We start from the raw sequence: 56,890 nt of genomic DNA, 5'->3' as shown, positions 1-56,890 counted from the left end.
AGCACGCCCTTGAAAACCTCGTCACAGGTTGTGTTCGGAACAAGGTGATCAATATGGGTGGTGATGTCGCTGTGCTGATCGCCATCGGCCATATAGGCCCCGTTGATGTGACAGGAAGACTGTTCCGCTTCCAGTCGAACAGCAATATCGTTGCGGGCCAGACGCGCACCAGTGTTCAGAATGAAGCTGTCATAGCAGGCGCTCTTTCCAACGGATGCACGTGTGTGGCTGATCAGGAAAGCAGCGCTGTTGGCAGCCTGAACGCGGTAGTGATGCAGTCTGGCTTCATCCCCGACCACAACAGTTGTCGCTGTGTTGGCAAAATAGGCTGACTCACTGCTGTCAACGATGCGTTCCAGAATGGTGGCTCTGGATTTTTCGCCTGCACGAATGACGTTGCGGCTGTGCCAGGACAGTTCGGCAGATTGCGAACCGAGGTGAACAATCTCGATGGTTTCCTCAAGCTCGGTTCCCGCAGCAATTGTCAGAACAAAGCCGTCAGTCATCAGGGCCGTGTTCAGTGCAACAAGGGGCGTGTCACCCTTGTGATGTTCACGCGTCAGTTCCTCGTTCAGGCTTTCATCGCCCTTTTCCAGAGCAGCTGCAAAGCTTTCCAGGCTGACACCGGCAGGCCAGTTCTTGCTGGATTGCTCTGCAGAAAAGCGTCCCTCGACAAAGGCAATGCGCAGTGTTTTGTCTGCTTCCAGTGCGAAGGGAACCTCTGCAGTGTTTGCAGCGGAGGACAGCGCGAAGTTCTGTTTGTTCAACAGGTTCAGGTTGGTGAACTTCCAGTCTTCGACGCGGGGTGTCGGCAGGCCACTCTGGCCATAGAGCGCAATGTTTTTTGCGCGCAGGTCACTGACCCAGCCAAGGTCTGCACCGGGCAGGCTGTCCTTTGCCGCGCTGTAATGAGAGACGAAGGGATCGTCTGTCAGGGAAATCACGTTGGCTTCGCTCATTACGCTGCTTCTCCTTCAGCGCCGGTAAAGTCGGCGTAACCCTTTTCTTCCAGCTCCAGAGCCAGTTCCTTGCCGCCGGATTTGCGGATTTTTCCGAAAGCCAGAACGTGGACCTGATCCGGAACGATGTAGTCGAGCAGGCGCTGATAGTGTGTGATCACCACAAAGGCGTTGTCAGGCTTGCGCAGGCCGTTCACACCGTCGGCAACCGTGCGCAGCGCGTCAATGTCCAGACCGGAGTCTGTTTCATCCAGAACGGCCAGCTTTGGCTCCAGAACGGACATCTGGAGGATGTCGTTACGCTTTTTCTCGCCACCGGAGAAGCCAACGTTGACAGAACGTTTCAGCATCTCTTCGGAAATGCCGAGATCACGGGTTTTCTGGCGCAGGTGCTTGACGAATTTCAGGCCGTCCATTTCCTCTTCGCCGCGATATTTGCGCTGGGCGTTGAAGGCCTCTTTCAGGAAGGTTGTGTTGGTTACACCCGGAATTTCAACAGGGTACTGAAAGGCCAGGAAAACGCCTTCACCAGCGCGTTCTTCCGGCTCCAGTTCGGTGATGTCCTTGCCGTTGAACAGGATTTCACCCTCGGTGATTTCATAGTCGTCCTTGCCGGCTAGAACGTTTGCCAGTGTGGATTTACCGGAACCGTTCGGCCCCATGATGGCGTGTACTTCACCTTCTTTGATGGTCAGGTTGATGCCGTTGAGGATTTTTTTGCCGTCGATTTCAACGTGCAGGTTTTTGATTTCCAACATGATGAGTATCTCTCTCGAATCTTGTGTGTTTACAGGGCTGCCAGAGGGAAGGGGGGGTTAGCCCACCGAGCCTTCCAGTGAGATGGCAACCAGCTTTTGCGCCTCAACGGCAAATTCCATGGGAAGCTCTTGCAGAACCTCTCGGCAGAAACCATTGACCACCAGACCAACGGCTTCCTCTTCGGGGATGCCGCGCTGACGACAGTAGAAGAGCTGGTCGTCGCTGATTTTGGAGGTTGTTGCTTCGTGCTCGACCCGTGCAGAGCGGTTTTTGTTCTCGATATAGGGAACAGTGTGTGCACCACAGCGATCCCCCACCAGCAGCGAGTCACACTGGGTAAAGTTGCGTGCGCCTTCTGCCTTTGCACCGATGCGGACCAGACCGCGATAGGTGTTCTGGGATTTGCCCGCGGAAATACCCTTGGAGATGATGCGCGAACGGGTGTTTTTGCCCAGATGGATCATCTTTGTGCCAGTGTCAGCCTGCTGGGCACCGTTGGTGATTGCAACAGAGTAGAATTCTGCCGAGGAGTGATCCCCTTTCAGAATGGTGCTCGGGTATTTCCAGGTCAGGGCAGAACCTGTTTCAACCTGTGTCCAGCTGATCTTGGAGTGATCACCCCTGCAGATGCCGCGCTTGGTCACGAAGTTGTAGATACCGCCGTTTCCGTCTTGATCACCGGGATACCAGTTCTGAACTGTGGAGTACTTGATCTCTGCATTGTCCATGGCGACCAGTTCGACGACAGCGGCGTGGAGCTGGTGTTCGTCACGCTGTGGCGCTGTGCAACCTTCCAGATAGCTGACGTAACTGTCTTCATCCGCGATCAGGAGTGTGCGTTCGAACTGACCGGTGTTTTCCGCATTGATACGGAAGTAGGTGGACAGCTCAACCGGGCAGCGCACACCTTTGGGGATGTACACGAAAGAGCCGTCTGTGAAGACCGCGGAGTTCAGGCAGGCATGTTTGTTGTCACCGTAAGGCACAACGGAACCCATGTACTTTTTGACCAGTTCCGGGTGTTCCTGAATGGCTTCGGAAATCGAGCAGAAGATAATGCCCTGTTCCTTGAGCTCTTCCTTGAAGGTGGTTGCAACCGAAACGGAGTCAAAGACAACGTCAACAGCCACACCAGCGAGGACTTTCTGCTCTTCCAGGGGAATGCCGAGCTTTTCGTAAGTGCGCAGCAGTTCCGGATCAACCTCGTCAAGGCTTTGAGGGCGATCTTCCATTGATTTCGGCGCGGAGTAGTAATAGGCGTCCTGATAGTCAATCGGCTTGAAGTTCAGTTTGGACCATTCCGGTTCTTCCATGGTCTGCCAGTGACGAAAGGCTTTCAGGCGCCATTCCAGCATCCATTCCGGCTCATTCTTCTTGGCCGAGATAAAGCGAACGATATCCTCGTTCAAACCCTTCGGGGCAGATTCTGCTTCGATCTCTGTCACAAAACCGTACTTGTACTTGTCTTGTTCCAGCGACTGGACCTGTTCGACAGTTTCCTGCGTCGCAGCCATGTTATTATCTCCTCGGTACAAACGGTGATTGCTGCAAAATGGCAGCAATCCGATTTTCTCTCTCTTTAGTCACTCTTGCCCTGAGCCTCAAGTGGGCTGATTGCCGCTCTCCAGTGCCTCGTTCTGAGGATTGTTTTCCGGAAGCGGGAAGGCGTGTTCAAAGCTCATCATGTCAGCCAGCGAGACGGTGCGAAGGGCATCAGCAACTGCGGTGTTAACGCGGTTCCAGTTTCCGCGCATCAGGCAGGTCGCCTCTACATCACAGTGGTCATCAGCGCCGTCAACACAGGCAGCCAGTGCAATCGGGCCTTCGGTTGCCTGAATGATATCTGCAACGCTGATGTCATCTGCCTTTCGGTCCAGCAGATAACCCCCACCAGCTCCTCGCATGGAGACAATCAGGTCGTGACGGGACAGTGCATTCAGGATCTTGGATACAGTCGGCTGCGGAATGCCTGTGGTCTGGGCAAGGTAAGGCGCTGTCATGACCTCGCTGTTGCGGGACATGGCTCCCAAAACCACCACGGCATAGTCTGTCAGCCTGTTCAGGCGTAGCATGATCCTTAATCCTGACTAAATCAGTCCTGTTTTTTAAATAACTCAAAAGAAGCAGATTGCAATCCCTTTTTTGAAAGATTCTAAAATTGATTTTTCAAAAAGCTTTTATGGATATCCAAGGCAAGGCTCGACAGAGCGTTGTTACGCTGCTAGCTATAGGGCCAATTCACAACAGCCGGACCTGTTCGTGTCCTTGCGGTTCACGTAACAGTGTGGTGGATCGGGTCCGGATTTCTTTTCGTCCTTAGGGGAAAACTTCCATGACTGTTCATGTTGTTGATCATCCTCTTGTGCAGGTCAAATTGACGCAGATGCGCAAGAAGGAAACGCCAACAGTAGAATTCCGTCGCCTTGCCAAGGAACTGTCGATGTTGCTGGCTTACGAGGTGACGCGCAACCTGCCTCTTACCGAGCGCGAAATCGAAACGCCTGTTGCACGGGCCATGATGCCGGTTCTGAAGTATCTGGAGCCGTGTTTTGTTTCCATTCTCCGTGCGGGGAACGGCATTCTGGATGGCATGATGGATCTTTTGCCGACTGCGCGTGTCGGACACATCGGTCTGTATCGCGATCCGGAAACGCTGGAGGCTGTTGAGTACTACTACAAGATGCCAACCGATATGAACGAACGCGAGGTAATTGTTGTGGACCCGATGCTGGCAACCGGTCACACAGCCGTTGCTGCGATCGAGCGCCTCAAAAAGGATGGTGCCAAACACATCAAGTTCCTGTGCATTCTCGCTGCGCCGGAAGGTATCGCCGAGTTTGAAAAACATCATCCGGATGTGCAGATCTACACGGCTTCTGTTGATCAGTGCCTGAACGAACACGGTTACATTGTTCCCGGCCTTGGTGATGCAGGCGATCGCATTTACGGCACGAAGTAAGCTCTTTGTTTGATCACAAAAAAGGCCTGCTGCTTTTGAGCGCAGGCCTTTTTTTTGTCCGTTTTTATCAGTTTGCGGCCTGTCCTGTTTCCCGGGTCAGGGCCAGCAGGGAGCGCTGGGTGAGCATCAGAAGAATGCCCGTTGAGGCCAGAGCTCCGGAAACCCAGAAGGCCCATTGCGGATTGACCGGGAAGAGTGAGCCGGCAATCAGCATGCCGACGCCCATCATCAGACCGTTTGCAAGGCCGGAGTAGAGGCTTTGCGAGGAGGCTGCGAGCTTTTCGGGGGCGTTGTGGGAGAGGTAGCTGGCAATGCCGAGATGCGTGGTGGCAAAGCTCAGCATGTGAAGGCATTGCAGCAATCCGAAGAACCAGATGTTGTCCAGCTCGGTCATCAGGAACCACCGCAGGGCTGCACCGCATCCGCCCAGAAGGATCAGGTGGGCGGGCTTCAGGAGTTTGAGGATACGCTTGCCGTTGTAGAGCAGAAGGACTTCTGCAACGACGCCGACAGCCCAGACCAGGCCAATCGCGCTTTCATCGTAGCCCAGTGAACTCATGTACAGCGAGCCAAAGGCGTAGAAGGTTGCATGACTTGCGGTTATGGAACTGGCGGCAAAGATAACCAGAAGGAAACGTGGACGTCCCAGAAGGATTTTCAGGGCGGAGCGCTGCTCTGATTTTTCCTCTTCAGTTTTTGCGGGAACGGGGAGTCTGTCCCTGACGCGCGGCAGGACGGATGCTGCAAAGGCTGCGAGGATCAAGGCGCCAATCATAAGCCAGATTGTGGCCTGGTTGGAAAAGACTTCCAGCAGCTTCCCGATCACAACCGATGCCGCAATGAAGGAGATCGATCCCCACATGCGCAGGCGCCCGTAGGACAGATCATGTCTGTTGACAAGTTTCAGGGTCTGGCTGTCCCCGATCGGAATCATACTCAGATAGGTGCAGATTGCTGCGGCCTGCAGGATGAAAAAGAGTGTGAGTTTGGGAAGGCTGGTCAGACCTGACAGGGCTTCTGCATGATAGATCCCGTAAAAACTGAGTGCCGCAAAAAGGGCAATGGCAATGAGTGTCTTTCTGTGACGTCCTGTTTTGTCGGCAATCAGGGCCAGACCGGGAGATGTGAAAATCTGTAACCAGGGGGCAAGGGCCATCAACAGGCCAATCGTTTCGGCATCCAGTCCCTGTTCCTCCAGCCAGAGAGGCCAGAAGGGCAGATATATTCCCATGACGAGAAAAACAGCTGCGTAATAGGAGCTGATGCGCAGATTGAGCATGAAACCTGAACCAATGAATATAAAAGAAAACCGGCCTGAAAACGCAGTGCCCTTGCGACACAATGCCGATCAGGATGTAAACGCAAAAAAGGGGTCTTTCGACCCCTTTTGTCTGCGCCCTTGAGGGGCAAATGTAAAGTATGAAAACAGCAGAACGGCTTCCTGATCAGGCAACCTTGGCTTCGCGCAGCATGAAGGCCGGTGTGTGATCGCCAAAGGACTTGGTCGGATTGTGCGGTTCGTCGGATGGAACACGCTCACCGTTTGCCTCGGCCAGAACCTCGACATTGCTCTGGCGATCCTGATCGTTGCGGCGTCTGCGGCCACGACGGGGTTTCTCTTCGCTGGAGCCGGTCTCTGCAGTTCCACTGGCGGACTGTTCGGAGCTTTCTGCATCCTTGTCATCGGAGCGCTTGCGGCGTCTGCTTCGCGGAGACTTGCCGGAGCTGTCCTCATCCTTGTCAGCTGCTTTTTTGCGACCACGACGCTTTTTGCTTTTGACCAGGGCTTCCGCTTCGTCATCGTCCCAGCGTTCAAAGCCTTCGACAACCAGCTCCTCAATCGTTTTGTTGATTGTGCTGTGGACATTGGTGAGCAGTTTGAAATCTTCCGGCAGGGCAAAGCTGAAAGCCTTGCCTTCTCGTCCTGCGCGTCCTGTTCGGCCAATACGGTGAACATAGTCTTCTGCATTCAGCGGAATATCAAAGTTGAAGACGTGGGAAACAGCAGGGATATCGAGTCCGCGAGCGGCGACGTCGGAACAGACCAGCAGCCTGATTTTGCCTTCCTTGAAAGCGTTCAGCGTTTCCATCCGCTGGGACTGGGCCATGTCGCCGTGAAGGGCAGCGGAGGAAAAACCGTGGACCGTCAGGGACTTGTTCAGAATATCGACGTCCTTCTTGCGGTTGCAGAAGAGGACTGCAGACTGGATGTTTTCACCTTCGAGTTCCAGAACAGCGCGAAGGGCTTCACGCTTTTCCTTGTCGGTTCCCTGAAGGCGGATCAGCTTCTGCTCGACAGTTGTGGCTGTGGAGGAGGGGGCTGAAACCTGAACCTCTTTCGGATTGGACAGGAACTTTTCAGACAGCTTCCTGATTTCCGGCGCCATGGTGGCCGAGAAGAACAGGGTCTGACGGATTTGCGGAAGCAGGGAAACAATGCGTTCGACATCCGGGATAAAGCCCATATCCAGCATGCGGTCTGCTTCGTCGATCACCAGAAGCTTGGTGTCCATCAGCATGATCTTGCCGCGATCGAAAAGATCCAGCAGGCGGCCGGGCGTGGCAATCAGAACGTCAACGCCGCGATCCAGAAGCTTTTCCTGTTCGACGAAGGAAGATCCCCCGATCAGCAGGGCTTTGGAGAGCTTGCAATACTTGCCGTAGTTGTCGAAGTTTTCGGCGATCTGGTAGGCCAGCTCGCGCGTTGGCGTGATGATCAGGGAGCGCGGCATACGCGCTCTGGCCCGACCATTGGCCAGCATTTCGATCATGGGCAGGGTGAAGGACGCGGTTTTACCGGTTCCGGTCTGGGCGACGCCCATCACATCGCGCCCCATCAAGACGAAGGGAATTGCTTTTTCCTGAATGGGAGTTGCTTCTGTATAGCCAACGTCTTCGATGGCTTTCAGGACATCAGGACCAAGTCCAAGATCTGTAAAATTCATGAATACCTAGCACGCAGTTGAATGAAATAAATAATGCCTGACTGGCATTTCGGCGGTTTTCTGCGACGGGGGCATCATACGGAAAGGCAGTGAATTGTCAATTTTTGTATGAAAAACTCTCTATAGCAGAGGTTTTTAACGGTTTCCTGCTTGCATAAAGGGGGCGGGAGTGATGTCTTCTGCAATCAGGATTGTTCGTCTTTCATGACGTTTTGAAATGAAGAGTGACAAAAATGGATAAAGCCAGGGAGCGTATTGTTTTTCTGCCGGGGCTGTTGTGCAACGAAAGGCTCTGGAGCCATCAGATCGAAGCCTTGGGCGATATTGCAGTCTGTGAGGTTGCGGATTTTACGACACAGGAGAACCTGACCGATATGGCGCACTCTGTGCTGAATTCCGTTCGCGGTCGCTTTTCCCTGGCGGGGTTGTCCATGGGGGGCTATGTGGCATTGGAGGTCATGCGTCTGGCTCCGGAGCGTATCAATCGCCTTGCCCTGATCGACACCAAGGCCCGTGCAGACAGCGAGACACAGAAACGTCGGCGCAGGGGGCTTTTAACGCTCGCGAACTCCGGAAAGTTCAAGGGGGTTACACCACATTTGATGCCCTTGCTCATTCACGAGAGTCGCCTGAACGACGAGAGCATCACATCAGTGATTTACGAGATGGCCGAAGAGGTCGGGCGGGAGGCTTTTCTGCGTCAGCAGACGGCGATCCTGAACCGGGAATCCCATCTGGACATTCTCGGGAATTTTTCCTGTCCGGTCACAATTGTTACCGGGAGGCAGGATGAAATCACGCCTGTCGACTGTGCAGAGGAAATGCATGCAGGCATTGCCAATAGCTCCCTGCATCTGCTGGAGCATTGCGGGCATCTTGCGCCTCTGGAAAGGCCGGAAGAGGTCAACCGGCTTTTGCTGGAATGGCTTTCACATTAATTCGGGAAAAATCCGGAAGTACAGGGCGCACATTGCTCTGGATGGATTGCTCTTGTCCTTCAGAGGGTGACAGTTCTGTCTTCCATTATCTTGCCCCAGGTGAAAATTTCGTAGCTGCGGTATTTGGGCACGTAAAAGGGATCAGCTGTGATCAGGTTGACAACGTCCTGTCTGCCTGGAGCCTCTACAATCCATAGTGCGCCGCAGAAATCCTCGTCCTGTTCCGGTTTCAGGCCGCCACCAATGAGCAGCTCGGGATGAGCCTTTGCGTAGGCAACATGCGCATCCCTGCGATCCTGATCAGCCCTGATTTCCAGCATTTCAGGACTGTCCCTGAAGATAACGGCCCAACGTGTCATCCGCTTGCTCCCGTGCGGTTGAGGAGAATTCCCGTTCATCACTGTCCGAGACAGACAGTGGGCAGCATCGAAATCCTAGACGTCAATGTCCGTTACAAAGCGGGCGTGTTCCTGAATGAAATTGAAGCGCAGCTCGGGTTTCTTGCCCATGAGGCAGTTGACGCGCTCTTTCGTCTCGGCAAGGCTGCTGTGATAGTCGTCATCGTGAACAGGAGCAATCTGGACGCGAAGCAGTGTGCGCTTGTTCGGGTCCATGGTGGTTTCTTTCAACTGGCGGGGCGGCATTTCGCCAAGGCCCTTGAAACGGCTGACCTCAACCTTGCCACGGCCTGTGAAGGTATTCTTCATCAGGTCTTCACGGTGGACATCGTCCATGGCATAGATTGTCTTGCTTCCCTGTGTCAGGCGATAGAGAGGGGGCATGGCAAGATAGACACGTCCGGCCTCGATCAGTCCCGGCATTTCCTGATAGAAGAATGTCATCAGAAGCGAGGCAATGTGCGCGCCGTCGACATCCGCATCGGTCATGATGATAATGCGATCGTAGCGAAGCTTGTCGAGGTCGAAATCCTTGCGCAATCCGCAGCCGAGCGCCTGGGTGATGTCGGAGATTTCCTGATTGGCCTTGATCTTGTCTGTGGTGGCCGAGGCAACGTTCAGGATTTTGCCGCGCAGGGGAAGGATCGCCTGGGTTTTGCGATCGCGGGCCTGTTTCGCGGAACCGCCCGCCGAATCACCCTCGACAAGGAAGATCTCGGTGTCTTCCTGTTTGTTGCTGCTGCAATCCGCCAGCTTGCCGGGCAATCGAATACGACGCGTTGCTGTTTTCCGACTTGTTTCCTTGTCCTGGCGTTTGCGCAGGCGTTCCTCTGCCTTTTCGATAATGCGGTCCAGCAGAAGGCCGGAGCTGTCCGGATTGCTGGAAAGCCAGATGTCAAAGTGATCCTTCAGGCTCGCCTCGACAAGCTTTGTTGCCAGAGGGGTCGCCAGTTTTTCCTTGGTCTGACCCTGGAATTGCGGATTTTTGATGAAGGTGGACAGAACAGAGATCGAGCCGCCAAGAAGATCGTCGCCTGTAATCTGGGCTGCTTTCTTGTTGCCGATCAGTTCTCCATATCCTTTCAGGCCGCGCAGGAGGCCTGTGCGCAAGCCGCTTTCGTGGCTGCCGCCATCGGGGGTCGGGATTGTGTTGCAGTAGGAGGTGACGAAACCTTCTTCATCGCGTGGCCAGGCAATGGCCCATTCAACGCGGCCTTCGCCATCGGGGAAGCTTGCCTCGCCAGAGAAAACCTGGGCAGTCAGGGTCTGGCGTTCACCCAGTTCCGCAGCAACAAAATCGCCCAGACCACCGGGGAAATGAATGGCTTCAGAAGCGGGAACATCTGTGTTCTCACCCAGAAGATCCGGATGGCAGGACCAGCGAATTTCCACACCGCGATAGAGGTAGGCCTTGGCCTTTGCCATCTTGTAGAGGCGTTTCGGGCGGTATTTGGGATCACTGCCGAAAATTTCCTCATCCGGGATGAAGAAGACGGTTGTGCCCCGGCGATTGTTGGTGTTGCCAACAAGCTCCAGACCGGTTTGGGTCAGTCCGCGACTGTAGTCCTGCCGGTAAATCTTGCGATCACGGGCAACCTCGACCCACATGGTCGAGGAAAGGGCGTTGACCACTGAAATCCCCACTCCGTGCAGACCACCGGATGTCTGATAGGCATTCTGGGTAAACTTTGCACCGGAGTGCAGGGTTGTCAGAATGATTTCGAGAGCCGACTTGTCCTTGTATTTCGGGTGGGGGTCAATCGGAATGCCCCGGCCATTGTCGCGGATTGTAATGCTGTTGCCCAGACCCAGTTCCAGTTCAATCCTGTTGGCATGACCGGCAACGGCCTCGTCCATCGCATTGTCGAGAATCTCGGCAACAAGGTGGTGCATGGCACGTTCATCGTTACCGCCGATGTACATGCCGGGTCTGTGACGAACAGGCTCCAACCCCTCAAGAACTTCGATGTCCTTGGCGGAATATTCGCTCTGCTGGGATTCGGGAATCGTTTGGAAAAGGTCTGACATGGCGCACATTATGAGGAGGAGGCAGACCCTTGGCAAGAGGGTAGAACAGAACAGTAACAAAGCCTGATTCGTCTTTTAAAATGAGTATTTTGCTCTTTGAGGGACAAAGATATCCGTTCGTGCCATGTTTTTTTTGCAGATGAGCTGTGCGAAGAGGCTGTAACCGGTTGTGTTTTTCTGTAACTTTTTGGAAAAGGAATCCTTTTCTGGGCATAAACCTGATCGTGCTGGAGTTGGAAAACCCTGGTTTGTCTTTTGAAAAACAAGGGATTTATACTTTTTTTGCTGTCGCGAATTCAGGGATTCGCACGGGATGGGACTGTTTTGATTTTGAGATAAATTCCTTGACAAAGAGGAATTTTGTCTAGGTTGATTTTTTTCTTTTTTTGCAGTATTGCTACTGTCGTTTTTATATCAATGAAGTTTCACGGTTTGAAAAAATGCTCTTGGCACACCAGCTATGGAGCAAGCCCGGTGTTTACTCTCAGCGATTGATGGATTTGACTTTTGTTCGGCTGCGACAAGCCTTGAGCAATGGATTTCTCTGTCCTTGTCGAATCCGTCGTGCGCTCCTGGTTGTTGTTATGGGAAATGATCATGACAAGACCTTGTGGCCGTCTCTGGGATTTTTTTGCCGGTAGAGGAGGATCTATGAGCGACCAGTCGAATACAAAGCCGGTTTCTGACCGGGTCTACAACAAGAAGAAACGCAAGTGCCTGAAATGTCGTGAGACTTTTATGAGTGAGTGGCCGGGTGAGCGTATCTGCAAAACCTGCAAGGCTTCTACAGCGTGGCGCGAAGGCGTTGCGGCCTGAGCTGGATTTCAGAATAACAGACCTGAAAAGCCGGACCTTTGTGGTTCGGCTTTTTTCTTGTTCTTTTCCCCTGGCAGAAAGGCTTCACACAAGAATATCGACGATAGTTCCCCGGCTGGTTCCTCCGGGCGGGGGCAGGGCGCGTTGCAGGCTGGCCTGGGTGGGGCCTGCATCAGGTGCCCTGTTTCTTTCAGGGTCGGGTTCCGAAAAGCTGGCATTTTTCTTGTTGGATGCTTCGACGAACTGATCCTGGCGCAAGGCTGTGCGCTCCGCCTGTTGCGGAGAGGGTGCCGCCGGGTTGCGCGTCTGGGGATAGAGCGCATTGCCAAGAGGGCCATATGAAGAAATGGTGGGCACGTCGCTTTACCTCGGCCTTTTCAACAACAAATCAGCTTCCGTATTACATGTGGGGTCTCAAAACGGCTTTGCATACTCACGTGTGATCACGTTTTCTCAAGTGAAACAGTGTTTATAACGAGACCTGAAACCTTTGAAAGGCCGGAGGAGAGCCGGATGTTCCTGATCAGTGACGAGGCCTTTTGTGCCTGATCACGGGAAAATCTAGCTTACTTTGATGCAAAAGTGAAGAACCTGCGTGTCAGGCAAGGCTGAACAACGATCTTTAAAACGGTTTTTAATACGCTTTTCGACGCCGGAGTGCGAGTTCGGTGTTGCGCTAGCCAAGCCAATGTATTAAACCCCCTTCCAAAGTTGTTATCGCGGGTGTGGCGGAATTGGTAGACGCACCAGATTTAGGTTCTGGCGCCCTCAGGGCGTGGAGGTTCAAGTCCTCTCACCCGCACCATGACGTTCGACGAAGAGGAAGGCCTTCAGATTCGTCGCAAATGATCCGGATGCGGCATGTTTTCTCCGGGAAATATGCGCTTTATCGGTCTGTGCGAAAATCAATCGGTTGAAGGCTCATCTGTTACACGAAAGAAAGGCTTGGCCGGCACATGCAGGTTACAGAGAAAAAAGCAGAAGGTCTGGAGCGCGAGTTTGCTGTTGTCGTTTCAGCGCAGGAAATTGATGGCCGTGTTGATGCACGCCTGGAAGAGCTGAAAGGCCAGATCAAACTGCCTGGCTTCCGTCCTGGTAAAATTCCTGCAAATCTGCTGAAGCAACGTTACGGCAAATCTGTTCTGGGCGAGGTTCTGGAAGCAGCTGTCAATGAAACATCCCAAAACCTGCTGGAAGAGCGCAGCCTGCGCCCGGCTCTGCAGCCCAAGATCGAAGTGACTTCCTTCGACGAAGGCAAGGACCTCGAGTACAGCATGTCCTTCGAGATCATTCCTGACATCACGCCTATGGACTTTGCCAAGCTGAAGCTGGAAAAGCCGGTTGTTGAAGTTGAGGAAAGTGAAGTTGACGAAGCTCTGGGTCGCATCGCTGCCGGTCAGAAGACCACGCAGAAGCTGAAGCGCAAGCGCAAGGCACGTGAAGGTGACGTTGCAACGATCGATTTCGATGGTTCTGTCGACGGCGAGAAACTGCCGGGCATGGCAGGGGAAGACTTCAAGCTGGAACTGGGTTCCGGTATGTTCATTCCAGGCTTTGAAGAGCAACTGGTTGGCAAGAGCATCGATGAGGATGTGACTGTTAATGTGACCTTCCCTGAAGGTTACGGCAACGAGAAGCTGTCCGGTAAGGACGCTGTCTTTGAAGTGAAGGTGAAGGACATTGAGGAAGCTGTTCCGGCTGAAATCAATGACGAGCTTGCCGAGAAAATGGGCGAAGCCAATCTTGATGCTCTCAAGGAGCGTATCCGTGAGCAGCTGAAAGGTGAGCTGGACAAGGCTGCGCGCTCTGTGATGAAGCGTGAGCTGCTGGACAAGCTGGCTGATGAGCACGACTTCGATGTGCCTGCCGGTATGGTTGATCAGGAGTTCGAAACAATCTGGCGCCAGATTGAAGCGGACAAGGCTGCGGACCGTCTCGATGAGGAAGACAAGAAAAAGTCTGATGACGAACTGAAAGAAGAGTATCGCAAGATTGCTGTTCGCCGTGTTCGTCTCGGCCTGCTGATGTCTGAAGTTGGCACCAAGAATGAAATCGAGGTGACCCAGGAAGAAGTAAACCGTGCGCTGATCCAGGAAGTTCAGAACTACCCGGGCCAGGAACAGCAGGTTTTCGAATTCTATCAGAAGAACCCGCAGGCAATGGCTGCTTTGCGCGCTCCTGTCTTTGAGGAGAAGGTTGTGGACTTCATGGTTGATCTGGCGAAGGTGTCCGAGAAGAAAATGTCTCAGGACGAGCTGAAGGTTGCCATGGGTGCAGAAGATGCGCCTGCCGACGAAGAGAAAAAACCGGCCAAGAAAAAAGCCGCGCCAAAGAAAAAGGCTGCACCGAAGAAAAAGGCTGCAGACGCCGAGTAATTGGCTGAATTGACGGCTCCTGATCAGCGGGGTGTCCTGAAATGTCTGGAAAAGGGTTGTTCGCAAATGCGTGCAGCCCTTTTTTGATTCTTGAAAAAGGAAAGCGGACTTCCAAGATGAAGGAAAAGCTCTTTCATCACAGAGCTTTGCAATTCCTCCAATCCGGACTGGTGCGGCCTGACACGACATTTTGCGAGGCGAGAGCGACAGAATCGAAAGACTTTGGGAATCGTCCTCATCTGTGGTCTTGCCTTCTTGCGCCAATTCGTTCTAATGGGGGAAAGACACAATTGGCCCTAAATTTCGAGAGGAAGCCTTCATGAGTGATCCCCATGATATCTTTATGAATACACTCGTTCCTATGGTTGTTGAGCAAACAAGCCGTGGAGAGCGTTCTTATGATATCTATTCACGGTTGTTGAAGGAGCGCATTATTTTCCTGACTGGTCCTGTGCATGATCAGGTTGCCAGTCTGATTTGCGCCCAGTTGCTTTTCCTTGAATCCGAAAACCCGAAGAAGGACATTTCCTTCTACATCAACTCTCCGGGTGGAGCGGTCACGGCAGGTCTGGCGATGTATGACACCATGCAGTACATCAAACCGGATGTTTCCACTGTTTGTCTTGGTCAGGCTGCGTCTGCCGGTTCCCTGCTTCTGATGGCAGGTGCTGCGGGCAAGCGATTCGCGCTGCCGAACTCCAAGGTGATGATCCACCAGCCTTCCGGCGGTTTCCAGGGGCAGGCCACAGATATTGAAATCCATGCCAAGGAAATCATCAAGACGCGGACGCGCCTCAACGAGCTTTATGTTCATCACACAGGTCAGAGCATGGAAACAATCGAGGCGGGGATGGAACGCGACAACTTCATGACCCCCGAAGAAGCCAAGGCTTTCGGCCTGATTGACGAGGTTGTTTCCCAGCGCCCCGGCTCTGAAGAATCCTGATTGAACCCCCTTTGAGCTGTGAGGGAGACGGGATCTTCCTCACAGGTTTCAGTAACGTGCTGTTTTATAAAGTTTGGGATGGGTGAAAGACCGCGGACGGTGCCGGAAACTTCAGGCAGAGTATTAGGGTTTGTCTATTTTTTCGTTGTGTGGTCCCTGTTGGTCTGTCACCATTTAAACTGTCCATAATAATATCTTGAATTCGAGGCAAAAGCCCCATGACGAAATCGAGCGACGGTGACTCGAAAAATACCCTCTACTGTTCCTTCTGCGGCAAGAGCCAGCATGAAGTCAGAAAACTGATTGCCGGGCCGACTGTTTTCATCTGTGATGAATGTGTCGAACTCTGCATGGATATTATCCGCGAGGAACACAAGTCCTCTTTGGTCAAGTCCGGTGAAGGTGTTCCGTCTCCACGGGAAATCTGCGGTGTTCTGAATGATTATGTCATTGGGCAGCAGCAGGCCAAAAAAGTTCTCTCCGTTGCGGTGCACAATCATTACAAGCGTCTGTCTCACGGGACCAAGACCGGTGATGTCGAACTGGCCAAGTCCAACATCATGCTGGTCGGTCCGACCGGCTGTGGTAAGACGCTTCTTGCGCAGACACTGGCCCGTATCCTTGATGTTCCCTTCACCATGGCTGATGCGACGACATTGACGGAAGCCGGCTATGTCGGTGAGGACGTCGAGAATATTATCCTCAAGCTTTTGCAGGCTGCCGACTATAATGTCGAGCGTGCCCAGCGCGGTATCGTCTACATTGACGAGGTCGACAAGATCAGCCGCAAATCGGACAACCCTTCAATCACAAGGGATGTGTCCGGTGAGGGTGTTCAGCAGGCGCTTCTGAAGATCATGGAAGGCACTGTGGCCTCCGTTCCGCCGCAGGGCGGCCGAAAGCACCCGCAGCAGGAATTCCTGCAGGTGGACACAACAAATATCCTCTTTATCTGCGGTGGTGCCTTTGCAGGCCTTGATCGTATCATTGGCGAGCGTGGCAAGGGTGCTGCGATTGGCTTTGGTGCGGATGTAAAGGCCGAGGAAGAGCGGACCATTGGCGATCTGCTCAAGGTTCTCGAACCGGAGGATCTGTTGAAGTTCGGTCTGATTCCGGAATTCGTTGGCCGTTTGCCTGTGATCGCCACTCTGGAAGACCTCGACAACGATGCGCTTGTCGAAATTCTTTCCGAGCCCAAGAATGCCCTAGTGAAGCAGTATCAGCGTCTCTTTGAAATGGAAGATGTGAAGCTGGTCTTTACCGACGGTGCTCTGAAGGGGATTGCGGCAAAAGCCATCGAGCGCAAGACAGGTGCCCGTGGTTTGCGTTCCATTCTGGAAGGCATCCTGCTGGAAACCATGTTTGAATTGCCTGACATGGAAGGCGTTGATGAAGTGGTCGTAAACAGCGAGGTCGTCGAAGGACGATCCCAGCCGCTTTATATCTATGCTGAAAAGAATGAGGACACTGGCACAGAGGCCTGATGTCTGCATGAATGAAAAGGGCAGAGTTCAAAAAGAACGATCTGGCCCGGACCTGAAAAGAGAGCAAGGCAGGATAGTTTCCTTTCCTGCCTTGCCTTTGCTTTGATAGGGTTCCATATAATGAAACAAAGGGGCGTCACAGAGTGGTGTCCTTATTTCCCATTGCTTCGGTTTATAGCCCTTGTGAGGACTGATGCTCGAATTATCTCGCGGTGATCTTTATCCGGTTTTGCCTCTGCGTGACATTGTGGTTTTCCCACATATGATTGTTCCGCTGTTTGTCGGTCGGGAAAAATCCGTTCGCGCGCTTGAAGATGTCATGAAAAACGACAAGCAGATCCTGCTTGTGACCCAGCGAAACGCATCCCAGGATGATCCGGAACCCTCCGACATCTATGAAGTCGGGACTGTTGGCTCCGTGCTGCAGCTGCTCAAGCTTCCTGACGGAACAGTCAAGGTTCTGGTCGAGGGAGCTCATCGCGCCCGTGTCGTCAAATACGAAGAGGGTGGCGAGTTCTTCCAGGCCTGGGCTGAAACACTTGACGATGGTGAAGAGAGCGAGGGCGAGCTGGATGCTCTCTCCCGTTCCGTGGTGGCCCAGTTTGAACAGTACATCAAGCTGAACAAGAAAATCCCGCCGGAGGTCCTTGTTTCCATCAACCAGATTGATGAGCCAAGCAAGCTTGCTGATACTGTTGCCTCCCACCTGTCCCTGAAGATTTCAGAGAAGCAAGAATTGCTGGAATGCTCGACCATTGGTCAGCGCCTTGAGCGGATCTATGGTTTCATGGAAGGCGAGATCGGCGTTCTCCAGGTCGAAAAGCGGATCCGCAATCGCGTGAAGCGCCAGATGGAAAAGACACAGCGCGAGTACTATTTGAATGAGCAGATGAAAGCCATTCAGAAGGAACTTGGCGAGGGTGAGGACGGCAAGGATGAGCTGTCCGAAATGGAAGAGAAGATCAACAGCCTGAAAATGACGGCCGAAGCCAAGGAAAAGGCACAGGCGGAAATGAAGAAGCTGCGGTCCATGAGCCCGATGTCTGCCGAGGCGACTGTTGTGCGCAACTATCTGGACTGGCTGACGGCCATTCCGTGGAAAAAGCGCAGCAAGATCAAAAAGAATATCCCGAATGCCTCAAAAATTCTGGATCAGGAACACTACGGCCTTGAAAAGGTCAAGGAACGTATCCTCGAGTATCTCGCTGTTCAGCAGCGTATGCGCACAGTAAAGGGGCCGATCCTCTGTCTGGTTGGGCCTCCTGGCGTGGGCAAGACGTCACTGGGGCAGTCCATTGCCAAGGCAACGGGGCGTAACTTTGTGCGCATGAGCCTGGGTGGGGTCCGCGACGAGTCCGAGGTCCGGGGACACCGGAGAACCTATATCGGCTCCATGCCGGGCAAGGTTATCCAGGGGATGAAAAAGGCAAAGACTTCAAACCCGCTTTTCCTGCTGGATGAAATTGACAAGCTTGGCAACGACTATCGCGGAGATCCGTCTTCTGCTCTGCTGGAGGTTCTTGATCCGGCACAGAACGGGACTTTCAACGATCACTATCTCGAGGTCGATTACGATCTGTCCGATGTGATGTTTGTCACGACCGCAAATTCCCTGCGCATGCCACAGCCCTTGCTGGATCGTATGGAGATCATTCGTATTTCCGGTTACACGGAAGACGAAAAGATGCAGATTGCCCTGCGCCACCTGACACCGAAGCTTCTCAAGGATCACGGTGTTCGGAAAGGGGAGTGGGAGATCGAGGACGAAGCGCTTCGCAAGCTCATTCAGCTTTATACCCGCGAAGCCGGTGTCCGTTCCCTCGAGCGCGAGCTGGCGAAGCTTATTCGCAAGGCCGTCAAGGATATCGAAATGGGTGAGGCGACCTCTGTAACCGTCACACCTGAAAACCTCGACAAGTATGCCGGTGTTGCGCGTTATCGCTATGGCGAGGCTGAAGAGAAAGACCTTGTTGGTGTCTCTACCGGTCTGGCCTGGACCGAGGTCGGTGGTGAATTGCTTTCTATTGAAGCCGTGACTGTGCCGGGCAAGGGGCGTGTGAGCTCAACCGGCAAGCTTGGTGATGTGATGAAAGAATCGATCCAGGCTGCGGAATATTTTGTCAAAAGCCGCTCTTTGGAGTTCGGAATTAAGCCGAGTCTGTTTGATAAAAAGGACATTCACGTCCATGTTCCGGAGGGTGCGACACCAAAAGATGGCCCTTCTGCGGGTATTGCGATGGTCACAGCGATTGTTTCTGTTCTGACCGGAAATGCGATTCGAAGCGACGTTGCCATGACCGGTGAAGTCACGCTGCGTGGTCGCGTTCTGGCAATTGGCGGCCTGAAAGAGAAGTTGCTTGCGGCACTTCGCGGAAACATCAAAACTGTTATTATTCCTCAGGAAAATGAGAAGGATCTGGCGGATATTCCTGATAACGTGTTGAAAGGATTGAAGATTATTCCTTGCTCAACTGTTGATGAGGTTCTGTCTGTTGCTCTTTCCGAAGAGCTGATTCCGATCAAGGACTGGAGTGAGGATGCCGAGCTGGATTTAAAATCCGATCAGGCTTCCAGTGACGTGGTCACACACTAAAGAGGAGCGTCGAGACGGCGAAAATGGTTAACGAATTGTATAGCACTTTACACAAAATGCATGAAAACCCTTGTTTTTAGAGCGTTTCCTGCATTGACGAGACCTGTAGAGGCGATTTACAATCCACCTGCTTTTAAAAAAAGTCGTTTCGACATTTTTTCAATTTCTATCCCAATCCTGGAGGGGGGTAACGTGAACAAGAATGATTTGGTAGCAGCCGTTGCTGAAAAAGCTGATCTGTCCAAAGCAGATGCTGGTAAAGCTGTTGATAGTGTATTTGAAGCAATCGAAGGTGCTCTGAAATCCGGCGACGAAGTTCGTCTGGTTGGCTTTGGTACTTTCAGTGTTGCAGCTCGTGCTGCTTCTCAGGGCCGTAACCCACGCACTGGTGAAACAATCCAGATCCCTGCGTCCAAGCAGCCTAAGTTCAAGGCTGGTAAAGGCCTGAAGGATGCGGTGAACTAAGAGCTCTGCTTTAGTTTATTGTAAAAACGGCTGATCTTCGGATCAGCCGTTTTTTTATGAATTTTTTGCTTGCAAGCTTTCGGTAAAGCTTTTACAAGCACCTCCACAGACCGCAAGGCGGGTATCTGGTGGGCGGTTAGCTCAGTTGGTAGAGCATCTCGTTTACACCGAGAGGGTCGGCAGTTCGAGCCTGTCACCGCCCACCAGATACCTGAACAAAAACCGGCTTCGTGAAAACGGGGCCGGTTTTTTTGTGTGACCGGACGATTTTGTACTCCTTTTGCCAGTGATGTCCTGTCCGAATGGAGCAGGCTTTTTTGCGATTCGGAATCGTTCTTTTATTCCAATGGGTTCCTGATGGAATTTTCAGGAAATTTTTTTGTCAGGAATCTGTAAAAAAGTGAAAAAAGGCTCTTGCCAAGGGCAGGGCGGCTCATTAAAAGAGGCTCATCGGAACAGAGTTCTGGTGGGCGGTTAGCTCAGTTGGTAGAGCATCTCGTTTACACCGAGAGGGTCGGCAGTTCGAGCCTGTCACCGCCCACCAGAACTCTGAAACACAAAAAAGCCCGGCTTGCTTGAGCCGGGCTTTTTTGTGTTTGCTGTCTGGCCGGTTCGTGTCCGGCTTGCCAGGAGTGTTCGGGTGGTTGTCTGGGCGGACCAAAGAGTGATTCGTTATTTTGGGGCAGGAGGTGTATAAACAGGGAGAGGATTGGGAGCCTTGTGCCGGGTGTCAGGCCTGGTGGTGTTTTTCCGGCTTTTGAAACGCGGGGTTAATTCACTGAAATCCTTGGTTCTTATGATCTTTGTAAGAAAAACGAAAAAAAGTCCGATTCATCGCTTTTACCCTGCTTGACAGCATCGAGGTGGTGGATTAAACAAAGCCTCGTTCGCGGCGCTGTCCCAAAGACAGGAAGCGAACAGGAAAGAAAACGTGGGGGTGTAGCTCAGTTGGTTAGAGCGCTGGCCTGTCACGCCAGAGGTCGCGAGTTCAAGTCTCGTCATCCTCGCCACTTTTCTTTCATCGTCAGATGTGGGGGTGTAGCTCAGTTGGTTAGAGCGCTGGCCTGTCACGCCAGAGGTCGCGAGTTCAAGTCTCGTCATCCTCGCCACTTCTGACAAAGCTGTTGTCGAGCTGAAACGACACACCTTGCGGGGGTGTAGCTCAGTTGGTTAGAGCGCTGGCCTGTCACGCCAGAGGTCGCGAGTTCAAGTCTCGTCATCCTCGCCACTTATATCGAATGCATTGAAACAGTCGCCGGAATTTTCCGAGCGGCTTTTTTTGTGTCTTAATGTTTTTTTTAGTGAAGCTGTGCAGACTGTTTTTGGAAGTTTTTCGTACAACGCTTCATATGTACCTATTCTGAATTTTTTGTATGGTTTTTACCCCAGTTCAGAAGCGTTCGCAATTGGGCTGAAATGTGGCGTTTTTTTTGCAAAACGGCGATTCTGTGTTTGCTAACGCATGCATAGGGGGATATTACATAGGCACGTTGGAGAAAGAAAAAGACCGTAAAAGGGTCTGCCACCCTAATCATTAAGAAAGGCGATTGGTCATCGTTCAGTACACCGAATGGTGACGGATTGTGTGGAGAGATGAACCTGGATGGATTGTTGGCAGAATACCTGCCAATTCTGATCTTCCTTGGAATTGCAATTGGCCTGGCCTCTGCCATGGTAATTGCATCCTATTTCGCGGGGCGCCAACGCCCGGACTCAGAAAAAATCAGTGCGTACGAATGCGGTTTCGAGGCCTTTGATGATGCCCGCAGCCAGTTTGACGTCCGTTTTTATCTGGTCGCGATCCTCTTTATCATTTTCGACCTTGAAGTTGCGTTCCTGTTCCCCTGGGCTGTTTCTCTCAGCGATATCGGAATGTTTGGTTTCTGGTCCATGATTGTCTTTCTGGTGATCCTGACTATCGGTTTTGCCTACGAGTGGAAGAAAGGGGCTCTGGAATGGGAGTGATTTCCAACTCTGCCTACAAGGACGGAGCGCCGATCGCGCCAGGTGCTGATCAGGACATGATCCTTCAGCAGGTTAATCAGGAATTGACCGAGCGCGGTTTCGTTCTGGCGCAAATGGACAAGCTCACAGCCTGGGCCCAGTCCGGCTCTCTCTGGCCGATGACCTTTGGTCTGGCCTGTTGTGCTGTCGAGATGATGCACGCGGCCTGCAGCCGCTATGATATGGACCGTTTCGGTCTGCTGTTCCGCCCGTCTCCACGTCAGTCCGACGTGATGATTGTTGCGGGAACCCTGACAAACAAGATGGCTCCTGCCTTGCGCAAGGTCTATGACCAGATGCCGGAGCCACGCTGGGTTATTTCCATGGGGTCCTGTGCCAATGGCGGTGGTTACTACCACTATTCCTATTCTGTTGTTCGTGGCTGTGACCGAATTGTTCCAGTGGATATCTATGTTCCGGGCTGCCCGCCAACAGCGGAAGCCCTGATTTACGGAATTCTCCAGCTTCAGAAAAAGATCAAGCGGACTTCCCAGTTCCGCCGCTGATCTTTTTTGCGTTCTGAACGGCTGCTTTTCCGGCCGATAATCGAATAGTGGTGACATTATGAGCCAAAGCCTTATTGATCTGGGTGAATACCTGCAGGGCAGTCCTGCTGCCGGGGTATCCAGCACAGAGATCAGAAATGAAGAGCTGATTGTCTGGACGACAGCGGATCGGCTTCTTTCCCTTCTGAAGTTCCTGCGGGATGACCAGAACTGTCAGTTCCGTCAGCTGGTCGACATGACAGCTGTTGACTTTCCTCAGCGCGAAGAGCGCTTCGAGGTGGTTTATCTGCTCCTGTCTCTCAAGAGCAATCAGCGTATTACCGTCAAGCTCCCGGCCGTTGATGATGCAGTGATTCCCTCTGCTGCCGGTTTGTTCAGCTCAGCGATCTGGTACGAGCGCGAAGCCTGGGACATGTTCGGTATCTTCTTTGATGATCACCCTGATTTGCGCCGTATGTTGTGTGACTACGGTTTTGAGGGGCACCCTCTGCGCAAGGACTTCCCGCTGACAGGTTACACCGAGGTTCGTTATGACCAGACACAGCGTCGTGTCGTGTACGAACCGGTCAAGCTGGCCCAGGAATTCAGAAACTTTGATTTCCCGAGCCCCTGGGAAGGCATGTTGAACCTGCCGGGTGACGAGAAAGCTGAAAAACAGGATGAAGGAGGGGCGGCATAATGGCTGAAGCTGCAATCAAACCTCTTACGCTGAACTTTGGCCCGCAACACCCTGCTGCGCACGGTGTTTTGCGTCTGGTTCTGGAAATGGACGGCGAGGTGATCGAGCGTGCCGATCCTCACATCGGACTGCTGCACCGTGGTACAGAGAAGCTGATCGAGTACAAAACCTATACCCAGGCTTTGCCCTATTTTGATCGCCTCGACTATGTTGCCCCGATGAACCAGGAACATGCCTATGCCCTGGCTGTCGAGAAGCTGCTGGGGATCGAGGTACCAAAGCGCGGTCAGTACGTGCGTGTTCTCTATTGCGAAATCGGTCGTATTCTCAATCACCTGCTGAACATTACCACCTTCGCCATTGACGTTGGTGCGATGACACCCATTCTCTGGGGCTTTGAGCAGCGTGAATCCCTGATGGAATTCTATGAGCGGGCATCCGGTGCGCGTCTCCACGCAGCCTATTTCCGCCCGGGTGGTGTGCATCAGGACCTGCCGGCCGGTCTGGCAGAGGACATCCTGACCTGGTGTGAACAGTTCCCGGCCTTTATTGACGATCTGGAAGGCCTGCTGACAAAGAACCGTATCTTCCTGCAGCGGACTGTCGATATTGGTGTTGCGAGCTTTGACGAGGCGATGGACTGGGGTTTCTCCGGCCCGATGCTCCGTGGTTCCGGTGTGGCATGGGACCTGCGCAAGTCACAGCCCTATGACTGCTATGACGAGCTCGACTTCGATATCCCGGTGGGCAAGAACGGTGATTGCTATGATCGCTATCTTGTGCGTATCGAGGAAATGCGCCAGTCCCTTCGTCTGATTGAACAGTGTATCGAGAAAATGCCTGAAGGTCCGGTGATGAGCGAGAACAACAAGGTTGCTCCTCCGCGCCGCGGTGACATGAAGCGCTCGATGGAAGCGCTGATCCATCACTTCAAACTCTATTCAGAGGGCTTCCGTGTTCCGGAAGGCGAGACCTATACAGCCGTTGAAGCACCCAAGGGTGAGTTCGGCGTCTATCTGGTTTCCGATGGAACCAACCGTCCGTATCGCTGCAAGATCAAGGCCCCCGGCTTTGCGCACCTTGCTGCGATGGACTACATGTGCCGCGGCCACATGCTGGCTGATAGCGTGGCTGTTCTCGGCTCCATGGATATTGTATTCGGTGAGGTTGACCGATGAAAACAAGCTCGTTCCCCAAACACGAAACAGGCAGCTTCGAGTTCACGGCTGAAAACAAGGTCGAAGCGGATCGCCTGATCGCCAAGTACCCGGAAGGCCGTCAGGCCTCTGCCATCATTTCCATGTTCTATCTGGCCCAGAAACAGAACGGTGGATGGCTGCCGAAGGAAGCGATCGAATACGTTGCGGAATACCTCGGTATTGCTGCAATCCGTGCCCACGAGGTTGCGACCTTCTACACCATGTTCAACCTGAAGCCGGTTGGAAAATACTTTATTCAGGTCTGCCGCACGACCCCGTGCTGGTTGCGTGGTTCCGAGGACGTGCTCAAGGCTGCTCTCGACAAGATCGGTGTCAAGAACGTTGGTGATGTCAGCGAAGACGGTCTTTTCTCCGTTGTAGAAGTGGAATGCATGGGCGCCTGCTGTAACGCCCCTATGGTTCAGATCAATGACTGGTACTATGAGGATCTGAATGCAGAGAGCATGATGAAGATCATTGACGAACTGCGTGCAGGCAAGGATGTTCCTGTAGGGTCCCAAACCGGTCGTATGAGCTCTGCTCCGACAGGTGAGTGGACAACACTCCATGATTTCCCGCCAACGGAGCAGGGCAAGGGAGGAACTGGTGATGCTTGAGGACAAGGATCGTATCTTTAAGAACCTCTACGGTCAGGATGACTGGGGGCTGGAAGGCGCCAAGCGCCGCGGTATCTGGTCCAATACAGCCGAACTGGTCGCGATGGGGCGCGATGGTATCATCAATGAAATCAAGGACTCTGCCCTGCGTGGTCGCGGTGGTGCGGGTTTCCCGGCCGGTCTGAAATGGTCCTTTATGCCGAAGGAAAGCGATGGCCGCCCTCATTATCTGGTGGTCAATGCCGATGAATCCGAGCCAGGGTCCTGCAAGGACCGCGAAATTCTGCGCAATGATCCGCACCTTCTGATCGAGGGCTGTGTGATTGCCGGTTTCGCAATGGGGGCCCATACGGCCTATGTCTACGTCCGTGGCGAGTATTATCTTGAAGCACAGCGCCTGGAACAGGCTGTCGAGCAGGCACGGGAAGCCGGTCTTCTCGGTGATAATGCCGCCGGTTCCGGATGGGCCTTCGACGTTCACGTGCACCGTGGAGCAGGGGCCTATATCTGTGGCGAGGAAACGGCGCTGATTGAATCGATCGAAGGCAAGAAGGGCCAGCCTCGTCTGAAGCCGCCTTTCCCTGCTGCTGTCGGTCTTTTCGGCTGCCCCTCGACTGTGACCAATGTTGAAACGGTTGCTGTGTCTCCGACAATTCTGCGTCGCGGTGCGGACTGGTTCAAATCCTTCGGTCGCGAAAACAATACCGGCACGAAGATCTTCTCCGTTTCCGGTCATGTGAACAATCCCTGCAACGTTGAAGAGTCCATGGGGATTTCCCTCAAGGAACTGATCGAAAAACATGCAGGTGGTGTTCGCGGCGGCTGGGACAATCTTCTGGCCGTGATCCCCGGTGGTTCTTCCGTGCCTTTGCTGCCAAAGGACGTTTGTGACACCATCACAATGGATTTCGATGCCCTGCGCGAAGCTGGCTCCGGTCTGGGAACGGCAGCGGTGATTGTCATGGACAAGTCCACGGACATTATCGAAGCGATCCACCGTCTGTCACACTTCTACAAGCACGAGAGCTGTGGTCAGTGTACGCCGTGTCGTGAAGGCACGGGCTGGATGTACCGCATCATGGGGCGCATGGTTCGCGGTGAGGCTGAAATCGACGAGATTGATACCCTGTGGGAAATCACCAAGCAGGTCGAAGGTCACACCATCTGTGCTCTCGGCGACGCTGCGGCCTGGCCTATTCAGGGCCTGATCCGCAATTTCCGTCCGGAAATCGAGCGCCGTATCATGGAATACAAAGCTGCCCGTCAGGCTGCGGAATAGGAGATTTTGACCAATGCCAAAGTTGACGATTGATGGCAAGGAAATCGAAGTCGCCGACGGCCTGACCGTTCTTCAGGCCTGTGAACTGGCGGGTGCCGAAATTCCACGCTTCTGTTATCACGAACGCCTTTCCGTTGCGGGCAACTGCCGGATGTGTCTGGTTGAAATGGAGCGCGCTCCAAAACCGGTTGCTTCCTGTGCCATGCCTGTTGGTGAAGGCATGGTGATCAAAACCAACAGCGAGCTTGTTCAAAAGGCCCGCAAGGGTGTGATGGAGTTCCTGCTGATCAACCACCCGCTGGATTGTCCGATCTGTGACCAGGGTGGGGAGTGTGATCTTCAGGATCAGGCCATGGCGTTCGGTCTGGACAAGGGGCGTTATCGCGAGAACAAGCGTGCCGCGACAGAAAAGCACATGGGGCCTCTGATCAACACGATCATGACCCGTTGTATCCAGTGTACACGCTGTGTCCGTTTCGCGACCGAAGTTGCGGGTGTCGAGGAAATCGGCCTGATCAACCGTGGTGAGAATGTCGAGATCACAACGCTTGAGCGCGCGATTAATTCCGAGCTTTCCGGCAACCTCGTGGATGTCTGTCCGGTTGGTGCGTTGACCAACAAGGCCTACGCCTTCAATGCGCGTCCGTGGGAGCTGAAAAAGACCCTGTCCGTTGATGTGATGGATGCCGTTGGGGCAAACATCCGTATCGACAGCCGTGGTCGCGAGGTTCTGCGTGTCCTGCCGCGTATTCATGAGGATGTGAACGAGGAATGGCTGGCTGACAAGTCCCGCTATTCCATTGACGGTCTGAAACGCCAGCGTATCGACAAGCCCTACGTTCGTCGCGACGGCAAGCTGACACCGGCGACATGGACGGAAGCCTTTGAAGCCATCAAGGCCGGTTTCAAGGACCTGAAGGGCAGCGAGATCGGTGCGATTGCCGGTGATCTCTGTGATGCCGAGTCAATGCTGGCGCTGAAGGATCTTATGGCGTCCCTTGGTTCTGCCAATATCGATTGCCGTCAGGACGGGGCCGCTCTGGATGCCTCTGTCCGTTCATCCTATCTCTTCAATTCCGGTATTGCGGGTATCGAAGAGGCTGATGCGATCCTGATCGTGGGTTCAAACCCGCGGTGGGAAGCACCACTGGTGAACGCACGCATCCGCAAGCGTTTCCTGCAGGGGGGGCTGAAGGTTGGCATGATCGGCAACTCTGTGGATCTGTCCTATGATTACGATTACCTCGGTGCAGGTTCTGACACTCTGAAGGATGTTGCCGGAGGCAAGCATGCCTTTGCAGAGGTTCTGAAGTCTGCCGAAAAGCCCATGATCATCCTGGGTATGAATGCCCTGACACGATCTGACAGTGAGGCTGTCCTTGCCCTGGCAAAATCCACGGCTGACACCTTCGGTATGGTTCGTGAGGGCTGGAACGGCTTCAATGTTCTTCACACGGCTGGTGGTCGTGTGGGGGGACTGGATCTCGGTTTTGTTCCGGGTGAGGGCGCACTGAATGTTGCTGGCATGCTGGATGCTGCAGAATCCGGTTCACTCAAGGCTGTCTATCTGCTTGGTGCAGACGAGATTGATACTGCAAGGCTGAAGAATGCCTTTGTTGTGTATCAGGGCAGCCACGGTGACAGGGGTGCTGTTGCAGCAGATGTTGTTCTGCCTGGTGCAACCTACGCCGAAAAGAACGGCACTTATGTAAACACCGAAGGCCGTGTGCAACTGGGGCGTCTGGCCGTCTTCGCGCCGGGTGAAGCCCGCGAGGACTGGACAATCCTGCGTGCGCTGTCCGAACAGATTGGTGAAGCACTGCCTTATGACAATCTTGGTCAGCTGCGTCAGCGCCTGATCGAGGTAAACCCTGTCTTTGCTGCTCTGGATACTCTGCAGGCTGCGGAGTGGGCTGATTTCGGCAAGGCTGGCGAGCTGTCCGGTGAAGCCTTTGCTTCAAACGTTTCAAACTACTACATGACAGACCCGATTTCCCGGGCTTCTGCCACCATGGCGGCTTGTACGGAAACCTTCGTACTGAACCGCGAAGCAGATCAGGGGGCCACAGGAACCAATGGCTGAGTTTATTGATCTCTATGCGCTTCCGGGCGTGATCATCGTCGCGCAAATTCTTGCGATTGTTGGTCCTCTGCTGATTGCGGTGGCCTATCTGACACTGGCCGAACGCAAGGTGATTGGCGCGATGCAGATGCGCAAGGGGCCAAACGTTGTTGGGCCTTTCGGTTTGCTTCAACCCTTTGCCGATGCGGCCAAGCTGATTTTCAAGGAAACGATTGCTCCTGTTGGGGCCAACAAGGTGATCTTTTTCCTGGCACCAATGCTGACCTTCATTCTGGCTCTTGTGGCCTGGGCGGTTATCCCCTTTGCAGATGGCTGGGTTGTCGCCGACATCAACGTCGGTGTGCTCTTCCTCTTCGCGATTTCCTCCATGGGGGTTTACGGGGTTCTGATGGCGGGTTGGGCATCCAACTCCAAGTATCCCTTTATCGGTGCCCTGCGTTCCGCTGCGCAGATGGTGTCCTATGAAGTGTCCATGGGTCTTGTGATTGTGACTGTTCTGCTCTGTGTCGGTTCGCTGAACCTGTCCGACATTGTGCGGGCACAGGAAACAGTCTGGTTTGCGATCCCGCTGCTGCCGATGTTTGTTGTTTTCTTCATCTCGGTTCTGGCGGAAACCAACCGTGCTCCCTTTGATCTTCCTGAAGGTGAGTCCGAGCTTGTTGCCGGTTTCTTCGTTGAGTATTCCTCCATCAGCTTTGCGCTGTTCTTCCTGGGTGAATACGCCAACATGATCCTGATGAGTGGCATTACGGCGATCCTCTTCCTTGGTGGCTGGTTGCCTCCGGTGGATATCGCACCCTTTAACTGGATCCCGGGTCCGATCTGGTTTGCAATCAAGATTGCATTCCTCCTGTTCGTGTTCCTGTGGGTTCGCGCAACCTTCCCGCGTTTCCGTTATGACCAGCTGATGCGTCTGGGCTGGAAAGTCTTCCTGCCATTCAGCCTCATCTGGGTGGTTCTGACCGCGGGTGTTCTGGTTGGCTTCGACCTTCTGCCCCGATAAGGGCAGGGAGAAGCCTTCCAAAAGCCTGCGGGGGCAACCCCGAACAAACGTAACGAAACAAAGAAACGAATTTAGTTGGAGAGATAAAAGGCGATGGCATTTCTGGACCGTACAGCCCGCAGTCTCCTGTTGACGGAACTTCTGTCCGGCATGTGGCTGACACTGAAGTACTTCTTCAAGCCAAAGGTGACACTCAACTATCCTTATGAAAAAGGGCCGATCAGCCCGCGTTTCCGTGGGGAGCATGCTTTGCGTCGCTACCCTAACGGGGAAGAACGTTGCATTGCATGTAAACTCTGTGAGGCCATCTGTCCTGCGCAGGCTATTTCCATCGAGGCGGAACCGCGCGAGGATGGCAGCCGCCGGACAACCCGTTATGACATCGACATGACCAAATGCATCTACTGCGGTTTCTGTCAGGAAGCCTGTCCGGTTGATGCCATTGTCGAGGGTCCGAATTTTGAATTTGCGACGGAAACCCGTGAAGAGCTGTTCTACAACAAGGACAAGCTGCTTTTGAACGGCGACCGTTGGGAGGCTGAAATCGCGCAAAATATCGCGATGGATGCTCCGTATCGTTAAGGGGCTGACTGATGGTAATTCAGGCACTTGTCTTTTATCTCTTCGCTGCCATCACGGTTGCATCCGCGGTGATGGTGATTTCCTCGAAGAACCCGGTTCACTCGGTGCTCTTCCTTATCCTGGCCTTCTTTAACGCAGCAGGGCTCTTTGTTCTGCTGGGAGCAGAATTCCTGGCGATGATCCTTGTGGTCGTCTATGTCGGCGCTGTGGCGGTTCTTTTCCTCTTTGTCGTGATGATGCTCGACATTCATGTGGAGGACCTGCGCAAGGGCTTTATGCAGAACCTGCCGATTTCGGGACTGGTTGGCCTGATCCTGCTGATCGAGCTGCTGCTGGTTGTCGCGTCCTGGGGAATCAACCCGGATGTTGCCGCGACACAGATTGCAGAACCCATTCCGCCGATTGATCAGATCCACAACACGCAGGCTCTTGGTAACGTGCTGTACACAGACTACGTTCTGCTCTTCCAGGGCGCGGGCATGATCCTCTTCGTTGCGATGGTTGGCGCAATTGTTCTGACCCTGCGTCAGCGCGAGGGTGTGAAGCGCCAGGACATTGCAAAACAGGTCAGCCGCACACGTGAGGAAGCCGTTGAAATCAAAAAAGTTGAAAGTGGGAGCGGTATCTGATGCTTGAAATCGGTCTTGCACATTATCTGGTTGTCGCTGCCATCCTGTTCTCCCTGGGGATTTTCGGGATCTTCCTGAACCGGAAAAATGTGATCATCATTCTGATGTCCATCGAATTGATGCTCCTGGCTGTGAACATCAACTTTGTTGCCTTTTCATCCTATCTGGGTGATCTGGTCGGACAGGTCTTCACCGTCTTTATCCTGACCGTTGCTGCTGCAGAAGCGGCGATTGGTCTGGCTATTCTGGTTATCTTCTTCCGTAATCGCGGTTCCATCGCGGTGGAAGACATCAACGTTATGAAAGGCTGAGGGGACAAATGGAAAAGCTTATCGTCTTCCTGCCCCTGCTGGGCTCTTTCATTGCAGGCGTTTTCGGCAAGGTGATCGGGGATCGCGCCGCACAGGTTCTGACAACCGGTTTGCTGCTGGTGTCTGCGGTTCTGTCGATTGTGACCTTCAAAAATGTCGCTCTGGATGGCAATGCCTACGTTGCGACGCTTTTTACCTGGATTTCATCCGGTGACTTCACTCTGTCCTGGGCGTTGAAAATCGATACCCTGACAGCTGTGATGCTCATTGTTGTGACTGTGGTGTCCTCCATGGTTCACCTCTATTCCTTCGGCTATATGTCAGAGGACAAATCCAAGGCGCGCTTCTTCAGCTATCTCAGCCTCTTTACCTTCATGATGCTGATGCTGGTGACATCCGATAACCTCGTACAGATGTTCTTCGGATGGGAAGGGGTCGGTCTGGCATCCTACCTGCTGATCGGTTTCTGGTATCACAAGGAAAGTGCCTGTGCCGCTGCGATGAAGGCCTTTCTGGTCAACCGTGTTGCCGATATCGGTTTTGCTCTGGGTATCATGGGAATCTTTGTTCTCTTCGGTACTGTCAACTTTGCTGAAATCTTCCCGGCTGTTCCGGGGCTGGCAGAGGCACAGTTCAGCTTCCTGTGGTTCGAGGGTCATGCGCTGACCATCATCTGTCTGCTGCTCTTCATCGGTGCAATGGGCAAGTCGGCCCAGCTGGGTCTGCACACCTGGCTGCCGGATGCGATGGAAGGCCCGACACCGGTGTCTGCGCTGATCCACGCGGCGACAATGGTGACAGCGGGTGTCTTCATGCTGGCACGGATGTCTCCGGTCTTTGAATTCGCTCCGACGGCTCTTGAAGTTGTGACCTATGTTGGTGCTGCAACTGCGTTCTTTGCGGCGACTGTCGGTTTGACACAGTTCGATATCAAGCGGGTGATTGCCTATTCAACCTGTTCCCAGCTGGGTTACATGTTCTTTGCAATCGGTGTTTCTGCCTATGGCGGTGCGATTTTCCACCTGATGACACACGCGTTCTTCAAGGCGCTGCTGTTCCTTGGTGCGGGTTCCGTGATCCACGCCATGCATCACGAGCAGGACATGCGCAAGATGGGTGGTATCTACAAGCTTATCCCCGCGACCTACATCCTGATGTGGATTGGGTCCTGGGCTCTGGCCGGTCTGCCGCCTTTTGCCGGTTTCTTCTCGAAGGATCTGATCCTCGAAGCCGCCTGGGCTGATCAGACAACACACGGCAACCTGGCTTACTGGCTGGGTACAGCTGCGGCCTTTATGACAGCTTTCTATTCATGGCGTCTGCTGATCATGACCTTCCATGGAAATCCGCGTGCCGACAAGCACACCATGGACCATGTGCATGAATCACCAATGGTCATGATGATCCCTCTGCTGGTTCTGGCTGTTGGTGCGGTTCTGTCCGGCTGGCTGGGTTACAGCTATTTCGTCGGTGAGGTTGCAGAGCGTGCGGCCTTCTGGGGCGATGCGCTGTTTATCCTGCCTGAAAATGACAGCGTGGCGGCAGCTCACCATGTTCCGACATGGGTGAAACTGACACCGCTGGTGATCTCTGTGCTTGGCATTGTCGCGGCCTATGTCTTTTACATGTTTGTGCCGAGCCTGCCCGAGACCTTTGTACGGATTTTCCGTCCGGTTCATGCCTTCCTGTTCAACAAGTGGTACTTTGACGAGCTCTATGACGTTCTTTTCGTACGTCCGACAAAGGCTCTGGGCCGCGTGTTCTGGAAGGGCGGGGATGAGGCCATCATTGATGCCTACGGCCCGAACGGGGCAGTTTCCCTGACACGTGTGATTTCGGCACAGGTCAGTAAACTGCAGAGCGGTTACGTTTATCACTATGCCTTTGCCATGCTGATCGGCGTGGTCGGGTTGATTACCTGGTACATCATTGGGAATGCGGGTCAGTAAAGAATGTTGATAGATCACCTTCTGTCCGTTGTGACATTTGCGCCGCTCATCGGGGCGGCAATCATCCTCCTGATCAAAGGGGATGAAGCAGTGGTTGCCCGCAATTCCCGCGCGGTTGCTCTGTTCGTCTCTGTTGCAGTCTTCCTGCTGTCGCTGGTGCTGTGGTTCAATTTCAACAAAAGCTCTGCGGACTTCCAGTTCACAGAAAAGGTTGAATGGATGCCCGCTCTCGGGCTGACCTACCACATGGGCGTTGACGGTATTTCCGTTCTCTTCGTCCTGCTGGCGACCTTCCTGACACCCATTTGCATCCTGTCCAGCTTCGGGGCGGTGGAAAAGCGTGTGAAGGAATACATGGTGGCCTTCCTGGTTCTGGAAACCATGATGGTGGGCATGTTTGCGGCGCTTGATATTGTGCTGTTCTACATCTTCTTCGAAGGTGTCCTGATCCCGATGTTCATCATCATCGGTGTCTGGGGTGGTGCACGCCGTGTCTATGCGGCCTTCAAGATGTTCCTCTATACCTTCGCAGGTTCGGTGCTGATGCTGCTGGCCATTCTGGCGATGTACTTCGAGGCAGGGACAACAGACATCCCGACCTTGCTGGGTTATGTCTTCAATCCTGACATGCAGTTCTGGCTGTGGCTGGCGTTCTTTGCATCCTTTGCTGTAAAGCTGCCGATGTGGCCGGTTCACACCTGGCTGCCGGATGCGCACGTTGAAGCGCCGACAGCCGGTTCCGTTATTCTGGCGGGTGTTCTGCTGAAGATGGGAGCCTATGGCTTCCTGCGCTTCTCGGTTCCGATGCTTCCCGAAGCGACCGAGTATTTCACTCCGCTGGTTTATGCCCTGTCTGTTGTCGCCATTATCTATACCTCTCTGGTGGCGCTTGTTCAGGAAGACATGAAGAAGCTGATTGCCTATTCCTCTGTGGCTCACATGGGTTATGTCAGCATTGGTATTTTCACCCTGACACAGCAGGGCGTTGAAGGTGCGATTTATCAGATGCTGGGACACGGCATCGTGTCGGGTGCGCTCTTCCTCTGCGTTGGTGTTGTCTATGACCGGATGCACACCCGTGAAATCAGCAAGTACGGCGGTGTTGCCGACAGGATGCCACGTTATGCGCTGATGTTCATGGTCTTCATGATGGCTTCCGTCGGACTGCCCGGGACTGCCGGTTTCATTGGCGAGTTCCTGGTGCTTGTCGGTGTCTTCCAGGTGAACACCTTTGTTGCACTTCTTGCTGCTTCTGCCATGGTTTTTGGTGCAGCCTACATGCTGTGGCTCTTCCGCAAGGTGGTTTTCAGTGCCCTGACATCGGAAGAGGTCAGGAAGCTTGGCGATCTGTCTGTGCGTGAAAAGGTGATCTTTGCACCGCTGATTGTCCTGACAATCTGGATGGGGGTATATCCTGTCAGCTTCCTCGATTTCATGGCGCCATCTGTTGAAAACCTGATCACCAACTACAATGCGGCCATTGCCGCTTCTGACGCCGCGCCGATGTTTGCGCAGCTCTTTGGTCAGTAAAAGGGAGATACCAATACCATGACCTTTGCTGAACTCTCCATGGCCCTGCCGGAAATTGTTCTGGCCTGTGCCGCAATGCTGCTGCTGATGCTTGGCGTATACAAGAGCGGGAACACCACTCCGATGGTCTCCGGTCTGGCTGTTGCGTCCCTGGTGGTAGTTTTCCTGATGGTGATCTCCGGTGGTTATCCGGCCGGAACAGGCTTCAATGACCTGTTTGTTGTCGATGACTTCAGTTCCTTCATGAAGCTGATCATTCTGATTGCCGCTGCGGTTGGTATCCTGATGACCACGCGCTTCATCCAGCGCGAAGGCATGAACCGTTTTGAAATTCCGGTTCTGATGTTGCTGGCGACACTGGGGATGATGATCATGGTGTCCGCCAATGATCTCATGACCCTCTACATCGGTCTCGAACTGCAGTCTCTGGCGCTCTATGTGATTGCTGCAATCCGTCGTGAAACACTGAAATCCACTGAGGCCGGCCTGAAGTACTTTGTTCTGGGTGCGCTGTCTTCCGGTATGCTACTCTATGGCAGCTCTCTGGTTTACGGCTTTACCGGTGCGACGAACTTTGATGCCATTGCCCGGGCGATTGTCGCTGCCACATCCGGTGAAACGACGGCTTCCATCGGTCTTGTGCTGGGGCTGGTCTTTGTTGTTGCAGCCGTTGCCTTCAAGATTTCCGCTGTTCCCTTCCACATGTGGACGCCGGATGTGTACGAAGGTGCGCCGACACCTGTGACCGCTTTCTTTGCTTCTGCACCAAAAGTGGCTGCGATGGCACTGTTCATTCGCCTGCTGGCCGAGCCTTTCGGTGATCTGGTCAACGAGTGGCAGCAGATCATTGTCTTTGTTTCCATTGCCTCCATGGCGCTTGGTTCACTTGGCGCGATCATGCAGAAGAACATCAAGCGGATGATGGCCTATTCTTCCATTGGTCATGTGGGCTATGCCCTTGTTGGTGTGGCGGCCGGTTCTGCCGCGGGCATTCAGGCTGTTGCCGTTTACCTGACCATCTATATCTTCATGAACATGGGTGTCTTTGCCTGTATTCTTTCCATGCGTCAGCAGGGCGAGATGATGGAGAATATCGAGGACCTGAAGGGCCTGTCCAAAACAAGCCCTGCGATGGCTCTGGCTCTGGTGCTGTTCATGTTCTCCATGGCCGGTGTCCCGCCGCTTGCCGGTTTCTTCGGCAAGTACATGGTCTTCGCTGCTGCAATTGATGCAAACCTTTATGGTCTGGCTGTTATTGGTGTTTTGACCTCTGTGATTGCTGCGTTCTATTACCTGCGCATTATCAAGATCATGTATTTTGACGAGCCTGTTGCAGCGATGGATGCAAACGGTGGCGAGATCAAGGCTGTCATGGTTGTGTCCTCAGCCTTTGTTCTCTTCTACTGGCTCTTTGCCACCCCGATTATCAACGGGGCATCCCAGGCTGCTGCTGCGTTGTTTGCAGCGGGCTAAAGCCTGATGAGTAAAATGAAAAGGCCGTTCCGATGTCCGGACGGCCTTTTTTGTTGCCTGCCTCTTCGGGATGAACGTGCTTCGGGCAGGACTGGACAGCCGTCTGCTTTTGTGGTTTTCAGAGGAAAGCGAAAAGGATGAGATTAATCCCATGACTGACACAACGCCTTCATCTCTGTTTCTGCCCGGTTTGCCTCAGGGTTTTTCCGTGCTGGCCTATGAGGAGCTGGGGAGCACAAATGACACAGCGCGTCAGCTGGCGCAGGAGGGAGCTACGCACGGTACTGTCGTCACGGCAAGGCGTCAGACTGCGGGGCGGGGGCGTCAGGGGCGTCAGTGGAGCAGTCAGGACGGGAATCTTTTTTGTTCGATCCTTTTGCGCCCTGATTGTGATCTGGCTGATGCGGCCAACCTGAGTTTTGTTGCCGCCCTGGCTGTACGGGATGCCCTGGCTCTTTTGAGTGGCCAGCAGCTCAAGCCCCAGTTGAAATGGCCCAATGACATTCTGGTCAATGGAGCAAAGGCCTCCGGATTGCTTCTGGAAAGCGCCTTGCAGCCGGGATCAGCGGAGCGTGCAAGGGCCGAATTTGTCATTCTGGGGATTGGGGTGAACCTGCAGCATTCCCCGGATGAGATGCTTTATCCGGCGACCTCTCTGGCCCGTGCAACAGAGGGAACTGTTATTGTTCCGCCGGATCAGGCACTTGTTTCCTTGCTGACAACCTTCGAGCAGTGGTATCTCTGCTGGCAGCAGATGGGCTTTCTGGCTATTCGCGAGAGCTGGCTTGATCATGCAAGAGGGGTCGGGCAACAGATCAGGGTTTCCCTTCCGCATGAAGAGATGACTGGACGTTTTGAAGGGCTGGACAGTTCAGGTGCATTGCTTCTTCGCACGGAAACAGATGAACTGGTGACTGTGACTGCTGGTGACGTTTTCTTTGGATAGGAAAAGAACGGGATCGGGACGACAATGCTTCTGACCATCGATTGTGGGAACACCAATATTGTTTTCGCCCTTCATCGGGGAGAGACGCAGCTGGCAAGCTGGCGCACAGTGAGTGACAGCCGCAAGACAGTCGATGAGCTGGTGTCCTGGCTTTATCCCCTGATGCAGCTTGAGGGGTACCAGCCTTCGGATGTAACCGGAGCCATTCTCGCCTCTGTTGTGCCTGCAGCACGACGGGCATTGGAAGGCCTTTGTCAGAAGCTTTTTGGCCTCTTGCCGCTTGTCGTTGGTACAGAGGCTGTTCGTCTGGGCGTTCCTGTCCGTGTTGACAGGCCGGAACAGGTTGGTGCTGACCGTCTGGTCAATGCTGTTGCAGCCTATGCCCGTTTTGGTGGTGATCTGGTTGTCATCGATTTCGGGACTGCGACAACCTTTGACGTGATTGCCAGGGATGGAGCCTATGAAGGCGGAGTGATTGCACCGGGGATCAATCTTTCGATGGAAGCCCTGCACAATGCCTCTGCCCTTTTGCCGCGCATTACGGTGCAGCAACCGGAGCGCGTTATCGGCAAGGCAACGATTCCGGCTATGGAATCCGGCGTCTTCTGGGGCTATATCGGGATGATAGAAGGTATGATCAGCCGCATTCAGGCTGAATACGGTGCAGAGATGACAGTGATCGCGACAGGTGGGCTGGCTCCACTCTTTGAGCGCGCAACAGAAGTAATTGATCATCTGGACAGTGATTTGACCCTGCGGGGTCTGCGGATGATTTACGAGCTGAATGTCAACAAACGCAACATTGATGGGCGTACCAGAGGGAAATAGCTTCCCGTTTTTTACGTCCGAATTGAAATTACAGGCAGTCAGGGGCCTTCATTGCCCTGACATTCCGAGGCTGTTTGAAGCAGCCCGTGTTGAAACAGAAAGTTAATTTTGATGTCTTTTGGTACAAAGCCCGGGGATGATGAAGTCCTGTATCTGCCGCTTGGTGGAACAGGTGAAATCGGCATGAACCTGAACCTTTATGGTCACAAGGGCAAATGGCTGATGGTGGATCTGGGGATTTCCTTTGCTGATCATCGTCTGCCCGGTGTCGACGTGATCATGCCGGACCCCGATTTTATCGAGCAGCAGAGTGAAAACCTGGTCGGACTGGTTCTGACCCATGCCCATGAAGATCACATTGGTGCTGTCCCGCACCTCTGGCCGTTCCTGCGTTGTCCGATCTATGCAACACCCTTTACCCGCACCATGGTCTACCACAAGCTGGTCGAGCATGGTCTGGAGAATGATGTGGAAATCAATGTCATTCCTGTTGGCGGGCGCTTTGAAGTCGGGCCTTTCGATATCGAGCTGCTCTCCATGACGCACTCCATTCCGGAACCGGCGTCTCTGGCCATTCGTACTGCTGTCGGCACTGTCTTCCATTCGGGTGACTGGAAATTTGATCCGGATCCCCTGGTGGGCGCTGATTATGACGAGAGTGGTCTGAAGGCACTGGGTGAGGAGGGGGTCCTTGCCATGATCAGTGATTCCACCAATGTGATGTCAGAGCGCGAAGCCGGTTCTGAAGCCACTGTTCGCGAGGGGCTGACAGATGTAATCGCCGGCTGTACAGGGCGTGTCGCCGTGACCTGCTTTGCCAGCAACGTTGCACGTGTTGAGTCCGTGATCCGGGCTGCAGAAGCCTGTGACAGACGTGTTCTGCTGATGGGGCGTTCCATGCATCGTATCTATCAGGCCGCGCGGGACAATGGCTATCTGGAGAACATGCCGCCCCTGGCGTCTGAGGAAGAGTTCGAATACCTTTCGCCTGATCAGGTGGTGATCCTTTGTACAGGATCCCAGGGTGAACCCCGTTCGGCCACAGCACGTCTGTCGCGCAATGAATTCCGTTCTGTGTGGCTGGATGAAGGCGATACCGTGGTTTTCTCCTCCCGCGTTATTCCGGGCAATGAAACAGCTGTTTACAGCCTGCAGAACAACTTCTCGAAAATTGGTGTTGAGGTTATCACGGACCGTGAGGCACCTGTCCACGTTTCCGGCCACCCGAGCCGTGACGAGGTGATGGCGCTCTACGACATGATCAAGCCTGCGATTGCGGTTCCGACGCATGGTGAAGCCCGTCATTTGAGAGAACATGCAAAGGTTGCTGCACTCAGCGGCACCAGCCAGCAAATCATTGCCGGAAACGGAGATTTGATCCGTTTTACCAAAACAGGCAAGGCCGAGAAGATTGATTCCATTACAGCCGGAACCCTGGCTGTTGAAAGTGGCCGTCTGGTTGAAACAGGCAGCGCAATCCTGAAGGATCGCCAGAAAATGAGCTTCAATGGTGCGGCAACGGTGACAGTCGTGCTGGATGAGGCAGGCGATCTGCTGGATACCCCCATGCTGTCCCTGCGCGGTCTGATCGAGATTGATGAAGAGTTCGATATCTTTGAAGAGGCTGTTGATGCCGTAAAGGATGCTCTCAAGCGCCTGCGCAAGGGAGAGCGCCAGAAGGATTCCCTGATCGAGGAGACAGCGCGCATTGCTGTGCGCAGGTACTTCAACAAGGTCTTCAACAAGAAGCCTGTGACAGATGTTCATGTGGTGCGCATTGCCGAAGAAGGGTAAGCTGTCCTGATTAAAAGCGGATAAAAGCTTGAATGAACAGGAGAAGACCATGCTCGACCGTCTCAATCATGTTGCCATTGCAGTTCCGGATCTGGAGGCTGCGACTGCGCTTTACCGCGATACAATGGGCGCCGGGGTTTCAGAACCCCAGTCCCTGCCGGAGCATGGTGTGACGGTTGTTTTTGTCACGCTTGCCAACACAAAGGTTGAACTCCTCCATCCGCTTGGTGAGGCATCACCTGTTCAGGGCTTTCTGGAGAAAAATCCGGCAGGGGGGATACATCATATCTGCTACGAGGTTCCGGATATTCTTGCGGCAAGGGACCGGCTGATTGCGGACGGTTTGCGGGTGTTGGGGGATGGAGAGCCCAAAATTGGAGCCCACGGCAAGCCGGTTCTGTTTCTGCATCCCAAGGACTGTTGTGGAACCCTCATCGAGCTGGAAGAAGAAAAACAGTTATAAAACAATAAAATAAACGGGGATACTCATGAACTGGGTAACTGGTATTCTGGTCTATGTGATCATCTGGTGGGTGACGATTTTCATGGTTCTGCCCTGGGGAGCGCGTCCTGCGGAAAACCCGGAAGAAGGTCATGCGACCTCTGCGCCGGCAAAGGCGATGATCGGTCGGAAGTTCCTGATCAATTCGATCGTTGCTGCTGTGATCTGGGCTGTTGTTTTTTGGCTTATCGAAAGCCAGGTGATTTCCATTGAGGACATTGCACGCAATCTCGGGGCCTGATCCATAGTGGTCCCGTGCCATCCGCTCCGTCTGAAACAGGTTTGTGACGCTTTTTCACGCAGAAGGCTCTTTTATGGTTTTCCAGTGGGTTGTCATGGCAAAAAAGCGAAAGACTCTCTTGGCTTTGTCAGCCAGAGAGGGTATGAACCTTTTTTTGTGCGGACGACGGGTTTGGATGAAATTCAACCCCATCTAAGGGAAACCGCGAAAAGCGGTAAAACTGAATTCTATGACGCAACACGGCAATGAGGTGCCTCGTCTCAAACTGACGGGCATGACCAAACGTTTCCCCGGCTGTCTGGCAAATGACAGTGTTGATCTGGAAATCGCACCGGGTGAAATTCACGCGCTGTTGGGAGAGAACGGCGCAGGCAAATCCACGCTGATGAAGATGGTCTATGGTCTGCTCAAAGCAGATGAAGGCACGCTGGAGTGGGATGGGAAACCCCGGGATATTGTCTCGCCTGCGATGGCAAGAGAGCTGGGTATTGGTATGGTATTCCAGCACTTTTCCCTGTTTGAATCCCTGACTGTTGCGGAAAATATTGCGCTGGGCCTGAACAGTAAAGAGCCTCTGGAAACCCTGTCAAAACGCATTGCAGAGGTCTCAGGACACTACGGTTTGCCTCTTGATCCCGCGCGACATGTTCACAGTCTCTCCGTCGGTGAGCGCCAGCGTATCGAAATTGTCCGCTGTTTGCTGCAATCACCACGTCTGCTGATCATGGATGAGCCGACCTCGGTGCTGACGCCACAGGAAGCTGAGACGCTTTTTGGTACGCTGCGTCAATTGTCAGCTGAAGGCTGCTCCATTCTCTATATCAGTCACAAACTGGATGAAGTCCGCCGTCTTTGTGCCCGTGCAACTGTTCTGCGTGCAGGGCGTTGCGTGGGGGCCTGCATTCCGGCTGAGGAAACGGCACGTTCCATGGCACAGATGATGATTTCTTCTGAGCTGCAGGCTCCGGAACGCGTGCAGGACAAGGAAATCGGAGACGTTCGCTTTCAGGTCGATCGTTTGTCCCTGACAACGGATGATCCCTTTGGCGTTGAGCTTTCGGATATCAACTTTTCTCTCCATGCCGGAGAAATTCTGGGTGTTGCCGGAGTGGCCGGGAATGGCCAGGCTGAGTTGCTTTCCGTCTTGAGTGGTGAGTCAACCGAGGCTCGCCACGGGGCGATTATGATCGAGGGTCACAAAGTCGGTCAATTGAATGCCCGGCAACGTCGTGATCTCGGGCTGGCCTTTGTGCCTGAAGAGCGCCTGGGGCGTGGAGCAATCCCGGGAATGGGACTGGCAGACAATGCCCTCCTGAGTGGCTATGCCCGTAAGTCTCTCGTTTCGTGGGGGATTGTTTCCTTTTCAAAAGCAAGAACTTATGCGGAAAATATTATAAAAGACTTTAATGTTGTTGCTGGTGGAACAAAAGCGGAGGCAGGAAGTCTGTCCGGTGGAAATCTGCAGAAGTTCATCGTTGGTCGGGAGATACTCCAGAAGCCGCGTATTCTGATTGTGGCTCAGCCGACCTGGGGAGTTGATGCTGGCGCTGCAGCAGCTATTCACCAGGCTTTGATCAATCTGGCACACGAGGAAAAGACTGCAATTCTGGTGATCTCCCAGGATCTTGACGAGCTCTTTGCGATTTCGGACAGGCTGGCTGTGATTTCCCATGGTCGTCTGTCACCAGCCGTCGCAACCCATGAAGCAACAGTTGACGAGATTGGCCTGCGTATGGGCGGTCTGTTCGAAGGAGAGGAGCAGGCCCATGCTGCCCATTAAGCTTGAACCGAGAGGCGAGAGCGCTCGTACCGTTGCCTATTTTACACCACTTCTGGCTGTGATCCTGACGATGATCGGTGGCTTTGTTCTCTTTGCCCTGATGGGGCAGGACCCTCTGGAAGCACTTTATGTTTTCTTCATTTCACCGCTCACCAGCTATTACGGTTTTTCCGAACTGCTGTTGAAAGCGACGCCTTTGGGGCTGATTGCTGTTGGGCTGTCTATCGGTTTTCGGGCCAATGTCTGGAATATCGGGGCTGAGGGACAGTTGACCTTGGGGGCCATTTTTGGTGGTGGCATGGCTCTGGCTTTCTACGAAATGGACGGCTTCTGGATCCTGCCTGTCATGTTGATCGCTGGTGTGCTGGGCGGAATGGTCTGGGCTGCAATTCCGGCCTTTTTGAAAACACGCTTTAACACCAATGAAATTCTGACTTCGCTGATGCTGACCTATGTTGCGACGTTGCTGCTGAGCTTCCTTGTCCACGGTCCATGGCGTGACCCGGACGGTTTCAACTTCCCTGAAAGCCGCCTGTTCTGGGATTCTGCATTGTTGCCCGCCCTGCTGGAAGGGACCCGTCTGCATGTTGGTTCTCTTCTGGTTCCTCTGGTCGTGGCTGTGGCCTGGGTTTTCCTGAACAGAAGTTTCGTCGGTTTCCAGATCAAGGTCATGGGCTTGACGCCGGCTGCTGCAGGATACGCAGGTTTTAACCAGAAGCGCCTGACATGGCTGGCGCTGATGATTGGTGGTGGCCTTGCCGGTCTGGCTGGTGTGCTTGAAGTGGCTGGTCCGATCGGGCAACTGAACCCGACGATCTCGCCCGGTTATGGCTTTACGGCCATTATTGTTGCCTTTCTGGGGCGTCTTCATCCCGTTGGTATTTTCTTTGCTGCCCTGCTGATGGCTCTGTCCTATCTGGGGGGAGAGGCCATGCAGATCCAGATGGGACTGCCCCTGGCTGTAACCGGGGTCTTTCAGGGGATGATCCTGTTCTTCCTGCTGGCATCGGATGTTCTGATCCGCTATCGCCTCAGATTTACAATGAATTCGGCCAAAGCAGGACAGGAGAGCGTGTGATGCTTGATACAACCCTGGCTATTCTTCTGACTGTTGTTGCGGCTGCGACACCTCTGGTTTTTGCAGCACTGGGCGAGCTGATCACCGAAAAGTCCGGTGTTCTCAATCTGGGAGTGGAAGGCATGATGCTGATGGGGGCGATTGCAGCCTTTGCCGTCGGCATTTCAACAGGAAGCTCGATGCTGGCCATTCTGGGTGGTGCGGCTGCGGGCATGGCGATGGCTGCTCTCTTTGCCCTCATGGTGCTGGGACTGTTGTCAAACCAGGTTGCCACGGGGCTGGCCCTGACCATTTTCGGGGTCGGGCTGAGTGCGCTGGTCGGCAAGGGGTTTGTCGGAACACCTTTGCCTGCTCTGGACAAACTCGACATTCCGGGCCTGACTGATCTTCCCTTTGTGGGGCCCTTGCTGTTTGGGCAGGACTTTCTGGTGTACCTTTCCTTTGTCATGCTGGTTGTTGTGGCCTGGTTCCTTGGCAAGTCACGCGCCGGTTTGATTTTGCGTGCTGTCGGTGAATCTCACGATGCTGCTCATGCCATTGGCTATTCCGTCATGAAGGTGCGCCTGCTGGCCATCCTTTTTGGCGGTGCGATGTCCGGTCTGGGGGGCGCTTATCTCTCCCTGGCCTACACGCCGATGTGGGTGGAAAACATGACGGCCGGACGTGGCTGGATTGCGCTGGCTCTGGTGGTGTTCGGAACCTGGAGACCCTTGCGGGCCTTCGCGGGTGCCTATCTTTTTGGCGGAGTGACCATTCTGCAGCTTCATGCGCAGGGCTTCGGTTTTAATGTTCCAGCGCAGTTCTGGTCCATGCTGCCTTATCTGGCGACAATTGTTGTGCTGGTGATGATTTCCCGCGATCAGACACTTGTTCGCTTGAATGCTCCGGCTTGTCTTGGCAAGGTGTTCGTCAAAACAAAATAGAAAACCTCACTGTCTTCATTCAAAAAGGAAGAGTTCTATGAAAAAACTGGTCATGATGGCTGCTGCCGCTGTGTTGGCAGGCATGAGCGCGGTTCAGGCTGCTGATCCGCTGAAGGTTGGCTTCGTCTACGTTGGTCCTGTTGGTGATCACGGCTGGTCTTACCAGCACGATCAGGGGCGTCGTGCGATCATTGAAAAGTTCGGTGACAAGGTTGATACGACTTTTGTTGAATCTGTGCCTGAAGGTGCGGATGCCGAGCGTGTGATTGCCAATCTTGCTCAATCCGGTCATGACCTGATTTTCACAACATCCTTCGGTTTCATGAACCCGACCCTGAAAGTTGCCAAGCGCTTCCCGCAGGTCAAGTTCGAGCACGCAACAGGTTTCCGCCGTGCGCCAAACGTCAGCACCTATGCCGCGCGTTTCTACGAAGGCCGTACCGTCAGTGGCATCATCGCCGGTCACATGACTGAGTCCGGCAAGATCGGCTACATCGGCTCTTTCCCGATTCCCGAGGTGGTTCGTGGCATCAACGCAGCCACACTGGCGGCCCGCTCTGTTCGTCCCGATGCTGAAGTCAAGGTGATCTGGGTCAACTCCTGGTTTGATCCAGGCAAGGAAGCCGATGCAGCCAAGGCCCTGATCGATCAGGGTGTTGATGTGATCCTGCAGCACACAGATTCTCCTGCGCCGGTTCAGGCGGCTGAATCCCGCGGTGTCTGGGCTGTTGGCCAGGCTTCCGACATGGCCCGCTTCGGCGAAAAGGCACATCTGACAGCCATCATCGATGACTGGAGCGAATACTACATTGCACGGACAGAAGCGGTTCTGAACGGCGAATGGAAATCCGAAGACACCTGGGGTGGCTACACCACTGGAATGGTGAAACTGGCGGACTTTAACGCAGCCATTCCTGCCGAGGTTGTCGAGCAGGCCAAGCAGGCAAAGGCGGACATTGAATCCGGCAAGCGTCACTCTTTCCAGGGTCCGATCCGCAATCAGGCCGGTGAGGAAGTTGTTGCAGAAGGCGAAGTGATTTCTGACGAGAAACTCCTGTCCATGGACTGGTATGTCGAAGGTGTTCAGGGCTCTCTGCCGAAAAACTAGGCCTTTCTGTCAAGGTTCTGAAGGAAAGCCCGCCGTGCATTTGCGGCGGGTTTTCTTTTGCTTTCCTGCCCGGGAAAATGGCAGACTGTGTCTGTCGGTTCTGTCTTGCGGAGTTTAAACCATGCGAAGACCCTCCGGGTTTCTGTCTGCTGGTGTGTTGGTATTCCTGCTTTTCATCCCTGTTGCTGCGCTGGCACAGAATGCCGGTGTGAGCGAAGGGGCAACAGATATTCTGGGCGGACGTCAGGACGTTCTCAAACCTGCAAACAGCTCCGGAGGAGACATTGTGCCTTCCGGAAAGGTTGAGCTTTATCAGGATCAGCCGGAAGGAAGTTTCTCAAAACTCCTGATCAGCCGTGAGGATTGTCTCAGACTTCTGCCGACTTTCGAGACAGATCCTTCTACGGAATACAAACCGGGGATTGATGCCAACGGCAATGAGGTGACCTCTGCGGACTTGAACCCGCAACAGGTGACTGTTCCCGAAACCTTCGAAATTCCGATTGAGGTTGATCTGCAGCAGTTTCTGGGACTTCCGGCAAGCGTGACACAGTTTACAGATGATCTGAAAGTCGGAACGGTGACCGTTGACAGGGAGGGCCGGCCTTCGTTCAATGGCCAGCCGTTGTATGATCAGGGACAGGCCGAACTGGAAGCAGCCTGCCGCGACGCCCTCGCAGCTTCATCCAAAAGCAAAAAAGAGGGCTGAGCCCTCTTTTCCGGATCACATCGGGAGTGCTGTGATTTTATGAAACCAGCAGGGGGCTGACAGCACGTGTCATGTCATCAAGGGTTTCTGTCTGGGCAATAATATTGGAGCGCTGGTCAATGGCGCAGTACCAGTCGGAAATCTTGCCGAATGCACAAACCAGCTCCTCACTGTCCTGCGACAGCAGTGCAAGAACGTGATCGCCCTCGGCTGTGCTCAGGGGGACGGTACGCATTTTGTTGCCGGTCCGGGTTTGCAGCTCCACAAAGGACTGGAGTTCTGCAATTTCCTGATGGGTCAGATTGTTTGAAACCGAATGAGTCTGCTGTGACATACCTTGCCTCAATAAACAGAAAAAGATTGCTGGCTTCTGCCATGGGAAAATCATGGCATTCAAAAGTAACCAAAATCTTTACGCCGGAGGTTCAGGCCGATTTTTTTTGAAAAAAACAGTCAAAGAGACGTTTGAAAAAATTTTGATGAATCAGTGCTTTGCTTCAAATGAGGATCAACACCAGTTGCCAATCAGGTGATACTCTTCAGGCGACATGCCGCGTTTGAAAGCTGTGACCCCTTCGGCTTCCTTTTCATTCATGCCGCCGAGATCAAGCCAGCGTGTGTCTTCCTTTTTCAGGATTTTCAGTCCTTCCCAGAGCAGGAAGTTGTGAGCGGCCGCAGAGCGTCCCTCAGGGCTGCTCCACCCAACCAGATAGGTGGCAGCCTTTTCATGCCTGACCAGAACGATGGCAGCCACGGGACGCTTGTCCTTCAAAGCACGGAGTAGCAGAAACTCGTTTTTGTCCCTTGTGAAACGGCAAATGTGGGCCAGTTTGGCCATGGAGGGGCCGCGGAAATTTTTGAGCTGTTTGTCCAGTTCATTGTGCTGCATCAGCCAGCCAAGATGCTTGCCCTGTCTGTCAATTTCCAGTGAAAGCCCCTGTTTCAGGGATTTGTTCAGGGCACCGCGCCAACGTCCCTTGAAATCGGCGAGCAAGGTCTCTTCGTCCTTGCCCAGATCAAGCCAGGCCGAATGATAACCTTCACCGGAAAGAGCCGTATAGCCGAGTTCTGCCAGTTCCTTGCGGTTTGTTTCATCCTCCGGGATTTCCAGCAGAAAGTGGATGCGACGCCAGGGGCGACGGGGGAAGCTTTTGCGCAAAAGCTGCAGGGCTTCCCGCTTGTCTTGCTCTGTCACACTGTCCGATGTCCAGAGTGGTCCCCGATGTACGCGGACAATGTGATAAAACCCCAGCACTTTTTGCTGAATAACCTGACAGATTCCTATGATCTCCCTGCCTTTGTGAAAGGTACCAAAATAGGCACGCTGACGCTCTGTCATCATCAGTGTCTGGGCATAGGGCCAGGTCTGCAGAAGGTTTGAACGACCGGCTTTTGCTGTCAGTTCCCTCCATTCGCGTATTTTAACCGCGTCCCATTTCAGTTCAATTTTATCTCTGGAAGAAGAGGAGGAATTCTGGGCAGACATTGAGACCTGTAGAGCTGTAGGCTGGAAGGGAAGAAATGAAACAGTTTGAAACTATTTGCAATAGTCAGAATTTCTTAAGGAAATCATGCCATAGTAGTGGATAATTTTCTAATAAAATCACACTTTTATCTGGTTAGAATGCGATATGGGCAAGGTTGTTTCCATCCACAACAAAGAGCGTCGAAAAGATATGCGGCGCCCGGTGCGAATTTCAGCACGTCTTAACGGTTGGCCTGTTGAAGTCGTTGATATCTCTGTAACGGGTGCAGGAGTGGGAGAAGCTGTCCAGGACAAGGCCTCTGACGACAATCCGGACATCCTTATTTCAGAGCCGGTCACGGATTTTGGACGCTTCCCGGTTGAGATCGGTGACATCATGAAGCTGGAAATCCTGCCGGAGAACAGCGAGACTTTTGACCTGCAGCTTGAAATTGTTCGCAAGGATGACAGACGGAACAATCTCGGCGGACGCTTTGTCCAGATCAACAATCCGGCTTACAACAAGCTTGAAAAAATGGTGATCGGCCGTCTGCGCTAGGTGACTATTTCAGGTGATAGCTCAGGGCCCTTTTGATGAGGAGCCTGATCTTGTCTTCCGGCAATCTTTCTTCGACAGAAAAGTGGACTGCCCTGTTGCCTTCAAAATTGAAGTCTTCTGGAAAAAGCTCCTGAAATTCCGACATGACAGTGGTCTGGCAATGGGTATAAAGCGCAAAGCCGCCTGTTTTGGGCAGTCCGAGCCGTATGGTTGTCCCCGATTTGCTCTTCTCTGTCAGATAGGCGGGTTGCCCCCATTTGACTGTTTCTCTGATTGGCCCGATTTTCGGATTTTCTGCTGCGAGTTCGAAGATCAGTCTGCGCAGAAAAAGAAGCCCTCTGCGCTCTTCGCCCGGATAGGAGGAGAAAAGCTCTTCCATTGCAGGATCAGAAAAGGCAGGGCGGGCTTCTTCGCTTGTCATGTTCTTACTATGGCAACTGGTCCGGACTTCCCTGGGCTGTGGCGATAATCCGGCTTTCGATAAAGGTGGTCTCGCCAGAGATTTCGACGATGCTGTCATCGCGCTCAATGGTCACCTCTGCATTTGAAGCACCACATTCACGGGCTTGCTGCAGCACCAGTTCGGACAGTTGATCCGTTGCAAATTTTGCGGCTTCCTCCAGATCAATGAAATCCTTTACACCCAATGCAATGTGCACGCGGTATCGTCCCTTTTCCGGTGAGAGAATAAGGGCTTTGAGCGTTTGAATGACACCTCCGGCAACCGCGCCGACTGCATTGGTCACCTCGGCGTGTTCCGGTACGACCAGACGGGTGTTCAGACGTGGCGCAACATCCGGATAATAGGTCGCGGCAGGCGCGCCAATCCCGACAATCGGGCGGCTTAATCCGATGGAAACATTCAGAAGAGGGGGCGCGTTTTCCTCTGCGCGATTGCGCAGACCGTTCAGCAGGACCTGTTCCGCCAGCTTTTCTTCCGGGCTTGCTGCAGGCAGTTTCATTTCGCGCAATGCCGAATCAACAAGCGTTTCGCCGGTCTGTACGACCGTCTGTTCATAGATCCTTGCCGCGAGGTCTGTTGCCGTCATGTCAGAGACGATATTGTTGAGGACACCTGCGCGGATATAAAGGCGGGCTGCGATTTCAGCAGCTTCCCTGTTCCAGGATGAATGGCGTCCCAGAATGTGGCTGGCACAGGAAGGTGTCAGTCCCGACTTGATGACAAGTCCCCGATCGACGAGGCGCATCAGGGGACGGGCCAGTGACGGTTTGTCCAGCAGTCTGTTCAGGGCAACAGGACCGTTTTCCAGGGCATCCCAGATTTCGCGCTCCATTTTCGAGAGACTCTCGGCCCCTGTATCGAGCTTTCGCAGACGAATGGCAAAGCGTCCGTCGTATTCGCGCGGGCGCTCGTCGGCTTCCTGACTTTTGAGAACCTTCAGGATTTCGGGATACTCGTGTCCCAGCAGGGAGACAGGTTGCGCCCGTCTCGGGCCGAGCTTGACGATCCGTTCGCGATCAAGATGGACCTCACTGTCTCCGCCCAGGCCGTAGGTGTGAACCGCAACGGCCTCAACCATTGTTTGCCAGCCACCCACCATGGCACCGTTGTCATCCAGAACAGGGCGACCGTTTTTAAGCAGGGCAATATCGGTTGTTGTGCCGCCCATATCTGAAACAAAGACATCCTGCTCGCCGGAGAGATAGCGCGCTCCGACAACAGAGGCAGCCGGGCCCGAGAGAATGGTTTCAACAGGGCGTCTGATGGCTGTGTCGGCCGTGATGAGGGAGCCATCACCCTTTACCACCATCAACGGAGCCTTGATGCCTTTGGTATCCAGCATTTTCTTCACGGCTGCGATCAACTGGTGGATCTGTGAAATCAGACGGGCGTTCAACACGGCTGTCAGGGCGCGGCGGGGGGCATCCAGACCGGAGCTGAGTTCGTGCGCGCAGGTGACAGGCTGTCCCGTTTTTTCCAGAATGTAAGCCCGAACCCGCTTTTCATGCTCGGGATTGCGTACAGAAAACATACTGCTGATGGCAAAGGCCGAAACGCCCGGGGCATGTTCCGCGACAGCAGCTTCAACAGCGGCCATGTCGAGAACCTGCTGTTCATCGCCGATCGAATTGTGACCGCCTTCGATAAAGACGCAGGGATTTTGGCCAATGGCTTCACCAAGTTTTGAGCGCTGAAGGGCGTTTTCCTTGAAACCGATCAGGACCAGACAAACCGGGCTGCCGTGCGCTTCGACCATGGCATTGGTTGCCAGTGTGGTTGACAGGGAGACCATCCGGATGGTCTTGCCCTTGCTGTCTTCCAGAATGGCATCGACAGCGCGGGTGATACCCAGTGACAGATCATGCTTTGTTGTGAGCGATTTGGAGGTTTTCAGGACCCCTTCTTCTTCTGTAAACAGCACCGCATCTGTATAGGTGCCCCCTGTATCAATACCCAGCAGCATGGCTTCTCTCTGATCAATTTCAACAACTCGGATTCAGGCGTTTATGCCTTTTGTATTTCCGATTGATATTGTCGGGTTTTGAGCAGGATGCAAGAGAATCCTCAGTGCTTTATCCTGCCCTTGAACGCTTTTCCCGCCGGATCTTCAGAAGCCCGAGGGAGATCAGCATGCCAATGGTCACGGATGCTGCTCCGAACATGCCCGCCCACGACGGTATCTGGTCCAGAACCGGCACGGCGAGGATCAGTGCGACAACCGGGACAAGGCTGGCAAAGATGGCACCGCGGGCTGCTCCCAGCGCAACAAGGGTGCGGGAATAGAAGAAGAGAGCCAGCACGGCAGCCATAACACCCTGGAAGAATCCCTGCAGCAGCAGTTCCTCTGTCGGTGCCGCAAGAAGCTGTTCGCTGCCAAACCACAGATAGACCGGGCTGTAGAGCAGGGCTGAAATGACGGAGACAATTGCCGTAGCATGAAGGGAATCAAAGCCCCAGTAGCGGCTGGAAAGTGTGAAGATTGACCAGCAGGTCCCGCCGCAGACAAAGAGAAACTGCCCATAGCTGACCATGTCGCTCTGTTGCTGGCTGGTGCTGGCGGCCAGATTGGCCCAGGCGAGCACAACAATGCCGGACAGGATCATCGCAGCGCCCACAAGGCGTTTCTGATCCGGTTTGTCACCAAAGAGTTTCCAGCCGCCCAGAAGCGTCAGAATAAGCAGTGTCCCCGGACCAAAGACGCCGCTGTGGGCTGCCGGGGCATACTGAAAGCCCTGGACTGTAATGGCAACGTAGGGAATACCTGCGCCAAAGGCGATCAGGCAGGACGGAAAGATGCCTTTTGGAAAGAGTCCCTTTTTGATAACGATCGGCAAGAGCAGAACCCCCGCGATTGCAAAGCGCAGGAAGGTAATGTCCCAGGCGTTCAGACTCTGGTGGATTCCAAAGGCAGAAACAACGGGCCAGCTTCCCCAGATCAGGGCTGTCAGAAAGCCGAAGAAGAGACCTTGTTTGATGTCTGGTTGATTGTCCGGATTGGCCTGTGTCATTGTTTGCTGCTCTTATGCCCGGTTAAAATGTGTTTCAAAGCTGGACTGGTAAGCGCTGAGGACCTGTGCTCCTCCAGTGTGAAGGAACACAACAATGTCTTCCTCCCTATAGATGCCCTTGCGAATATGGTCGATCAGGGCTGCCATGGCCTTGCCTGAATAGACCGGGTCCATCAGGATTCCCTCGGTTTTTGCGAGCAGATCCACGGCAGCAATTGTTCCTTCATTCGGAATGCCGTAGGCCGGTCCGCCATAGCCGCCCAGAACCTGAACGTCGTCCTCGTCAACGGTTGCGAACCAGCCCAGACGTTCCAGGGTAGCGGGGACCATTGCATCCACAACGGCCTTGATGCCCTCAACGTTGTCTTCGTTGTCGATGCCGATGACAGGGAAGGGGCGTTTGGCAGCGATAAAACCGGCTACCAGCCCGGCCTGGGTTCCTCCGCTGGAAGTGCAGTGATAAAGAGCACGCGGGTGAATGCCCATGGCTTTGGTCTGTTCAAGCAGTTCCAGATAGGCTGCGGCATAGCCCATAGCCCCTGTCGAATTGGAACCCCCGACCGGAATAATGAAGGGCTTGCGGCCTGCTGCTCTCAGTTCGGCGGCCTTTCGTTTCATCAGGTGATCGCGATCCGAACCTTTGGGATGCACCGTAATCCGGGCGCCCATCATGCTGTCGAGCTGCAGGTTACCGACGGTCTGATAGCCTTCTCCGTTCCAGTCCACGTTCTCGACCAGAACGAGGTGGCACTCGAGATTGTATCGTGCTGCGGCGGCGACTGTCTGGCGGCAGTGATTGGATTGAACACCGCCTGCTGTGATCACGCAGTCGCATTCCTGTTCCAGTGCATCGGCAATCAGGTATTCCAGCTTTCTGGTTTTGTTGCCGCCCCCGGCCAGTCCTGTACAGTCGTCGCGTTTGATCCAGATTTGCGGAACAAAGCCGGAGGAGCTCTCTTTCAGGACTTTTCGCAGGTTCTGAAGTTCAACCAGTGGCGTTGGCAGAAAGGCCAGGGGAACGGTCGGGATAAAATCAGTAAGCATCTCGGGCACCTGCCATTTTTATCAGTGGGTCTGTTACTTTAGGGAGGAAAGAGCCTCCGGCTCAAGCATGAAGTCCTTTCTTTTTTGTTTTTTCAGGGATTTGGCTCTTGTCTTTGTCTCGTTTTATACCAACATCAGAATTGACTTTGGGCCCGATTTCTGTAGAAATCAGGGAAACGTTCTACATTATTACGAAATACGTGGACTGACGGCTCGCCGTCTGGCCGATCTATTCCCTGACAATGTGACCGTTTCTCTTGCCTGGCACGCGGTGTGTCAGGCTGAATATCACTCTTGTTAGAGGTTATAAGACATGCCAGTAGGTACAGTTAAATTCTTCAATGAAACCAAAGGCTACGGCTTTATCGAGCCAGAGACAGGTGGCAAGGACGCATTCGTTCACATCTCTGCTGTTGAGCGTGGCGGTCTGCGCACTCTGCGTGAAGGTCAGAAAGTTTCCTATGAACTGGAAGTTGGCCGTAACGGTAAAGAAGCTGCTGAACAGATTTCTCTGGTTGAGTAATTCCTGTTTGATACAGTTTGAAAAGCCCGCCGGATTGTTCCGGCGGGCTTTTCTTTTTAGTGCTTCAATGAGCACGGCAATAAAAAAGGCCGGTCATTCCTGACCGGCCTTTTTGTCTGTCATGTACAGGACATTATTTCTGTGCGTTGTCAATCGCTGCCTGGATCATGGAAGCTGCCTTTTCAGAGCCTTCCCAGCCGACAACCTTGACCCACTTGCCGCTTTCGAGATCCTTGTAGTGCTCGAAGAAGTGGCCGATCTGATCAATCAGGATCTTCGGCAGATCAGTGTATTCCTTGATGTCTGCGTAGGTCGGGTCCAGCTTGGTGACCGGAACAGCCAGAATTTTTTCGTCCTGACCTGCCTCGTCTTCCATGACGAGAACACCAACCGGGCGACAACGGATGACAGCGCCTGGCAGAATGGCCTGGGTGCCTGCAACCAGAACGTCTGCAGGATCACCATCATCGGACAGTGTGCCCGGAACGAAACCGTAGTTGCAGGGATAATGCATCGGAGTGTGGAGGAAGCGATCAACCTCGATTGCACCGGAATCCTTGTCCAGCTCGTATTTGATGTTGGAGTGCAGAGGCACTTCAATCACAACATTGATGTCCCAGGGGGCGTCCTTGCCAACAGAAATCTTGCTGATGTCCACGGGAATAATCTCCTATAGCGGGCTTGTATCGGAACAGATCTGAACGATCTGCTTTTCGGGCTACTAAAGGCCACGAAAGCTGTCAAAAAACAAGTTTTTTCTGCTCTTTTTACAGACGGAAATAAGGACTGTTTTCTCTCCTTTCCGGCAGGAGGAAGGAGTCCTTTACAGGAAGAGCTATGAAATTTTTGTTTGTTTTTTCATGAAAGACTGTGGTTGGCTTTTTTGCGAAGGAAGACAAACGATAAAAACCACAACCGCTGCAGGGACAGAATGAGGAGCAGGCCATGAAAAACCAGACTGAGGTCGTTGTCATCGGAGGAGGCATTGGCGGTTGCTCCACCCTCTATCATTTGACACAGGAAGGTGTGAGCGATTGTGTTTTGATCGAGCGGGATGAAATCACATCAGGAACCACATGGCACTCTGCTGCACAGGTGACCGGTTTTGGAACCAATCAGACCATGATTGGTTTGAAAGCCCATTCAATCAGACTCTACAGGGAACTTTCTGAAGATCCGGAATATCCGATCAACTATCACCACGGCACCGGTGGACTTCGGCTTGCCTCGACACAGGATCATCTCGACGGGTACAGACATTTTACAAGTCTGGCCAGGGGCATGGGGGTTGATTTTGAACTGATTGATGCCGAGGAAGCCCAAAGACGACACCCGCTGATAACAACAGATGGTTTGCTGGGTGCTTTGTGGGATCCGCTTGATGGTGACATTGATCCAGCCCAGCTTTGTCAGGCTCTCCTGCTCAGGGCCAAAAAGGCAGGTGCCGAGGTCTATCGCTTTAACCCTGTGCTTGCCCTGACGCAAAAACAGGACAGCAGCTGGATTGTCCGTACCCGAAATGGCGACATTCACTGTGAGAAGGTTGTGAACGCCGGGGGATATCGCTGTAACGAGATTGCGGCAATGATGGGGGTACAGCTTCCTGTTGCTTCAATGGAGCATCAGTATTTGCTGACTGAGACAATTCCGGACATTGAAGCCCTTGATTTCCGAGTGCCCCTGATTCGCTGCCCCACGGATGACTTCTATTCCCGTCAGGAAAAGAACGGATTGTTGCTTGGATTCTATGAACAGGACTGCAAAACCTGGGGGCTTGAAGGGATTGATCCGAATTTCACAATGGCTTTGTGTCCGGATGATCTTGATCGGGTCATGGATGTGATGGAAGGGGCCTTTGAACGTGTTCCCTGTCTGATGGAGGCAGGCATCCATTCTGTTATCAATGGTCCTATCACCTACACTCCGGATGGTGTCCCGCTGGTCGGGAAGATACCGGGCAAGCGGAATGCCTATTGCATTACGGGACTTCGGGCCGGGCTGGGAGAAGGTGGAGGTCATGGCTGGCTGATGGCACAGATCATTGTTCATGGAGAGGCCTGTTATGATACCTGGTGCCTTGATCCGCGCCGGTTCACCAGACATGCCAATCTTCCATATGCCGCACTGAAAGCTGTCGAGGATTACCAGAACGAGTTCCGGTTTCACATGCCGCACGAGCATCGGCCAGCGGGTCGGCTGATGAAGACAACACCGCTGTATGAAACACAGAAGGCTGCCGGTGCTGCTTTTACTGTCGTTAATGGTTGGGAGCGTGCTGACTATTACAAACCTGATCCGGATTTCACGGAAGAGTATTCCTTCCGTTTCAACAATTGCTTTGAGCCCGTCCGGGATGAAGTTGAGGCCGTTCGCAACGGTGTTGGGATTATGGAGGTCTCAGGTTTTAACCGCTATGAACTTGTCGGGGAGTCTGTACACGATGCTCTTGATTTCCTGTCCTGCTCCCGCGTTTCCAGAAAAGAACAAAAAGTCGGACTGGCCTATTTCCTGAATCACCAGGGGAACATCAAGGCGGAGGCAACGCTTGCCAACCTTGATGACGGAAGGGTCTGGTATTGCTCGGCAGCAGCAGCAGAGCTGCACGACATGGACTGGCTGACAGAAAACCTGCCGGAAGATGGTTCGATCCGTCTGCAGTGCCTGACAAACTGCTACACCACTCTGGTTCTTGCAGGACCACAGTCACGCGCATTGCTTCAAAAGGCAGCGCCGGGAACGGACTGGTCAGGGGAAGCCTTTCCCTGGCTTTCTGTTTGCAGGGCTTTCATCGGAACTGCTGAAGCCGTTGTCATGTCGGTATCGTTCAGTGGAGAACTTGCCTATGAGCTGCATATTCCCAATGAACAGCTGGTTTTGGCCTGTGGAATTCTGCGGTCCTGCGGAAAGGAATTCAATTTGCAGCCCTTTGGACTGAGAGCCGCTGAGAGCATGCGGCTGGAAAAGGGGTATCGTCACTGGAAGGCTGACCTGATCACAGAATACAACCCGATGGAAAGCGGCCTGAAGCGTTTTGTACGGATGGACAAGGATTTCCTTGGCAGGGATGCCCTTCTGGTGCAGGAACAGAAAGGCAGGCGGGGACAGTTTGTGTCCATGCGACTGGAAGCAGAACATGCCTCTCCTCAACCGGGAGACAGCATCCTTTCACAGGGGCGTCTGGTTGGGACTGTGACCTCTGCAGGATGGGGGTACAGAACCGGATGCAATATCGTCATGGGCTTTGTGAAAGAAGAACACTCTGCTGTTGGTGAGGAGCTTGGCGTTGAGGTCATCGGTGAGCCCTGCAAGGCGACAGTTTGCGAAGAGTCCCTTTATGATCCGGAACACTCTCTGGTTCGATCATGATGTCATGGATATAAAAAAGGCCCGTTTGGGACGGGCCTTTTGAGGGTGAGGGTTGTATCTCAGGCTTTCAGGGCTTCTGCGTGATGGCGCAGGTGATCCTCGATAAAGGACGCAATGAAGTAATAGCTGTGATCGTACCCTTCCTGCATGCGCAGTGTCAGTTTCTGTCCCGCTGTCTTGCAGGCCTCTTCCAGCAGTTCGGGCTTGAGCTGATCAACAAGGAAGTTGTCGGCAGCGCCCTGATCGACAAGCAGGTGAGCAGAAGAGGGCTGTGATTTGACCAGCTCTGTCGCGTCATAGGATTTCCAGCTTTCGCGGTCGCTGCCAAGGTAACCCGTCAGAGCCTTTTCACCCCAGGGACACTGCATCGGGGCGCAGATCGGTGCAAAGGCCGAGCAGGACTTGAAGGTATCGGCATGCTTGAGGTGAATGGTCAGCGCGCCGTGTCCGCCCATGGAGTGGCCTGTGATGCCCTGGCGTTCCATGTCCGCTTCGGGGAAGTTTGCCGCGATCACGGATTGCAGTTCGCAGGTAATGTAGCTGTACATCCTGTAGGCCCCTGACCAGGGGGCTTCTGTCGCATCCACATAGAAGCCTGCAGCGGAACCAAAGTCGTAGCTGTCGTCTTCACCCGGAATGTTCTGTCCGCGCGGAGAGGTATCCGGAGCAATGAAGATCAGGCTCAGCTCGGATGCGAGGCGCTGTGCGCCAGCCTTGGACGTCACGTTGTCTTCTGTGCAGGTCAAACCGGAAAGATAGGTCACAACGGGGCATTTTTCCCCTGCCAGAGCTGCCGGTGGCAGATAGATGGCAAAGCGCATGGCGCCGTTACAGAGTGCGGAAGTGTGGCTGTAGACGCGTTGCGCGCCGCCGAAAGAACGGGTTTCGCTGACCAGCTCCAGCGTTGTCACATCAGACATGGAAGGCTCCAACCAATGGCAAGTTTGTTAGGGAAAGGTGAAAAGTGAGAAAGGGAGCGTGGGTTTGTTTGCCCGGGCAAAAAAACACCCAACCCCAAAACAGAATATAGTTAAAAAAAACAAA

Annotated in this window: 52 protein-coding genes and 6 tRNA genes (1 of these 58 only partly in view); 41 read left to right on the top strand and 17 right to left on the bottom strand. The window is 53.6% G+C overall.

Annotated elements, in window-relative coordinates:
• From sufD to AAAH10_RS09735, 4 genes are all read right to left on the bottom strand, one after another.
• Positions 1-959, bottom strand: the 5' portion of a protein-coding gene (gene sufD, locus AAAH10_RS09750) for a Fe-S cluster assembly protein SufD (protein ID WP_343562967.1). The gene continues 355 nt to the left of window position 1, outside the view; 959 of the gene's 1,314 nt are visible here — the first part of the coding sequence; its start codon is at positions 957-959; its stop codon lies beyond the left edge, outside the window.
• Positions 959-1,717 (bottom strand): Fe-S cluster assembly ATPase SufC, encoded by a 759-nt coding sequence (gene sufC / locus AAAH10_RS09745; RefSeq protein ID WP_343562965.1) that lies wholly within the window; start codon positions 1,715-1,717, stop codon positions 959-961. Before sufC ends, sufD begins: the two co-directional genes overlap by 1 nt.
• Before the next feature lie 57 nt (positions 1,718-1,774).
• Positions 1,775-3,232, bottom strand: coding sequence for a Fe-S cluster assembly protein SufB (gene sufB / locus AAAH10_RS09740; protein WP_343562962.1), 1,458 nt, complete (start codon positions 3,230-3,232; stop codon positions 1,775-1,777).
• An 87-nt stretch (positions 3,233-3,319) separates the two neighbouring features.
• The gene (locus tag AAAH10_RS09735; RefSeq protein ID WP_343562960.1) at positions 3,320-3,790 is read right to left on the bottom strand and encodes an SUF system Fe-S cluster assembly regulator; all 471 of its coding nucleotides are present in this window, start codon (positions 3,788-3,790) and stop codon (positions 3,320-3,322) included.
• Between the two features lie 260 nt (positions 3,791-4,050).
• Here AAAH10_RS09735 and upp point away from each other — a divergent pair, with 260 nt between their 5' ends.
• A complete protein-coding gene (gene upp, locus AAAH10_RS09730) occupies positions 4,051-4,677 on the top strand; it encodes a uracil phosphoribosyltransferase (protein WP_343562958.1) in 627 nt (208 codons plus the stop codon).
• A 67-nt stretch (positions 4,678-4,744) separates the two neighbouring features.
• On the opposite strand, the gene AAAH10_RS09725 is transcribed toward upp, so the two are convergent.
• Both AAAH10_RS09725 and AAAH10_RS09720 read right to left on the bottom strand, forming a co-directional pair.
• Entirely contained in the window at positions 4,745-5,956 is a 1,212-nt protein-coding gene (locus AAAH10_RS09725) for an MFS transporter (protein WP_343562957.1), read from the bottom strand.
• Between the two features lie 166 nt (positions 5,957-6,122).
• A complete protein-coding gene (locus tag AAAH10_RS09720; protein ID WP_343562956.1) occupies positions 6,123-7,622 on the bottom strand; it encodes a DEAD/DEAH box helicase in 1,500 nt (499 codons plus the stop codon).
• Between the two features lie 233 nt (positions 7,623-7,855).
• Between AAAH10_RS09720 and AAAH10_RS09715 the strand changes: the two genes are divergently transcribed.
• Positions 7,856-8,560: an alpha/beta fold hydrolase gene (locus AAAH10_RS09715; protein ID WP_343562954.1), complete on the top strand. Its 705-nt coding sequence runs from the start codon at positions 7,856-7,858 to the stop codon at positions 8,558-8,560.
• Between the two features lie 59 nt (positions 8,561-8,619).
• Here the strand turns inward: AAAH10_RS09715 and AAAH10_RS09710 are convergent, their stop codons facing one another.
• Together AAAH10_RS09710 and parE are read right to left on the bottom strand one after the other, a co-directional pair.
• Positions 8,620-8,919, bottom strand: coding sequence for a YciI family protein (locus AAAH10_RS09710; RefSeq protein ID WP_343562952.1), 300 nt, complete (start codon positions 8,917-8,919; stop codon positions 8,620-8,622).
• A gap of 75 nt (positions 8,920-8,994) precedes the next feature.
• Positions 8,995-10,986 (bottom strand): DNA topoisomerase IV subunit B, encoded by a 1,992-nt coding sequence (gene parE / locus AAAH10_RS09705; RefSeq protein ID WP_343562950.1) that lies wholly within the window; start codon positions 10,984-10,986, stop codon positions 8,995-8,997.
• A gap of 651 nt (positions 10,987-11,637) precedes the next feature.
• On the opposite strand from parE, the gene AAAH10_RS09700 reads away from it, so the two are divergent.
• A complete protein-coding gene (locus AAAH10_RS09700; protein WP_343562948.1) occupies positions 11,638-11,802 on the top strand; it encodes a hypothetical protein in 165 nt (54 codons plus the stop codon).
• Between the two features lie 84 nt (positions 11,803-11,886).
• Here AAAH10_RS09700 and AAAH10_RS09695 read toward each other — a convergent pair whose 3' ends face one another.
• Complete coding sequence (locus tag AAAH10_RS09695; RefSeq protein WP_343562946.1) at positions 11,887-12,159, bottom strand: hypothetical protein; 273 nt, start codon at positions 12,157-12,159, stop codon at positions 11,887-11,889.
• A 362-nt stretch (positions 12,160-12,521) separates the two neighbouring features.
• Here AAAH10_RS09695 and AAAH10_RS09690 point away from each other — a divergent pair.
• The 35 genes from AAAH10_RS09690 (at position 12,522) to AAAH10_RS09520 (ending at position 45,418) form a co-directional block, all read left to right on the top strand.
• Positions 12,522-12,607 (top strand) — tRNA-Leu (locus AAAH10_RS09690).
• Positions 12,608-12,758: 151 nt separating this feature from the next.
• The gene (tig, locus tag AAAH10_RS09685; protein WP_343562944.1) at positions 12,759-14,177 is read left to right on the top strand and encodes a trigger factor; all 1,419 of its coding nucleotides are present in this window, start codon (positions 12,759-12,761) and stop codon (positions 14,175-14,177) included.
• Positions 14,178-14,496: 319 nt separating this feature from the next.
• Entirely contained in the window at positions 14,497-15,123 is a 627-nt protein-coding gene (gene clpP, locus AAAH10_RS09680; RefSeq protein ID WP_343562943.1) for an ATP-dependent Clp endopeptidase proteolytic subunit ClpP, read from the top strand.
• Between the two features lie 218 nt (positions 15,124-15,341).
• Positions 15,342-16,607 (top strand): ATP-dependent Clp protease ATP-binding subunit ClpX, encoded by a 1,266-nt coding sequence (clpX, locus tag AAAH10_RS09675; protein ID WP_343562942.1) that lies wholly within the window; start codon positions 15,342-15,344, stop codon positions 16,605-16,607.
• Between the two features lie 193 nt (positions 16,608-16,800).
• Positions 16,801-19,200, top strand: coding sequence for an endopeptidase La (gene lon, locus AAAH10_RS09670; protein ID WP_343562941.1), 2,400 nt, complete (start codon positions 16,801-16,803; stop codon positions 19,198-19,200).
• Between the two features lie 60 nt (positions 19,201-19,260).
• A complete protein-coding gene (gene hbs / locus AAAH10_RS09665) occupies positions 19,261-19,665 on the top strand; it encodes a non-specific DNA-binding protein Hbs (RefSeq protein WP_343562939.1) in 405 nt (134 codons plus the stop codon).
• Between the two features lie 130 nt (positions 19,666-19,795).
• A tRNA-Val gene (locus tag AAAH10_RS09660) sits at positions 19,796-19,871 on the top strand.
• A 262-nt stretch (positions 19,872-20,133) separates the two neighbouring features.
• Positions 20,134-20,209: transfer RNA gene (locus AAAH10_RS09655), tRNA-Val, on the top strand.
• 389 nt (positions 20,210-20,598) lie between these two features.
• Positions 20,599-20,675, top strand: a tRNA-Asp gene (locus AAAH10_RS09650).
• A gap of 22 nt (positions 20,676-20,697) precedes the next feature.
• Positions 20,698-20,774 (top strand) — tRNA-Asp (locus AAAH10_RS09645).
• Positions 20,775-20,816: 42 nt separating this feature from the next.
• A tRNA-Asp gene (locus AAAH10_RS09640) sits at positions 20,817-20,893 on the top strand.
• A 371-nt stretch (positions 20,894-21,264) separates the two neighbouring features.
• Complete coding sequence (locus tag AAAH10_RS09635; protein ID WP_343563302.1) at positions 21,265-21,630, top strand: NADH-quinone oxidoreductase subunit A; 366 nt, start codon at positions 21,265-21,267, stop codon at positions 21,628-21,630.
• Complete coding sequence (locus tag AAAH10_RS09630) at positions 21,621-22,175, top strand: NuoB/complex I 20 kDa subunit family protein (protein ID WP_343562937.1); 555 nt, start codon at positions 21,621-21,623, stop codon at positions 22,173-22,175. Before AAAH10_RS09635 ends, AAAH10_RS09630 begins: the two co-directional genes overlap by 10 nt.
• 58 nt (positions 22,176-22,233) lie before the next feature.
• Positions 22,234-22,854, top strand: a complete 621-nt coding sequence (locus AAAH10_RS09625; RefSeq protein WP_343562935.1) for an NADH-quinone oxidoreductase subunit C — start codon at positions 22,234-22,236, stop codon at positions 22,852-22,854.
• Complete coding sequence (locus AAAH10_RS09620) at positions 22,854-24,032, top strand: NADH-quinone oxidoreductase subunit D (RefSeq protein WP_343562933.1); 1,179 nt, start codon at positions 22,854-22,856, stop codon at positions 24,030-24,032. Before AAAH10_RS09625 ends, AAAH10_RS09620 begins: the two co-directional genes overlap by 1 nt.
• Entirely contained in the window at positions 24,029-24,670 is a 642-nt protein-coding gene (gene nuoE / locus AAAH10_RS09615) for an NADH-quinone oxidoreductase subunit NuoE (protein WP_343562931.1), read from the top strand. The genes AAAH10_RS09620 and nuoE overlap by 4 nt, the downstream gene beginning before the upstream one ends.
• Complete coding sequence (nuoF, locus tag AAAH10_RS09610; RefSeq protein ID WP_343563300.1) at positions 24,663-25,949, top strand: NADH-quinone oxidoreductase subunit NuoF; 1,287 nt, start codon at positions 24,663-24,665, stop codon at positions 25,947-25,949. The genes nuoE and nuoF overlap by 8 nt, the downstream gene beginning before the upstream one ends.
• Positions 25,950-25,962: 13 nt before the next feature.
• On the top strand, positions 25,963-28,032 hold the full coding sequence (gene nuoG / locus AAAH10_RS09605; RefSeq protein ID WP_343562929.1) for an NADH-quinone oxidoreductase subunit NuoG: 2,070 nt from the start codon (positions 25,963-25,965) through the stop codon (positions 28,030-28,032).
• Positions 28,025-29,035, top strand: a complete 1,011-nt coding sequence (nuoH, locus tag AAAH10_RS09600; protein ID WP_343562927.1) for an NADH-quinone oxidoreductase subunit NuoH — start codon at positions 28,025-28,027, stop codon at positions 29,033-29,035. The genes nuoG and nuoH overlap by 8 nt, the downstream gene beginning before the upstream one ends.
• Before the next feature lie 93 nt (positions 29,036-29,128).
• Positions 29,129-29,617, top strand: a complete 489-nt coding sequence (nuoI, locus tag AAAH10_RS09595) for an NADH-quinone oxidoreductase subunit NuoI (protein WP_343562925.1) — start codon at positions 29,129-29,131, stop codon at positions 29,615-29,617.
• An 11-nt stretch (positions 29,618-29,628) separates the two neighbouring features.
• A complete protein-coding gene (locus tag AAAH10_RS09590; protein WP_343562923.1) occupies positions 29,629-30,246 on the top strand; it encodes an NADH-quinone oxidoreductase subunit J in 618 nt (205 codons plus the stop codon).
• Positions 30,246-30,557, top strand: a complete 312-nt coding sequence (nuoK, locus tag AAAH10_RS09585; RefSeq protein ID WP_343562921.1) for an NADH-quinone oxidoreductase subunit NuoK — start codon at positions 30,246-30,248, stop codon at positions 30,555-30,557. Before AAAH10_RS09590 ends, nuoK begins: the two co-directional genes overlap by 1 nt.
• Positions 30,558-30,565: 8 nt before the next feature.
• On the top strand, positions 30,566-32,506 hold the full coding sequence (nuoL, locus tag AAAH10_RS09580) for an NADH-quinone oxidoreductase subunit L (protein WP_343562919.1): 1,941 nt from the start codon (positions 30,566-30,568) through the stop codon (positions 32,504-32,506).
• 3 nt (positions 32,507-32,509) lie between these two features.
• Positions 32,510-34,036: an NADH-quinone oxidoreductase subunit M gene (locus tag AAAH10_RS09575; protein WP_343562917.1), complete on the top strand. Its 1,527-nt coding sequence runs from the start codon at positions 32,510-32,512 to the stop codon at positions 34,034-34,036.
• Positions 34,037-34,054: 18 nt separating this feature from the next.
• Positions 34,055-35,509: an NADH-quinone oxidoreductase subunit NuoN gene (nuoN, locus tag AAAH10_RS09570; protein ID WP_343562915.1), complete on the top strand. Its 1,455-nt coding sequence runs from the start codon at positions 34,055-34,057 to the stop codon at positions 35,507-35,509.
• A gap of 151 nt (positions 35,510-35,660) precedes the next feature.
• Positions 35,661-36,455: a biotin--[acetyl-CoA-carboxylase] ligase gene (locus tag AAAH10_RS09565; RefSeq protein WP_343562913.1), complete on the top strand. Its 795-nt coding sequence runs from the start codon at positions 35,661-35,663 to the stop codon at positions 36,453-36,455.
• A gap of 24 nt (positions 36,456-36,479) precedes the next feature.
• Positions 36,480-37,283 (top strand): type III pantothenate kinase, encoded by an 804-nt coding sequence (locus tag AAAH10_RS09560; RefSeq protein ID WP_343562910.1) that lies wholly within the window; start codon positions 36,480-36,482, stop codon positions 37,281-37,283.
• 111 nt (positions 37,284-37,394) lie between these two features.
• Positions 37,395-39,077, top strand: a complete 1,683-nt coding sequence (locus AAAH10_RS09555; RefSeq protein ID WP_343562908.1) for a ribonuclease J — start codon at positions 37,395-37,397, stop codon at positions 39,075-39,077.
• A 49-nt stretch (positions 39,078-39,126) separates the two neighbouring features.
• Positions 39,127-39,540 carry a methylmalonyl-CoA epimerase gene (gene mce / locus AAAH10_RS09550; RefSeq protein ID WP_343562906.1) on the top strand — a complete coding sequence of 138 codons (414 nt, stop codon included), beginning with the start codon at positions 39,127-39,129 and terminating at the stop codon, positions 39,538-39,540.
• Between the two features lie 25 nt (positions 39,541-39,565).
• Positions 39,566-39,820, top strand: a complete 255-nt coding sequence (locus AAAH10_RS09545) for a DUF1467 family protein (RefSeq protein WP_343562904.1) — start codon at positions 39,566-39,568, stop codon at positions 39,818-39,820.
• A gap of 229 nt (positions 39,821-40,049) precedes the next feature.
• Positions 40,050-41,600, top strand: coding sequence for an ABC transporter ATP-binding protein (locus AAAH10_RS09540; RefSeq protein ID WP_343562902.1), 1,551 nt, complete (start codon positions 40,050-40,052; stop codon positions 41,598-41,600).
• A complete protein-coding gene (locus tag AAAH10_RS09535) occupies positions 41,587-42,678 on the top strand; it encodes an ABC transporter permease (protein ID WP_343562899.1) in 1,092 nt (363 codons plus the stop codon). Before AAAH10_RS09540 ends, AAAH10_RS09535 begins: the two co-directional genes overlap by 14 nt.
• Positions 42,678-43,601 (top strand): ABC transporter permease, encoded by a 924-nt coding sequence (locus AAAH10_RS09530; protein ID WP_343562897.1) that lies wholly within the window; start codon positions 42,678-42,680, stop codon positions 43,599-43,601. Before AAAH10_RS09535 ends, AAAH10_RS09530 begins: the two co-directional genes overlap by 1 nt.
• Positions 43,602-43,638: 37 nt before the next feature.
• Entirely contained in the window at positions 43,639-44,709 is a 1,071-nt protein-coding gene (locus AAAH10_RS09525) for a BMP family ABC transporter substrate-binding protein (RefSeq protein WP_343562895.1), read from the top strand.
• 121 nt (positions 44,710-44,830) lie between these two features.
• Complete coding sequence (locus AAAH10_RS09520) at positions 44,831-45,418, top strand: hypothetical protein (protein ID WP_343562893.1); 588 nt, start codon at positions 44,831-44,833, stop codon at positions 45,416-45,418.
• 37 nt (positions 45,419-45,455) lie between these two features.
• On the opposite strand, the gene AAAH10_RS09515 is transcribed toward AAAH10_RS09520, so the two are convergent.
• Together AAAH10_RS09515 and AAAH10_RS09510 are read right to left on the bottom strand one after the other, a co-directional pair.
• Positions 45,456-45,752 carry a hypothetical protein gene (locus AAAH10_RS09515; RefSeq protein WP_343562890.1) on the bottom strand — a complete coding sequence of 99 codons (297 nt, stop codon included), beginning with the start codon at positions 45,750-45,752 and terminating at the stop codon, positions 45,456-45,458.
• 174 nt (positions 45,753-45,926) lie between these two features.
• A complete protein-coding gene (locus tag AAAH10_RS09510; RefSeq protein WP_343562888.1) occupies positions 45,927-46,904 on the bottom strand; it encodes a lipid II:glycine glycyltransferase FemX in 978 nt (325 codons plus the stop codon).
• A gap of 145 nt (positions 46,905-47,049) precedes the next feature.
• Here AAAH10_RS09510 and AAAH10_RS09505 point away from each other — a divergent pair, with 145 nt between their 5' ends.
• Complete coding sequence (locus AAAH10_RS09505; protein WP_343562886.1) at positions 47,050-47,442, top strand: PilZ domain-containing protein; 393 nt, start codon at positions 47,050-47,052, stop codon at positions 47,440-47,442.
• A gap of 4 nt (positions 47,443-47,446) precedes the next feature.
• Here the strand turns inward: AAAH10_RS09505 and AAAH10_RS09500 are convergent, their stop codons facing one another.
• The 4 genes from AAAH10_RS09500 to AAAH10_RS09485 form a co-directional block, all read right to left on the bottom strand.
• Positions 47,447-47,863, bottom strand: coding sequence for a DUF1801 domain-containing protein (locus AAAH10_RS09500; protein ID WP_343562884.1), 417 nt, complete (start codon positions 47,861-47,863; stop codon positions 47,447-47,449).
• A 7-nt stretch (positions 47,864-47,870) separates the two neighbouring features.
• On the bottom strand, positions 47,871-49,868 hold the full coding sequence (locus AAAH10_RS09495; protein WP_343562882.1) for a hydantoinase/oxoprolinase N-terminal domain-containing protein: 1,998 nt from the start codon (positions 49,866-49,868) through the stop codon (positions 47,871-47,873).
• A gap of 109 nt (positions 49,869-49,977) precedes the next feature.
• Entirely contained in the window at positions 49,978-50,913 is a 936-nt protein-coding gene (locus AAAH10_RS09490) for a DMT family transporter (RefSeq protein WP_343562880.1), read from the bottom strand.
• Between the two features lie 12 nt (positions 50,914-50,925).
• A complete protein-coding gene (locus AAAH10_RS09485; protein WP_343562878.1) occupies positions 50,926-51,957 on the bottom strand; it encodes a D-cysteine desulfhydrase family protein in 1,032 nt (343 codons plus the stop codon).
• A gap of 313 nt (positions 51,958-52,270) precedes the next feature.
• Between AAAH10_RS09485 and AAAH10_RS09480 the strand changes: the two genes are divergently transcribed.
• Positions 52,271-52,480, top strand: a complete 210-nt coding sequence (locus tag AAAH10_RS09480) for a cold-shock protein (RefSeq protein WP_343562876.1) — start codon at positions 52,271-52,273, stop codon at positions 52,478-52,480.
• Between the two features lie 133 nt (positions 52,481-52,613).
• Here the strand turns inward: AAAH10_RS09480 and ppa are convergent, their stop codons facing one another.
• Positions 52,614-53,138, bottom strand: coding sequence for an inorganic diphosphatase (ppa, locus tag AAAH10_RS09475; protein ID WP_343562873.1), 525 nt, complete (start codon positions 53,136-53,138; stop codon positions 52,614-52,616).
• Positions 53,139-53,425: 287 nt separating this feature from the next.
• On the opposite strand from ppa, the gene AAAH10_RS09470 reads away from it, so the two are divergent.
• Complete coding sequence (locus AAAH10_RS09470) at positions 53,426-55,846, top strand: FAD-dependent oxidoreductase (protein WP_343562871.1); 2,421 nt, start codon at positions 53,426-53,428, stop codon at positions 55,844-55,846.
• A 59-nt stretch (positions 55,847-55,905) separates the two neighbouring features.
• Here AAAH10_RS09470 and fghA read toward each other — a convergent pair whose 3' ends face one another.
• Complete coding sequence (gene fghA, locus AAAH10_RS09465) at positions 55,906-56,766, bottom strand: S-formylglutathione hydrolase (protein WP_343562869.1); 861 nt, start codon at positions 56,764-56,766, stop codon at positions 55,906-55,908.
• Positions 56,767-56,890: the final 124 nt, after the last annotated feature.

It is taken from the genome of Carbonatibacter coralli, from assembly GCF_039592655.1.
Classification (GTDB): domain Bacteria; phylum Pseudomonadota; class Alphaproteobacteria; order Kiloniellales; family Kiloniellaceae; genus Carbonatibacter; species Carbonatibacter coralli.
Note: the sequence above shows the minus strand (reverse complement) of the source record. Positions and strands in the feature narration are given on the sequence as shown.

Coding starts and splice junctions, on each gene's coding strand:
- AAAH10_RS09520 (WP_343562893.1), top strand. CDS start 44,831: ATGCGAAGACCCTCCGGGTTTCTGTCTGCTGGTGTGTTGGTATTCCTG.
- AAAH10_RS09485 (WP_343562878.1), bottom strand. CDS start 51,957: ATGCTTACTGATTTTATCCCGACCGTTCCCCTGGCCTTTCTGCCAACG.
- AAAH10_RS09725 (WP_343562957.1), bottom strand. CDS start 5,956: ATGCTCAATCTGCGCATCAGCTCCTATTACGCAGCTGTTTTTCTCGTC.
- nuoK (WP_343562921.1), top strand. CDS start 30,246: ATGCTTGAAATCGGTCTTGCACATTATCTGGTTGTCGCTGCCATCCTG.
- AAAH10_RS09530 (WP_343562897.1), top strand. CDS start 42,678: ATGCTTGATACAACCCTGGCTATTCTTCTGACTGTTGTTGCGGCTGCG.
- AAAH10_RS09555 (WP_343562908.1), top strand. CDS start 37,395: ATGTCTTTTGGTACAAAGCCCGGGGATGATGAAGTCCTGTATCTGCCG.
- fghA (WP_343562869.1), bottom strand. CDS start 56,766: ATGTCTGATGTGACAACGCTGGAGCTGGTCAGCGAAACCCGTTCTTTC.
- AAAH10_RS09560 (WP_343562910.1), top strand. CDS start 36,480: ATGCTTCTGACCATCGATTGTGGGAACACCAATATTGTTTTCGCCCTT.
- AAAH10_RS09535 (WP_343562899.1), top strand. CDS start 41,587: ATGCTGCCCATTAAGCTTGAACCGAGAGGCGAGAGCGCTCGTACCGTT.
- AAAH10_RS09625 (WP_343562935.1), top strand. CDS start 22,234: ATGAGCCAAAGCCTTATTGATCTGGGTGAATACCTGCAGGGCAGTCCT.
- mce (WP_343562906.1), top strand. CDS start 39,127: ATGCTCGACCGTCTCAATCATGTTGCCATTGCAGTTCCGGATCTGGAG.
- AAAH10_RS09735 (WP_343562960.1), bottom strand. CDS start 3,790: ATGCTACGCCTGAACAGGCTGACAGACTATGCCGTGGTGGTTTTGGGA.
- AAAH10_RS09565 (WP_343562913.1), top strand. CDS start 35,661: ATGACTGACACAACGCCTTCATCTCTGTTTCTGCCCGGTTTGCCTCAG.
- AAAH10_RS09490 (WP_343562880.1), bottom strand. CDS start 50,913: ATGACACAGGCCAATCCGGACAATCAACCAGACATCAAACAAGGTCTC.
- sufB (WP_343562962.1), bottom strand. CDS start 3,232: ATGGCTGCGACGCAGGAAACTGTCGAACAGGTCCAGTCGCTGGAACAA.
- AAAH10_RS09515 (WP_343562890.1), bottom strand. CDS start 45,752: ATGTCACAGCAGACTCATTCGGTTTCAAACAATCTGACCCATCAGGAA.
- nuoL (WP_343562919.1), top strand. CDS start 30,566: ATGGAAAAGCTTATCGTCTTCCTGCCCCTGCTGGGCTCTTTCATTGCA.
- nuoE (WP_343562931.1), top strand. CDS start 24,029: ATGAAAACAAGCTCGTTCCCCAAACACGAAACAGGCAGCTTCGAGTTC.
- AAAH10_RS09630 (WP_343562937.1), top strand. CDS start 21,621: ATGGGAGTGATTTCCAACTCTGCCTACAAGGACGGAGCGCCGATCGCG.
- AAAH10_RS09715 (WP_343562954.1), top strand. CDS start 7,856: ATGGATAAAGCCAGGGAGCGTATTGTTTTTCTGCCGGGGCTGTTGTGC.
- AAAH10_RS09480 (WP_343562876.1), top strand. CDS start 52,271: ATGCCAGTAGGTACAGTTAAATTCTTCAATGAAACCAAAGGCTACGGC.
- AAAH10_RS09700 (WP_343562948.1), top strand. CDS start 11,638: ATGAGCGACCAGTCGAATACAAAGCCGGTTTCTGACCGGGTCTACAAC.
- clpX (WP_343562942.1), top strand. CDS start 15,342: ATGACGAAATCGAGCGACGGTGACTCGAAAAATACCCTCTACTGTTCC.
- nuoG (WP_343562929.1), top strand. CDS start 25,963: ATGCCAAAGTTGACGATTGATGGCAAGGAAATCGAAGTCGCCGACGGC.
- AAAH10_RS09500 (WP_343562884.1), bottom strand. CDS start 47,863: ATGACAAGCGAAGAAGCCCGCCCTGCCTTTTCTGATCCTGCAATGGAA.
- parE (WP_343562950.1), bottom strand. CDS start 10,986: ATGTCAGACCTTTTCCAAACGATTCCCGAATCCCAGCAGAGCGAATAT.
- tig (WP_343562944.1), top strand. CDS start 12,759: ATGCAGGTTACAGAGAAAAAAGCAGAAGGTCTGGAGCGCGAGTTTGCT.
- AAAH10_RS09720 (WP_343562956.1), bottom strand. CDS start 7,622: ATGAATTTTACAGATCTTGGACTTGGTCCTGATGTCCTGAAAGCCATC.
- AAAH10_RS09525 (WP_343562895.1), top strand. CDS start 43,639: ATGAAAAAACTGGTCATGATGGCTGCTGCCGCTGTGTTGGCAGGCATG.
- upp (WP_343562958.1), top strand. CDS start 4,051: ATGACTGTTCATGTTGTTGATCATCCTCTTGTGCAGGTCAAATTGACG.
- AAAH10_RS09575 (WP_343562917.1), top strand. CDS start 32,510: ATGTTGATAGATCACCTTCTGTCCGTTGTGACATTTGCGCCGCTCATC.
- hbs (WP_343562939.1), top strand. CDS start 19,261: ATGAAAACCCTTGTTTTTAGAGCGTTTCCTGCATTGACGAGACCTGTA.
- AAAH10_RS09590 (WP_343562923.1), top strand. CDS start 29,629: ATGGTAATTCAGGCACTTGTCTTTTATCTCTTCGCTGCCATCACGGTT.
- sufC (WP_343562965.1), bottom strand. CDS start 1,717: ATGTTGGAAATCAAAAACCTGCACGTTGAAATCGACGGCAAAAAAATC.
- AAAH10_RS09540 (WP_343562902.1), top strand. CDS start 40,050: ATGACGCAACACGGCAATGAGGTGCCTCGTCTCAAACTGACGGGCATG.
- AAAH10_RS09710 (WP_343562952.1), bottom strand. CDS start 8,919: ATGACACGTTGGGCCGTTATCTTCAGGGACAGTCCTGAAATGCTGGAA.
- AAAH10_RS09495 (WP_343562882.1), bottom strand. CDS start 49,868: ATGCTGCTGGGTATTGATACAGGGGGCACCTATACAGATGCGGTGCTG.
- nuoI (WP_343562925.1), top strand. CDS start 29,129: ATGGCATTTCTGGACCGTACAGCCCGCAGTCTCCTGTTGACGGAACTT.
- AAAH10_RS09505 (WP_343562886.1), top strand. CDS start 47,050: ATGGGCAAGGTTGTTTCCATCCACAACAAAGAGCGTCGAAAAGATATG.
- clpP (WP_343562943.1), top strand. CDS start 14,497: ATGAGTGATCCCCATGATATCTTTATGAATACACTCGTTCCTATGGTT.
- AAAH10_RS09510 (WP_343562888.1), bottom strand. CDS start 46,904: ATGTCTGCCCAGAATTCCTCCTCTTCTTCCAGAGATAAAATTGAACTG.
- nuoN (WP_343562915.1), top strand. CDS start 34,055: ATGACCTTTGCTGAACTCTCCATGGCCCTGCCGGAAATTGTTCTGGCC.
- nuoF (WP_343563300.1), top strand. CDS start 24,663: ATGCTTGAGGACAAGGATCGTATCTTTAAGAACCTCTACGGTCAGGAT.
- nuoH (WP_343562927.1), top strand. CDS start 28,025: ATGGCTGAGTTTATTGATCTCTATGCGCTTCCGGGCGTGATCATCGTC.
- lon (WP_343562941.1), top strand. CDS start 16,801: ATGCTCGAATTATCTCGCGGTGATCTTTATCCGGTTTTGCCTCTGCGT.
- AAAH10_RS09545 (WP_343562904.1), top strand. CDS start 39,566: ATGAACTGGGTAACTGGTATTCTGGTCTATGTGATCATCTGGTGGGTG.
- AAAH10_RS09470 (WP_343562871.1), top strand. CDS start 53,426: ATGAAAAACCAGACTGAGGTCGTTGTCATCGGAGGAGGCATTGGCGGT.
- AAAH10_RS09620 (WP_343562933.1), top strand. CDS start 22,854: ATGGCTGAAGCTGCAATCAAACCTCTTACGCTGAACTTTGGCCCGCAA.